This window comes from Variovorax sp. J31P179 (genome assembly GCF_030316985.1).
Classification (GTDB): Bacteria; Pseudomonadota; Gammaproteobacteria; order Burkholderiales; family Burkholderiaceae_C; genus Variovorax; species Variovorax ginsengisoli_B.
Genome location: NZ_JASZYL010000008.1, coordinates 1 through 56,678, shown reverse-complemented (window position 1 = coordinate 56,678; position 56,678 = coordinate 1). Strand labels below are relative to the sequence as shown.

The following is a 56,678-nucleotide window of genomic DNA, read 5'->3' as shown; positions in this document are numbered from 1 at the left end:
GCGTGGCGGGCCAGCGCCTCGAACGAAGGCCCGCTCCCTTCGGCCACGATCGGCAGCCGTCGAAGCTTGGGGTCGTCTGCCAACATCTGCAGCCACAGCGTGATCGTCTTCGCTTCGGCGGACAGCTCGGATCTCGGCAGGTCTTCGGCGCCCTCCTCCCGCACCTTGACCGTGACGGCCTTGCGATTCAATCCCGTCGTCACCGAGATCTGGCTGATGTTGGGTTCGACGCCCTGCTCGAGCCATGTGCGGCGCGCTTCATCGACCATGATGTCGCGCAGCAGTTCATCGAGATGCGAATGCTTGACGCCGAAGGCCAGGGCCAGCCGCACCAGCGGTCGCAGCACGCGCGCCCAAGCCCCGAGCACCCAAGTCAGTTGGCCCTGCCTGTTCTGGGCGATCCCTTCCCGAAGGGACGGTCGGCCGCGCGGATGCCTGGCGTTCTTCGATCCAGCGGGATGAGCGGCCATGGCGCCTAGTTGCCCGCGCTACGGCGGGGCCGAGCCGAGCTGTTTGCGGCGGCGCGTCGGATTGGGGAGCACTTCATGCACGACCTCTGTCGGGTTGTTAACGCCCGGTTACCACTGGGACACAGTCACAAGCCTGTGTCTTACAAATCCGTTGCAACCACTATAGGACAAGAGCGCTTAAATGTGAAAACTTCCCATCCAACTGGAGAGACCCCATGTCAAGCAGCACACACGACGGAAAGCCGGCCAGTCGGAAGCCCAGCCGGGCCTCGGTATCGATCCGCCGCCGAGGAGCATCTGCGCGAGACTCGCTGCGACCCGGCGAGATGAGCGCGCGCAGGGCCTGGAATGCCGCCGTGCGGGCAAGACAGGCGATCCACCTTCGCATCGTCGCCGCGTTTCGCAGCCAGGTTGAGGGCCGGGGGCCCGGACCGACCGATATCGAGTTGCGTCTGTTCGCCCGGATCGCCGTCGCCGAGGAAAGGCTCAGGCGAGCCTTCCGGCGGGCCAGGGTCCATCCATGCTGCAGCTCGGCAACGTCGTCCATGCGAGTTGCGGGACTCGGGCGCCTGGGAGACTTCCGATGATGGCCGTCGAAGCGTCAGACTGGACCGCCTCGGCGCCGTCCAGCACCGCCTTCGGCAGCCTGATCGATCTGGTGAGGCTGCGGATCAGTGCCAGTTCGGCCGAGGTATGCGATGCCTGCAACACGATCAACCTCGGCTCGGCGCGCTATTGCAAATGCTGCTCCCACAAGCTGGCGGGCTTCTATGTCGCCAAGGGACTGGGGACCATGGCGGCACCGCAATGGGATGGGCTCGCCGTGCCGCGACGCGCGTCGGCGCTGGACTTCGTGGCGTTTTTCATCGTGATCAATTCACTTGTGCTCGTCACCAGTCTCATTCCTGTGCCGTAGCGCGGCCGTCGCTCGCCCGGCGTGGGAAGACACAATGACCAAATACTGCGAGGCTTGCCACGCGCCCAACCGGGACAGAGCCAGGTATTGCCGTGGTTGTGCGGGCAAGTTCTCAGGTGTGCGCTTCGATGCGGCTGCGTTTGCCCACACACTGCCCGACGCGCATGCCGCAGCATCCATGCCATCGGCGAGGCCGCGGGACGGGCTGACTCGCGCACCAGCCGAAGGAGCGAAGGCGCATCATCGCGGCAAGTTCGGACTGCCGGCTGGAATCGATATCTCGCTGGTGCTCCTGGTGCTCGCGCTGCCGCTGCTTGCAGGCGCCTTCGTCTATTGGTACGCGAGTCGCTCTCCGGTCCGGACACAACGCATTCTCGATCCGCCGCCGGTATCGGTTCAGTCTCCAGCGGCGGCGCAGACAACGCTGGTGACTTTCTCGCCGCCCGACCTGCCGCCGCCCCTGGTGGCTCCGGCGCAGCAAGATCAACCCGATCTGGAAACAAGTCCCGAACCGCAGGTCCCCGCACCTTCGCAGCGGACGGCACCGCGTCGACGAAGCCAGGCCGTGGCAGCCACGCCGAAACGAAGCCACGACACAGTGACGACCGCGGCCGTTGTCGAGACGGGTCGCCGGGGGGTGAGCGCACCCGCGGCTGCCCAGGCTTCGAACCTCAAGCCGGATGACGTCGAGGCGCTGCAGGTCAAGCGCTCGAGGACGGATCCGGGAAGAGCCGCCGTCCTCGTCATGCCGAGCAACCCGCCATGCGATCGCTACAACCCGTTCGGAGAACGCGTCTGCCTGGGCGCAGCGGCGGCAGGACCAGTCAATCGACACGTGTCGGTGACCGGTGTGGGCAGCCGTGCAATGGCGGCCATTTCGAGCGCTGATCCTGGTGGAAGCACCACCTCTGCTTCTGCGGGGTCCAGCGCGGCGTCCCCGGCCAGCGTGGGAAGCGGCGCAGGCGCGGCCGGTGCAAGTTCAAGCGCGGGGGCAGCCGGCGGGGCTGGAGGTCCTGGTCCCGGAGGTGGTGGGGGCGGTGGCGGGGGCGGATCAGGCGGGGGCTCCGGGGGCGGTGGCCCTGGGGGTGGTGGTGGTCCTGGCGGTGGTGGTGGTCCTGGCGGTGGCGGTGGTCCCGGGGGCGGCGGCGGCCCTGGTGGCGGCGGGCCCGGGCGATAGCCCCCCACGCGCAACAGCGCTAGCCCAGCCTTCCAACCTCCCCCCGCAGCATCGCAGCCAGCACCGCCGCGCGCGAGCGCGGCAAGCGCGACGCCGGCACCACGATGCCGAGCGCCGCATCGCCGCACGAACCCATCGCGAAACGCATGCCGACACCCGCGATGCCCTTGGCGACGATCTGCGCATGGCCCAGTTCGCGGGTCTGGCGGATCCAGCGCTGCAGCTTGGCCGCGCTCATGTGGTGGGCCTGGTATTCCGCCTCGTACCGCGCATAGTGCGCGGCGATCTCGGCGTCGCTCATCGTCGCCAGCAGCGAGAAGCTCGGGATGCCCAGCCCCAGCAGGCGCATGCTGCCCACCGTCTCGAAGAAGCTCCGGATCGGATGCGCGCCCTGCTCCAGGTGCAGGCAATGGCTGTAGTCGCCCGACCGAACGACCAGGAACACATGCTCGTCCGAGCGGCGCGCCAGCGCCTTCATGGCCGGCAGGCAGCGCTCGACCAGCGGCGCGCGCTGCATCGCTGCCAGCCCGAGCGCCATGGCCTCGATGCCGAGCCGGTACAAGCCGGAGGCGGCATCGCGGCCGACCAGCCCGGCCCGCACCAGCGAAGACACGATGCGGTAGGTGGTGGTCCGGTCGAGCCGCACGGCCTCCACCAGTTCGGGCAGCGCGATGCCCTGCGCGTGCTGCGCGGCGATGCACTGCAGCAGCTGCATCGCCCGGTCGATGCTTTGCGCGCCGCGCACCACCGGGGCCGCGCGGGAAGAGGATTCAGTCGCAGCAGTCATCGAGGCAGTCGCGTGGCGCAGAGTTCGGGTGTGCACATTGTGCACAACGGGGCGCGACCGGGGCGACTCGAACAAGGGAGGCGCTCGACAAGGTCATTTGCGGGGGCGAAGCAGCGGCTCGCTCACGCCGTTGATCCCTCTTGATGCAGGCCCATCCGCACGTCCAGAAGGACACCCAGAGCTACTCGGTTTTCTCGACTCAACAAGCAATGAGCCAATCAGCCGCACTGGCCTTCATTCAATGGCTTCGTTCGCAATCGAGGCGTTGAAGGCCGGCGCCAACAATCGACCGCATGTGATCATTTCATTGCCTCGACGTCGGTCAACGTCCACGTCTTGTCGAAGAGTTCCTTCTTCGGGCCGTAGAGGCGGAACAGGAGTTCGAACCGCCGTTTAGGATCGGTCGGCACCCAGTTGGACGTATTTCCGACAGGCGCCTGCGGGCCGAAGTACACGTCCGTCGAGCCGTCGGCGTTTTTCTGCACCGCCGTGGCGTTCGACGCGAGGCTCGGACGAGACATCCCGACGATCAACGCATGCGTCTCGCGGTCGTAGGCAGTCACCGACCAGTATTGCTCGATGGGCGCATTCGCCGGCACCTTCAGCCGGTAGGTCTTTCCGCCCTCCAGCGGCCTGCCGGCGCTATCGCTGGTATTCATGAGATAGAACTGGGCGCCTCCCAAGACCTTCGGGCTGAAGTACGCCATGTGGTACATCACTGCGCGGCCGTCGAGGCCGTACTCGTCGGGGTCGGCGAACTTGTTGCCCAGTCCGTCTCGGGTCTCCGGCGGCACGGGCACCGACCACCGCGTTCCATCGTAGAACGGCGGCACGAAACCACTCTCATACTTGAGGCCAATGACTTGGTGCGCCTCCCGCGCCGCCTTGCTGAAGAGCGCCTTCGTCTTGGCGTCAGGGTTGAAGGGCTTGCCCTTTTCGATACCCAGCGACTTGAGCGAATCGATCATCACCTTGTCGCGCGTGAGCCAGGGTTCGGCCTGCACAAAACGGTTGAGCAATTCGAAGAATGTCGCGTCGTAGGGAATGGTCGCGTCGAAGGGCTTGTCGTAGACGTCCACGAAGACCGTCGAATCGGGATTGGCGCCCAGCGGATAGACCTTTACCCGCTTGCCGTGATCGACGGCGGACTGAATGTCGGCGTCGCTGCGACTCTTGAAGTTCGAGCGCAAGATGACAAAGCCCCGGTAGGTCTCCGACTGCAGCACGATGTAGCCGTCCGGCGTTTTCTCGGTGTAGCCCGGCGGCAGGATGAGGTATTTCGCACCCTTGCCCTTGTCCTCTCCGGCCGGCCCGACATCGGCGAGCGCGTTCTGCCATGAGACGTCGAAGCTGCCCACGATCACATGGTCCTCGTCGGCCGGCGGAATCTCCACCACCACCGGACCCTTCGACGTGTCATAGAAAGGATTGAGGTAGATCGTGTCCGGATTGGGGGTGAGCGTCTGGTTCTTCCAGTTCACCGGACGCGACCAATAGACGACTTGGTTCAGCTTTGCTCCATTGGCGCTCGCCGCGTCCAGCATGCGCTCATAGTTGACGGCGGGCATGCCCCAGATCACGGCTTCGACAGCCCGACGCTCGACCGTTCGGCGCCGCAGCTCGACTGCGGAAAGGGTCTGTGCGTGCGCGGTCATGGCGGCGGCGCCGAGCACCAAGCCGAGCGTGAGGATCTTTTTCATGCGAGAACCTTTGAATATGACGTGATGCTAGATCTTGCGCCAGCTGATCAGACCGTCCCACATCTTCTTCCAGTACTGGTCAGGTTGCGCATCCGGTTCCAGCGCGCCGAACCACTCAAGAAGAACATTCGGGTTCTTGTCGGGTTCGTAGGTGAATGTACTGGTGAAGACCGGCCCGTCCTTTCCACCAAAATTGAAACGGCCGAACAAGAGTTGCTTTCCCCTCGGCTCTTGCGCCTGGTAATTGAATTCCTGTGAGCCCAGCCGCATTTGTGCCGTGAGCTTGCCATCGTTCGCAAGGCCGATCCGAAGCGTGCGTGCGGCGAAGAGTCCGAGAATCATCGGATCTCCCGTGAAGAGTTTCTGGTACTCCGACTTATAAGAGCCGGGGAGACCTCGCAAGTCGACCGGAGTCAGTTTCGCTTCCGTCTTGGCGCGCGGCGGCGCCGGGAACGCGACAAATCCCGTTTTCAGATGGAATCCCTTGCGCGCCTTGTTGGACGGATCGCTCGGGCTGGGCTTGGGATCGCCCCGCGCGTAGTCGGCAGTCATCACCTGCTGGCCCTCCGGGACGTCTCCGACGGGTCTCGCGATGCTGCTGATGTACATCTTCTTGAAATGGACGATGTCGCCGGTAGAGTGCACGCCGGTGGGGCCGGCGAGCACGTCGGGTTGATCCGGCACTTCGACAACCATGGTGACCCCCACGCCATATCCCCGCTGGCGCCAATTCTCGATTTCCGGAGTGAGCTCCTTGAGCCGGTCGACTGCCAGCTGGACTTCATGGCCCTGCAAAGCGCTGAACAGGCCCGCGTTGATCAAGGCAGCCGCCCCTTCGACGCCCCCCTTGATATCCTGCTGGGCGATCGCTGGCTCGGGAACGCGGATGGGCTCGACCACCTGGCCTCGTCCCTCGAAGGGGCCGGTGGACCGAACCGCGAACGGCTCTTGGGTCACGCCGCCTCCGCCGCGGCGATTGGCGACCTCGGACACTTTGCCTCCGCGGAGGGAGCCGGTCTTTTCGGTCTTGGCTCCCCGTCCGCCGAGGCTTCGGTCGGTTGTCGGAGCTCGGCCGCGCGAACGATCACTGGTTGACCTCGCCCGGCCGCGCCCTTCGGCTTCGATGGCATCGGGAATCTCCGGAGGACCCGCCGTCTTTCCGACTTCCTTGGCCTTCGCTGCTTCCTTGTTCTTGATGGCCTCGTTGCGAGGATTCGGGAGGGTCTTGTCAGGGTCGACGATCACCGAGATCATGATTCGCCCACCCTTTTCGCGCGGCATGACACGAACGCAGTCATGACACAACGGGCGCGACACCACCAAACCGTCAATGTCCACGCCTCTTTCCTGTCTGTAGGCCTTGATCAGTTGTTCTGCATGTTCGAGTCCGCCCGATCCCGGGGGCGGACCGTCATTCGGCCCATATTGCCGGGCGGGTCCCTGAGGTCTCTTTTCCGAGATACCCTGCTCCGTGTCTCCCACGTAGACGAGGTTGAGCTTCTCCGCGGCTTTGCGAATATCGGGCCCGTTCGGGATGCCGGCGACGGCATACACGAGCCTCGGGTCCTGGCCGGTATTCCTTTGGCTGACCATGGCGATCGCAATGACGCCGTCCGCCTTGAGCTCGATCCGGACCTTGCGGGGCAGCGCTTCATAGAACTGGCGCAAAGAGTCCTCGAGAAACTGCATCGACTTCTCGTGAATGACACCTTCCGGAACCTTGTTTCTTTGCAGCGCCTTCGTGGCGTTCTGCTGAACGACGTGCGTGAGCTCATGGGCAATCAGCTGGCGGCCTTCTTGCGTGCCCGGCGAGTAGCGCCCTTCGTTGAACACGACATCGTGCCCGACCGTGTATGCATGGGCATGAACGTCACGCGCGGAGCCAGCGGCAAGGGCATCGGAATGGACACGGACCCGCGTGAAGTCGTAGCCGAAGCGATGCTCCATGTCGCGTCGAACCGACGGCTCGAGGGGAGCGCCCGCGCTCGCCAGGGTTTGCATGACGCTCGCGGGAACCTGTTCGGATGGGCCGCCTGTTCGAGACGAGTAAGGCTGAATCGCGAGCGGTGCCGCTGCGCCACCGGCCCTGACTGCCTGCGAGGCGATGCGATCGGCCTCCTGCTCGTAGACGTCGCCCGGCTCGCTGATCTCAAGCTTGGCTTGAAGTTCGCGGTAAACGGACGATCGGGTCGTAGACAGGCCGGCCATCGGCTTCGCGGCCGGGACTTTGAGCATTTGCATGCATCCTCCGGAGGCCTTCGTTGGAAGGACACGAGTCTCGAACGCCTCGGCAGCAAGGTCAAGGCCCACCTCGTTGCCGCACATCAAGGGTAATCCCGCAACGCAGTGCCCATTTGTGCACATTGTGCACACCTGGGCACTTTGTCGTTGCGAACCCGCAGGGACTCGTCTGCAATGCGTTCACCCCTGCAGAAGCCCCAGCCGCCAAAGACCCCCTTCACCAGATGCAGATCGTCCCGTCGCAACTTCATTGCGAAAGTCCCCACCCATGACTCCGTTCCAATCCCGCCTTCATCCGGCGTCCGAGGCCTTCCAGGCGCAGCGCGCCGGCATGCTCGCATTGATCGACGAGCTGCGCGCGCTGGAGCAGCGCGCCGCCGATGCCTCCGCGCGCGCCACCGCCAACTTCGAGAAGCGAGGCGCGCTGCTGCCGCGCGAACGCATGAGCCGGCTGCTCGACCCCGGGGCGCCCTTCCTGCCGATCGCCAATCTCGCGGGCTATGGCATGGACGACCCCGATCCGGCCTCCTGCGTGCCCGGTGGCTCGCAGATCGCCGGCATCGGCTTCGTGAGCGGCGTGCGCTGCATGGTGGTGGTGACCGATTCCGGCATCGACGCCGGCGCGCTGACCGAGTCGGGCAACCAGAAGCTGATGCGCTGCCAGGAGCTCGCGCTCGAGAACAAGCTTCCCTTCGTCCACCTGGTCGAATCGGCCGGCGCCAACCTGCGCAAGTACCGGGTCGAGAAATTCATCCGCGGCGGCGGCATGTTCTACAACCTCGCACGCCTCTCGGCGGCCGGCCTGCCGATCGTGACGGTGGTTCACGGCTCGTCGACCGCCGGCGGTGCCTACATGCCGGGCCTGTCGGACTACGTCGTGATGGTGCGCGGCCGGGCCAAGGCCTTCCTCGCCGGCCCACCGCTGCTCAAGGCCGCCACGGGCGAGATCGCGACCGATGAAGAACTCGGCGGCACCGACATGCACGCCAGCGTCAGCGGCCTCGCCGAATACGTGGCCGAGGATGACGCGCACGCCATCGCGGTCGCGCGCGACATCGTCGCCAACCTCGGCTGGCGGCGCGCCGCCGACGATGCGGGAGCCGCCTTCCAGCCGCCGCGACTCGATCCCGAGGAACTCGCGGGCGCGATGGTGCTGGAACACCGGAAGCCCATCGACATGCGCGAGGTGATCGCGCGCGTCGTCGACGATTCGTGCTGGATGGACTTCAAGCCCGACTACGGGCCGGCCACCATTTGCGGCAATGGCCGCATCGAAGGCCACAACGTCGGCTTCGTCACCAACAACGGCCCGATCGACCCCGCCGGCGCGACCAAGGCGGCGCAGTTCATCCAGCTGTGCAACCAGTCGGGCACGCCGATCGTCTACCTGCAGAACACCACCGGCTTCATCGTCGGCCGAGCCTCCGAAGAGGCCGGCATGATCAAGCACGGCAGCAAGATGATCCAGGCGCTGGCCAATTCCCAGGTGCCGCAGGTCACGGTCTATTGCGGCGCCTCGTTCGGCGCTGGGAACTACGGCATGTGCGGCCGCGCCTTCCATCCGCGCTTCTGTTTCTCGTGGCCCAACGCGCGCACCGCCGTGATGGGCGGCGAGCAGGCCGCGACCACGCTGGAGATCGTGGCGCGCCAGCAGGCCGAACGAAAAGGCGCGACCGTCGACGACGCCAAGCTCGCGGCGCAAAAGGCCGAGATCGTCGCCAACTTCGAGCGCCAGGCGAGCGCCTTCCACACCAGCGGCCATCTGCTCGACGACGGCGTGATCGACCCGCGCCGCACGCGCGACGTACTGGCCCTCGTGCTCGCGACCGCGCGCGAAGCCGAACAGCGCACCACCCGCCCGATGCAGTTCGGCGTCGCGCGCTTCTAGCCCCGAGGACTCCCATGCTTTACACATCCGAACACCAGGCGCTGATGCAGAGCATCCGCCGCTTCATCGCCTCCGAGATCGACCCCTTCGTCGACGAATGGGAAGCCGCCGAGATCTTCCCGGCGCACGACCTGTTCCGGAAGATGGGCGGCCTCGGCTTTCTCGGCATCACCAAGCCCGAGGCCTATGGCGGCCTGGGCCTCGACTTCTCGTATGCACTGGCGGCCGCCGAGGCGATGGGCTACGCGCGCGCCCAAGGCGTGGCGATGGCCATCGGCGTGCAGTCGAACATGGCGACGCCGGCGCTGGCGGCCTTCGGTTCCGACGATCTCAAGCGCGAGTTCCTGGCGCCCGCGATCGCCGGCGAGATGGTGGCCGCCATCGGCGTGTCGGAACAGGGTGCCGGCTCGGACGTCGCCTCGCTCAAGACCCGGGCCCGGCGCGACGGCGACGACTACGTGATCAGCGGCTCGAAGATGTGGATCACCAACGGCACCCAGGCCGACTGGATCTGCCTCTTGTGCAACACCTCCGAAGGCGGCTCGGCGCACAAGAACAAGTCGCTGATCATCGTGCCGCTCACGCAGGACGGGAAACGCACGCGCGGCATCGAGGTGCAGAAGATCAGGAAGTTCGGCATGTGGAGTTCCGACACGGCGCAGATTTTCTTCGACGAGGTGCGCGTGCCGGTGCGCCATCGCATCGGCGAAGAAGGCATGGGCTTCATCTACCAGATGAAGCAGTTCCAGGAAGAGCGGCTCGACGGCGCGGCGCGGCGCCTGTCGGCCATGGCCTGGATCCAGGAGACCGCCGACTACCTGCGCCAGCGCCAGGCCTTCGGCCGGCCGCTTCTGGACAACCAGTTCATCCAGTACAAGCTGGCCGAGCTCAAGACCGAGCTCGAAGCCCTGCGCGCCCTGGTCTACGTCGCGACCCAGACCTACATCGAGGGCGGCGACGTGGTTGAGCTGGCCTCGATGGCCAAGCTCAAGGCCGGGCGGCTGTCGCGCGAGATCGCCGACTGGTGCATGCAGTTCCAGGGCGGCATGGGCTACACCTGGGACAACCCGGTGTCGCGCGCCTACCGCGACTACCGGCTTGGCTCCATCGGCGGCGGCGCGGATGAAGTGATGCTGATGGTCATCGCCCGCCAGATGGGCCTCATGAACATGGACGCCTGAAGCGATGGCCCCGACCATGGACTACAGGCACCTCCTGCTCCGGCGCCGGCACGACGTGCTGTTCGCGACCTTGCACCAGCCGAAGACGCGCAACGCCCTCTCGCCCGAGGTGGTGGCCGAGCTCGCAGAAGTGATCGGCCTCGCCGAGTCCGACGTGGCCGTGCGGGCGCTGGTGCTGCGCGGCAGCCAGGGCTTCTTCTGCGCCGGCGGCAATGTCGGCAGCTTCCAGTCGCGGCTCGACGCCGACCCCAGCGGCGGCGAAGACCCCGTGGCCGCGCGCAACCGCGAGTTCGGCCGCTTCATGCAACGCCTGGCCGCGCTGCCGGTGCCGGTGATCGCCGTCGTCGAAGGCGCAGCGATGGGCGGCGGCATGGGCCTCGCCTGCGCTGCCGACATCGTGCTGGCGACGCGCGATGCGCGCTTCGCGCTGAGCGAGACCTCGCTCGGCATCATCCCGGCGCAGATCGCGCCTTTCGTGGTGGCGCGCCTGGGCCATCGGATCGCGCGCCGGCTCGGGCTCAGCGGCGAGCGCGTGAGCGGCGACACGGCCTTGCGCCTCGGCCTCGTCGATGAACTCGCAGCCGATGGTGCGGCACTCGACGAACTGCTCGCACAGTGGCTCGGCCGGGTCGGCGCCTGCGGGCCGCTGGCCAATCGCGTGCTCAAGCCGCTGCTGCAACGCTGCGGGCGTGAAAGCGATGAATCGCTGCTCGACGACGCGGCCCGCCAGTTCGCCGGCTGCATGCGCAGCGAAGGCGCCGAGGGCATCGCGGCCTTTCGCGAGAAGCGCGCCGCCGCATGGCATCGCGAATTCAGCGCCGCCGAGATCCGCGAAGCGCAGGCCGTGCCGGCCTCCGCCGCCGCCTGAGGAACAACTTCCATGACCACGCGCAAACAGATCCGCCCCTTCCACACCGTGCTCGTCGCCAACCGCGGCGAGATCGCGATCCGCATCCTTCGCACCGTGCGCCGCATGGGCTACGGCAGCGTCGCCGTGTACTCCGAAGCCGATCGTTCGAGCCCCCATGTGCGGGCCGCCGACCGCGCCGTGCTGATCGGCGGCGCGGCGCCGCGCGATTCGTACCTGAACATTCCCGCCATCCTCGAAGCGGCGCGCCGCACGGGCGCCGACGCGGTGCATCCCGGCTACGGCTTCCTGGCCGAGAACGAGGACTTCGCGGACGCGGTCGATGCCGCCGGGCTGGTCTTCATCGGCCCTTCGGGCGCGGCGATCCGCGCGATGGGCAACAAGGCGCAGGCCAAGCGGCTCGTGATGGCCGCCGAGATGCCCTGCATTCCCGGCTACCAAGGCGAGGACCAGCGCGACGCTGCCTTCGTGCACGCGGCCGCGGACATCGGCTTCCCGGTGATGGTGAAGGCCGCGGCCGGCGGCGGCGGGCGCGGCATGCGGCTGGTCGAGGACGCCGCCGCGCTGCCGCAGGCCCTGGCCTCGGCGCGCTCCGAGGCCGAGGTGGCCTTCGGCTCCGGCGAACTGATCCTCGAACGCGCGGTGGTCGCGCCGCGCCACGTCGAGATCCAGATCCTGGCCGACAGCCACGGCCACGTGATCCATCTCGGCGAGCGCGACTGCTCGGTGCAGCGGCGCCACCAGAAGGTGATCGAGGAAGCGCCCTCGCCCGCCGTCGACGCCGCCCTGCGCGCACGCATGGGCGAAGCAGCGGTCAAGAGCGCCCGGGCGATCGGCTACATCGGTGCCGGCACGATGGAATTCCTGCTTGACCGGGACGGTCGCTTCTATTTCATGGAGATGAACACCCGCCTGCAGGTAGAGCATGCGGTGACCGAGGCGATCACCGGCCTCGATCTGGTCGAATGGCAGTTGCGCATCGCGGCCGGCGAGCCGCTGGCGATCCAGCAGACCGAGGTGCGGCTCGACGGCCATGCGATCGAGGTCCGACTCACGGCCGAAGACGTGCCCGCGGGCTTCCTGCCGCAGACCGGCCCGGTGCTGCGCTGGCGGCCGCCGGCCGACGGCCACGACGTCCGGGTCGACCATGCGCTGGCCGAGGGCGGGGCCGTGTCGCCGCACTACGACTCGATGGTCGCCAAGCTGGTGGCGCACGGCGCCACGCGCGAGGAAGCATTGCGCAAGCTGCTGCGGGCCACCGAACACTGCGTGCTGCTCGGCCTGCCGAGCAACCAGGGCTTCATCGCCGATTGCCTGGCCGATCCGGTGTTCGCCGACGGCCTGCAGGTCAACACCGGCTTCGTGCCGCAGCGCTTCGGTGCCGCCCTGGCCAAACGCGCGGTGCCGACCTCGCGGACCGTCGCGCTGGCGGCCTTTGCGGCGCTGGCCGAGGCGATGCCCGGCGCGGCGGGCTCGCTGTCGATCGCGACCCACGCGCTGGGCCAGCAGCCGGCGCGGATCGCGCTGGCCCAGGGCAGCGTTCGCTGGGACGTGCGCCTGGCCGGCCAGGGCACGCACTGGGTGGCCGAGGTGCAGGGCCGCGATGCGGCACCCGAGCGTCTCGTGCTGCGCGATGCGCGCTGGCACGACGACGGCCGCAGCGCCATCAGCGCCGAATGCGACGGCATGGTCGAGAGCGCGGTGGTCGCGGCCCAGGACGACGCGCTGCACCTGTTCCACGCCGGCCGCGCCTGGCGCTTCGAGCGCACCAGCGAGCGCAAGAGCCGGGTCGCCGAAGGCGGCACCGGCGCCATCACCGCGCCGCTGACCGGCCGCATCGTCGAGGTTGCGGTGCGCGCCGGCGACGCGGTCGAGGCCGGCCAGCGGCTGGTGGTGCTCGAAGCCATGAAGATGGAGCACCAGCTGACCGCCCCGCTGGCCGGCGTGGTGGCCGAAGTCTGCGTGCAGGCCGGCGGCCAGTCGGCCAAGGGCGCGCTGCTGCTGCGCATCGAGGCCCGGGCATGACGAGGGCGGTGCGCATCGGCGGCGCCAGCGGCTTCTGGGGCGATTCCGCCATCGCCACCCCGCAGCTGCTGCAGGTCCCGGGCCTGCAGTACCTCGTCTACGACTACCTGGCCGAAACCACGATGTCGATCCTGGCGCGGGCGCGCGCCAAGGACCCGGCACTGGGCTACGCCACCGACTTCGTGCACGCCGCCATGGCGCCGAACCTGGGCGCGATCTGCGCCCGCGGCGTGCGCGTCATCGCCAACGCCGGCGGGCTGAACCCCGAAGCCTGCCGCGACGCGCTGGAGGCGGTCGCGCGGCAGCAGGGGCTGGCGCCCCGCATCGCCGTGGTCACGGGCGACGACCTGATGCCGCAGTTCGACGCGCTGCGCGCCCAGGGCCTGCGCGACCTGCACACCGGCGAGGCACCGCCGGCCGGCCTCTACTCGGCCAACGCCTACGTGGGCGCCCGCGGCATCGCGCAGGCCCTGGCCCTGGGTGCCGACATCGTGATCACCGGCCGCTGCGTCGACAGCGCGGTGGTGGTCGGCGCGCTGGCGCACGAGTTCGCCTGGCGCTGGGACGACTGGGACCGCATCGCCGCCGGCACCTTGGCGGGCCACGTGATCGAATGCGGCGCCCAGGCCACCGGCGGCCTCTTCACCGACTGGGCGCAGGTGCCCGACTGGGCCAACATGGGCTATCCGGTGATCGACTGCGCCGCCGACGGCAGCTTCGTGCTGTCCAAGCCCGAAGGCACGGGCGGCCTGATCCACCCCGGCGCGGTCGCCGAACAGGTGCTCTACGAAGTGGGCGACCCGGCCCACTACCTGATGCCCGACGTCAGCTGCGACTTCCGCCAGGTGCGGGTCGAGGCCGAGGCGCCGGGCCGGGTGCGCGTGAGCGGCGCCCGCGGCCGGCCTCCGACCGCCAGCTACAAGGCCAACGGCACCTGGCGCGACGGCTGGCAGCTGCAGCTGCTGATGGCGATCCGTGGCATCGATGCACCCGCCAAGGCGCGCAAGACCGCCGACGCCCTGCTCGAGCGCACCCGGGCCCAGCTGCGCGGCCGCGGGCTGGCCGACTACACCGAGACCCGGGTCGAGCTGCTCGGCTGCGAGGCACTCTACGGCGCCCACGCCCGCAGCCTGCCGACCCGCGAAGTGGTGCTCCGGATCGCGGCGCGCCATGCCGACCCCCAGGGCCTGGCCTTCCTGCAGCGCGAGTGCGCCTCGGCCGGGACTTCGATGGGACCGGGCACGCGCTCCTCGTTCGCGGGCCGCGCCGACGTGCAGCCGGTCATCAAGGTCTTTTCGTTCCTGGTGCCGAAGGCGCAGCTGGCGCTGCGGGTCGCGCTCGACGACAGGAGCGAGGCCGTCGCGCCGCCGGCGCAGGGCCCGGCCACCGCGCCCTCGCCGCTGGACGTCGACGCCACGCGGATCCAGCCCGGCGACGACGCCGTGAGCGTGCCGCTGGTGGCGCTGGCCTGGGCCCGCAGCGGCGACAAGGGCGACGACGAGAACATCGGCGTGATCGCGCGCCGCCCCGAATTCCTGCCGCTGCTGCGCGCACAGCTCGGGCCGGCGCAGCTGCGCGCGTACTTCGCGCACCTGGTCGACGGCAAGGTCGAGCGCTTCGAGGTCCCCGGCCTGCACGCGCTGAACTTCGTGCTGCAGCGGGCGCTGGGCGGCGGCGGCGTCGCCAGCCTGCGCTCCGACCCGCTCGGCAAGTCCTTCGCCCAGATGCTGCTCGACCACCCGGTCCGGATCCCGCGACGCTGGATCGACGAAGGGCTGGTGACCGGCCCGGCGCCGGACCACGCTTCCCACCCATAACCCAAGGAGAGACACGATGACATCGATTGTTCGCCGCAAGGCACTGGCTGCCGCCCTGGCGCTGTTCGCGATCGCAGGTGCCGGCGGCAGCGCATCGGCGCAGGAGGCCTATCCCTCCAAGCCGATCCGGGTGGTGGTGCCCTACACGCCCGGCGGCGTCTCCGACGCGGTGACCCGGCTGGTGATGCAGAAGCTGGCCGATCGCCTGAAGGCCACGGTGGTGGTAGACAACCAGGGCGGCGCCAACGGCCAGATCGGCTCGGCCGCGGTGGCGCGGGCGGCGCCCGACGGCTACACGCTGCTGGTGGTGGTGGCGGCGCACGCGATCAACCCCAGTCTCTATCCCAGGATGAGCTACTCGCCGCTGCAGGACCTGCGCGGCGTGAGCGAGTTCGGCGCCATCCCGCTGCTGATGGTGTCCAGCGCGCAATTGCCGCCGACCGACCTCAAGGGCTTCGTGGCCTGGGCCAAGGCCAACCCGCAGCGCGCCACCTTCGCCTCCAGCGGTGCCGGCTCGGGCGCGCACCTGGTGGCCGAGCAGTTCGCCCAGACCGCCGGCGTGCCGATGACCCACGTGCCTTACAAGGGCATCGCGCCGGCCCTGCCCGACCTGTTCGCGGGCCAGGTCTCGGTCATCTTCGACTCGGTGCAGACCATGATGCCGCACATCAAGGCGGGCAAGCTGCGCGGCCTGGCGATGACCAGCGCCAAGCGCTGGCCCGCGGCCCCCGACGTTCCGACGATGGCCGAAGCCGGCTACCCGGGCATGACCGGCGGCAGCTGGATCGGCCTCCTGGCACCCGCCAAGACGCCCAACGAGATCGTCCACAAGCTGTCGGCCGAGTTGCAGCAGGTGTTGCAGCTGCCCGAGATCCGCGACAAGCTGATCGACTACGGCATCGACCCGGTCGGCGGGAGACCGGAGCAGTTCGACGCCTTCATCCGCAGCGAGGCCGCGCGCTGGGCCGAGGTGGTGAAGAAGGCCGACATCCGGCTGGAGTGAGAACGATGGCAGCCATCCTCGAAGGCATCAAGGTGCTGGACCTGACCCGGGTCATCGCCGGGCCGCTGTGCACGCAGATCCTGGCCGACATGGGCGCCACGGTCTACAAGATCGAGAAGCCCGGCGAGGGCGACGACACCCGCCGCATGGGGCCGTTCCTGCCCGATGCCGAGGGCGCCGACAGCAACGATTCGGCGCTCTACCTGGCCTACAACCGCGGCAAGCAATCGGTCACGCTGGACATCGCCACGCCCGAGGGTGCCGCGCTGGCGCGCGAGCTGGCGGCGCGCTGCGACGTGGTGGTCGAGAACTACAAGGTCGGCACCTTGGCGCGCTACGGGCTCGACGAGGCCAGCATCCGCCGCCTGCGCCCGGACATCGTCTACTGCTCGGTCACCGGCTTCGGCCAGGGCGGCCCCTACGCCGGCCGGCCGGCCTACGACTTCATCCTGCAGGGCCTGGCCGGCGTGATGAGCACCTGCGGCCAGGCCGAGGGCACGCCGGGCGCCGAACCGATGCGCACCGCGATCCCGATCACCGACGTGGTGACCGGGCTCTATGCCGCGATCGGCGTGGTGGGAGCGCTCTACCACCGGCGCGAGACCGGCGAAGGACAGCATGTGGATGCGGCCATGCTCGATGCCTCGGTCGCGCTCAACGGCCATCTGGCGCTCGGCTTCCTCATGAACGGCAAGGTGCCGCCGCGGGTGGGCAACACCAACCCGATCGCCTCGCCGTCCGAGGTGTTCGCCTGCGCCGACGGCCACCTGATCGTGGCGGCCGGCAACAACGGCCAGTTCCAGGCGCTGTGCCGCGCGCTGGGCTGCCCCGGGTGGACCGACGATCCGCGCTTCGGCAGCAACGCGCTGCGGGTCGCCAACCGGGGCCCGCTGCGCGACTTGTTGGCCCCGGCGCTGGCCGGCCGGCTGCGGGCCGAGCTGCTCGCCGCGCTCGAAGCTGCCGGCGTTCCCTGCGGTCCGATCAACGACATGCGGGGCGTGTTCGAGGACCCGCAGACCCGGCACCGCGAACTGGCCTTGCGCCTGCCGCACGGCCGGGGCGTGGACGTGCCGAGCCTGCGCAGCCCACTGCGTTTTTCGGGCACGCCGGTGGTGCACCGGGCTTCGCCGATGCTGGGCGAGCACAGTGCGCAGGTGCTGGCGGCGGAACTGGGCCTGGACGCCGAGCGGCTGCAGGCGCTGCGCGAGCGCGCGATCGTCTGACGCCTGCGGACCTATTCGGCCACCTCCACCAGCCCCTCCTTCGCCGCCGCGGCGAAGCTCGCATGATCGGCCTCGGTCTGCGCCGCATAGGCGGCGGCGAACGCCACCAGCGCATCGTCGAACACGTCCGACTTGCCGAGGTAGCCGCCGATCATCGCCGCGTCGCCCGACTTGGCGTGCGCCAGCGCCAGCGCCCAGCCGCAGAGGCGGCAGTACTCGATGAAGCCGGCCTGCGTGGTCTGGCCCGGCTCCATCTCGATGCCGCCCTTCATGTCGCGCAGCTGCCGGATGTAGAAGTGCACGCCGTCGATCTCGCCCCAGCCGAGGAAGATGTCGGGCGAGCCCTGGATCAGCCGCTGCCCGCGCACCACGCGCTCGCCATGATTGGTGGGCGCGTCGGGCGATGCCGCGCAGCCCACATAGGCTTCCAGCACGGAGGGCTGCGCTTCTTTCAGCTGCAGGAACAGCGGGTCGTCCCAATCGCGCCCCTGCATCAGGACAATCCAGCAGCGGGTGCCGACGCTGCCCACTCCGACCACCTTCTGCGCCGCGTCGAGCACGCGGTAGCGCGAAAGAAGCAGCCGCCGGTCCGGGGCCAGCGACTCGAGGTAGTGGGCCAGGCAGTGCCCGATCGCCTCGTCCACCGGCCGCCCCATCGAGGTCACGCTGGCGCGCACGATGAAGGGGTGCTGCTCGATGATCCGGTGCTGGTCGTCGACCAGGTCGGTCATCTTGTCGAGCACCTGCATGTGGGTGCGCTTGCGCGCCTTGTCGAGCACGGCATCGGCGCTCCCGCGCATGGCCGGCGGCAGCGATTCGAGCAGCCGGTCGCTGTGGATCGTGTCGTACCAGACCTCCATCTGCCCCATGCCCGCATAGCGGCGCATCCGGCTGCGATAGCTCTCCACCGCGGCCCGCGCGGCGGCTTCCCGCCCCGCCTTGTCGCACGACAGATGATCGGCCGCCACATAGGCACTGGCCGCCAGCCGCTTGACGTCCCATTCCCAGGGCCCGGGCTGGGTCTCGTCGAAATCGTTGATCGCGAACACCAGCTGCCGCTCGGCCGACGCGAAGACGCCGAAGTTGGCGACATGCATGTCGCCGCAGGCCTGCACCTGCAGCCCCGTGTTCGGGCTCGGCGCCAGGTCGGCCGCCATGACGGCCGCCGCGCCGCGCAGGAAGGCGAACGGCGACTGCAGCATGCGGGCGTGCCGCACCGGCACCAAGTCCGCTATCCGGGTGCTCGCCTGCGCCAGCAGGATCGCCACCGGATCGACCTGCGGTGAGCGCTCGAAGGCGCCATGGCTGGCCCGGGGCAGACGCTCTCGCAGCGCCTTGCCCATGGCCATGCGCTCCTCGACACTGGGCCGGGGCGTCGTGAAGGCGCTCGCCAGGGCGCGTGCCCGGCGGTCCAGTTCTTCGTCGGGGTCGGCTCTGTCGGCGCGCGCCATGGGTGTCTCCGGTGTGGCTCTTTCGCGCATCATGCCGCAATCCCATGCCCGGCAGCCGGGCGCCGATTCAATGCGCGATGCGCTGGCGCCACTCGCGCGGCGAGCAGCCGAAACGCTCGCGAAACGCCCGGCTGAAATGCGCCGCGTCGCTGAAGCCGCGGCCATAGGCGATCTCGCCGACCGTGCGGCCGGCGGCGCGCGGGTCCAGCAGATCGCGGCTGCAGGCCTCTAGCCTTCGCTCCCAGATGTACTGCGCCGGCGTCACCGGCTCGCTCTTGAAGACGCGGTGGATCTGGCTCACCGACAGGCCGAGCGCAGCCGCCAGCGTGCCGACCGACAGCGCCGGATCGTCGAGCTGCTCGTCGATGCGGCGCTTGATGCGCGCCAGGTGGAAGGCGGTCAGGTTGCTCAGCGCCGGCGCGCGCGCCGCCGGCAGCGTCTGCAGCCCGGCCACCAGGATGTTGAGCACGCCATTGGCGACCGCCAGCGCCGACGCCGGCTGCAGCGCGTCGATGTCCTCGTGCAAGGTGCGGATCATGCCCAGCAGCAAGTGGCCGGCGCCCTCGCGGCCCGACACCGTGGTGGCGGTCAGGGCCTCGGTCTGGCGCAGTTCGCTGCGCAGGCGCTCGCCGGGCAGCTTGAGCACGATCTGCTCGAAGGCGTCGTCGAACTGCAGCTGATAGGGCCGCGTGCTGTCGTAGAGCGCGAAATCGCCCACCGACAGCACGGCGTCGCGGCCGTCCTGCCGGACCACGCCGCGGCCGCGGGCCTGGATGCTGACCAGGAAGTAGTCGTCCGACGAGCGCGCGATGTGGCCGGCGGTGCGCATCACCTTCTGCGGCCCCGACGTGACCACCGAGACATCGAGGCTGGGCAGCGTGTGCTGGCGGATGCTGCCGTCGAATTCGCCCCTGGGGCGATCGCCCGGCACCGGATCGCAGCCGAGCTGCACGTAGACGTTGCAGATCATGTCGGTCCAGTAGGCGAGCCGCTGCTCGCGCGGAACGACGGCTGTGCTGAGCAGTTGGGTCATGGGGATCCTTCCGGGGAGGTGCGCCAAAGGGCCGCTTGCAACGCTGGATCAAGAACGCCGCGAATTCCGGACAAGGCGCTTCCAGGCGGCGAACTTACGCTTCAAGCAACCCGCATGCCACCGCGCTAACCCGGATGCCGCGGGCCCCTTCCACCCCTTTGGAGAAACGCCATGTCCAGCACCACCCATCCCCGCCTGCGCGTCGCCGCGGTGCAAGCCGCCCCCGTCTTCCTCGACCTCGACGGCACCATCGACAAGACCATCGACCTGATGGCCCAGGCGGCCGGCCAGGGCGTGCAGCTGATCGCCTTTCCCGAGACCTGGGTGCCCGGCTATCCGTGGTGGATCTGGCTCGATTCGCCGGCCTGGGGCATGCAGTTCGTGCAGCGCTATCACGACAACGCCCTGGTCGTCGGCTCGCCCGAGTTCGACCGCATCCGCGAGGCCGCGCGCAAGCACCGCATCTGGGTCTCGCTCGGCTACAGCGAGAAGGCCGCCGGCAGCCTCTACATCGCCCAGGCCCTGATCGACGACCAGGGCAACACGCTGCAGACCCGGCGCAAGCTCAAGCCGACGCACGTCGAGCGCACCGTCTTCGGCGAAGGCGACGGCTCGGACCTCGCCGTGGTCGAGACGGCTATCGGCAACATCGGCTCGCTGTCGTGCTGGGAGCACCTGCAGCCGCTCAGCAAGTACGCGATGTACTCGCAGAACGAGCAGATCCACTGCGGCGCCTGGCCCAGCTTCTCGCTCTACCGCGGCGGCGCCTACGCGCTCGGCGCCGAAGTCAACAACGCCGCCAGCCAGGTGTACGCGGCCGAGGGCCAGTGCTTCGTGGTGGCGCCTTGCGCCACGGTCTCGAAGGCGATGCACGACCTGCTGTGCACCGACCCCGGCAAGCAGCAGATGCTGCTGGTCGGCGGCGGCTTCGCGCGCATCTACGGACCCGACGGCTCGCCGCTCGGCAAGAACCTGGCCGAGGACGAGGAAGGGCTGGTGGTGGCCGACATCGACCTCGGGATGATCTCGCTGGCCAAGGCGGCCGGCGACCCGGCCGGCCACTATTCGCGGCCCGACGTGACGCAGCTCCTGTTCAACAGGAAGCGGCGCGAGCCGGTGGTGCTGCAGGGCCCGGCCGAGCCCGAGAAGGCGGTCGCCGAGCCGGTGTCCACGCCGGTCGAAGCGGCTGCGGCCGCCGCCCGCCAGCCGGTCGTGGCCTGAGCCGCCGCCTCACAGGGGAAGCGCCATGGAATCCGCCATTGCCGAACACCTGAAATGTCCGCGCACCCGGCACCGCCGGGTGGAGGACGACTACACGCCGCCCTACCCCGTCTGGTCGGCTCGCGCAGCCGCCGGCGTGGGCCAGGTGGTGATGGGCTACTTCGGCGTGCAGTCGCGCGGGCCCGAGCTCCAGGGCCGCGCCTGCGCCGCCCTGATGAAGATCGCGCAAAGCTTCGGACTCGCCGACGGGCCGGGCCACCACGACCTGGCCCACTTCGTCGACGCCGAGGGCTGCGACAACATGATCGCGATCGCCTACTGGAGCGACCCGGCCGCCTTCGGACGCTGGTGCGCCACGCCCGAGATCGACGACTGGTGGCGCTCGCCGGCGCGGCTCGACGACGGACTGGGCTACTTCCGCGAGATCGCCTCGCCGCGGGCCGAGCACTACGAGACCATGTTCAGCACGCCCGACCGCTTCGAGGGCGTGGGTGTCGTGATGGGCGGCGGGGTCAGCGGCGAGATCCGGGAGCACGGCTACTGGGGTTCGATGCGCGACCGGATCCCGTTGTCGCAGACCGATGCGATGGTGGCATCGGGAAGCCGCAGCGCGATCCCGGCCACGCCCGCGCCGGGCCAGCGCGTGCGCATCGCGGGCCACCCCAACGTGGCGATGATCCGCTCGGGCCAGGAATGGACCGACACCACCGGCAAGGAGCGCACCCTCTACCTCGAGGACATGGAGCCGACCTTGCGCGAGGGCATGGACTTCCTGCGCGACCAGGGCCTCGCGATCGGCTGCTACAGCAACCGCTACATGCACCACCTCGACGCCAGGGGCGCGCCGCTGCAGAAGTCCTTCGGCCTGAGCTTCTGGCGCTCGCTGGCCGACATGGAGCGCTGGGCCGAGTCGCATCCCACGCACGTGGCGATCTTCGGCAGCTTCATGCGCTATGTGCAGGAGCTCAACTTCGAGCTGCAGCTGCGCGTGTACCACGAGGTGTCGGTGCTGAAGATGGACGAGCAGAGCTACGAGTACATCAACTGCCACCCGCGCACCGGGCTCATGAACGGCCTCGCGGCCTGAGCGAGGGCTGTCAGCCCTCGTCGGGCACGCCGCGCAGGATCGCATCGCGCAGCGCCGCGGGGATCTCGAGCGCGCGATGCGTCTCGAGCGAGGTCGTCACCAGCACCTGCCGCATTTGCATGCGCAGTTCGCCGTCGGCGCCCACGCACTGCAGCGCCAGGGTCAGCGAGCGCGTGCCGAGGCGCTCGACCACGAGCGCCAAGGTCACGCTGTCGCCGAAGCGGCTCACGGCGCGGAAATCGGCCTCGACCCGCACGGTCGGCAGGCCGATGCGCTGCTCGACGATCAGCCGCTGGTAGCCCACGCCCATCGCATTGACCCAGTCTTCGACCAGGCCGTTGAACATCACGAAGTACTGCGGATAGAAGACGATGCCCGCCGGGTCGCAGTCCGAGAAGCGGATCAGCCGTTCACGGCGGAACGCTGCGGCGGCGGCATCGCTCACGCCGGCTCCTCGCCGCCGGCCTCGTTGCGCATCACGTGCACGCGCAACTGGCCCAGCTGGCTGTGCAGCTGCTTCACGGTCTTCATGTCGAGCCCCGAGAACATCTCGAGGATCCACTGCTCGTGCTCGCTGGCCATGGCCTCGAAGCTGCGCCGGCCCTTGGGCGTGAGGCTCACGATCCAGGCCCGGCGGTCGTCGGGGCTGGCGGTGCGCGAGACCACGCCCTCGCGCTCGAGTTCGTCGGTGAGCCCGGTCACGTTGCCGCCGGTGACCATCAGGTAGCGCGACAGCACGCGCATCTTGAGCCCGTCCTTGTAGCGGTAGAGCTGGGCCATGTAGTCGAAGCGCGCCAGCGTGATGTCGAAGCGCTCGCGCAGCCGCTTGCGGATCTCGGCCTCGATCTGCGTCGTGCTGGCCAGCATGCGCAGCCAGAGCTTCAGCACGGCGTGGTCGTCGTTGCCGGCGCGGGCCTCGTGGCCCAGTTCCTCGGCGTCGCTGAGCGCCGCGTGCGACGGGTCGTTGGTGCTGTCGATCACGTGACTTCTCCCCCCGACACCGAGATCGACTGGCCGGTGACCGAGGCCGCAGCCTCGCCGCAGAGCCAGCGCACCGCATCGGCCACCTCGGCCGGCTGCACGATGCGGCGCTGCGGATTGACGACCGCGAACTCGGCCAGCGCATCGGCTTCGCTGCGGCCGGTCTTGCCGACCACGTTGGCGACGCTGTTGCGCAGGATGTCGGTGTCGGTGTAGCCGGGGCAGACCGCGTTGACCGTGACGCCCTTGCGCGCCACCTCGAGCGCCAGCGAGCGCGTGAGCCCGATCACGCCGTGCTTGGCCGCGGTGTAGGCAGCGACGTAGGCATAGCCCTTCTGGCCCGCGGTGCTGGCGATGTTGACGATGCGGCCCCAGCCGGCATCGAGCATGTCGGGCAGCGCCGCCTGCGCGCAGAGGAAGCTGCCCGTGAGGTTGACGCCGAGCATGCGCTGCCAGAGCTCGACCGAGGTCTTGAGGAAAGGCGCGCTCTCGGCCTGGCCGGCGTTGTTGACCAGGATCTCGACCGGGCCCGACGCCGCGCGCAAGGCCTCGAAGGCCGCGCGCACTGATTCGGCATCGGCGACATCGACCGCGGCCACCCCGTGCCCGCTGCCCGCCAGTTCGCTGCGCACGCGCTCCAGCGCGGCGCTGTCGCGGCCGAGCAGCGTGACACGGGCGCCCTCGGCCGCCAGGGTGCGCGCGATCTCGGCGCCGATTCCACGAGCCGCGCCGGTCACGACCGCGTGGCGCCCATTCAGTGAATTTTTCATGGCTAGCAAAACCGTTGACAACTAAACATTTTAACCACGGGTGCTTTTTCTGGGGCTCAGCGCATCAACCGGCCGCCATTGAGATCGAGCGTCGTGCCCGTGACGAAGGCCCCGGCCGCCGAGGCCAGGTAGACCACGGCTGCCGCCACTTCCTGCGCCTCGCCGAAGCGGCCGAGCGGGATGCCGCGAAGCAGCGCCTGCTGCCGCTCCGGCGCCATGGCGTCGAGCAAGGGGCTGCGGATCGCCGCCGGCGCCAGCGCATTGACCGTGACGCCATCGGCCGCCAGTGCCTGCGCGAACGAGCGGGTCAGCGCGATCAGCCCGGCCTTCGAGGCCGCGTAGTGGGCGCCGCTCGCCGCGCTGGCCTGCTGGCCGGCGATCGACGTCAGGTTGACGATGCGGCCCGCACCGCGCTCGCGCATGTGGCGTCCGGCGATGCGGCAGCCGAAGAAGCTGCCGCGCAGGTTCACCGCCATCACCTCGTCCCATTCGCCGGCCGTGATGTCCCAGAGCGAGGTCGAGGGCGTCAGCGCGGCGTTGTTGACCATCAGGTCGATGGCGCCGAAGTGCTGCACGGCGGCCTCGAAGCTGCGTTCGAACGCGGCCTCGTCGCGGACATCGAGCGCCATCGCGATGCAGCGGTGGCCAGCGTCGCGAAGGCCCGCCGCCACCGCCTCGACGGCTGGAGCGTCGACATCGGTCAGCATCACGCCGGCACCCGCCTGCGCCAGCCCCAGCGCGATCGCGGCTCCCAGGCCCTGCCCCGCACCCGTCACGAACGCCGCTTGCCCGTCGAGGGAGAACATCGCTTCAGCCCTTGGCGCGTGGGGTGCCCGGCCCGCGGTCCCAGGTGGCGGCCGACACGCCGCGCTCGCGCAGCTTGTACTTCTGCACCTTGCCGTTCTCGGTGCGCGGCAGGTCGTCGAGCAGGTCGACATAGCGCGGCACCGCGAAGTACGGCAGGCGCGACTCGCAGAATCGCATGAGTTCGGCCGGCTCGATCACGCTGCCGCTCCGCGCCACCAGCGCGGCCATCACCTCGTCCTCGGCCAGTTCGGAGCCCACCGGATAGACCGCGCAGGCAGCGACCGCCGGATGGCTCAGCAGCACCTGCTCGACCTCGAAGGAGGAGATGTTCTCGCCGCGGCGGCGGATCGCGTCCTTGATGCGATCGACGAAGCGGAAGGCGCCGTCGGCCTCGCGCAGCACGCGGTCGCCGGTATGGAACCACAGGTTGCGCCAGGCCTCGACCGTCTTCTCGGGCATGTTGAAGTAGCCGCTCGCGAAGGCGTAGGGCTCGTCGGCGCGCAGCAGCAGCTCGCCGGCCTCGCCCGCTGGCAGCTCGGCATCGTCGGCATCGGCGACCCGGGCCTGGAAGCCCGGCCGCAACCAGCCCATGACGCCGCTGCGCGGCGAATCGGGGGCGGTGGCGATCGCGAAATTGGTCTCGGTCGAGCCGTAGCCTTCGAGCAGCCGCACGCCGGTGCGTGCGAAGAAGGCCTGCCCGGCCGCCGCCGGCACGCCGGGGCCGAGCCCGGTGCGCACGCGGTGCTCGCGCTCGCCGGGCCCTTCGGGCTGGGCCAGCAGGATCGGCACCATCGCGCCGAGCAGGTAGACCACGGTGGCGCCGCTGGCCCGCATCGAAGGCCAGAAGCCCGAGGCCGAGAAGCGCGACTCGAACACCACCTCGGCGCCCGTGAGCGCGGCCTGCGAGAAGGTGTTGAGCGCATTGATGTGGAACAGCGGCAAGGTGGTGCACAGCACGTCGTCGGCGCCGACGCCGAGCACCTCGGCGCTGTTCACGCCCCACCAGAAATACTGGGCATGCGGGCAGACCACGCCCTTGGCCGGGCCGCTGGTGCCCGAGGTGTAGAGGATGGCGAGCGGGTCGCCGGGCTGGACCGCGGCCGGCGCGATCGCCTCGGCGCCTGCCGGCCAGGGCACCAGGCGGATACCTTCGGGAGGCTGCCAGCTGCCGGTCGCTTCGCCGATGACCCAGATCGTCTGCAACGCCGTGCGCGCCAGGTCGGCGGTGTGCAGCCTTTGGAGCAGATCGGCCTCGATCACCAGCAGCCTGGCCTCGCTGTTGGCCAGGAAGTATTCGAGCTGGGGGCCCATCGACGCGGTGTTGACCGGCACCGCCACGGCGCCGAGCCAGCCGGCGCCGAGGAAGGCTTCGACGAACTCGATGCGGTTGCCGCTCATGAGCGCCACGCGGTCGCCGCGCGTCACGCCGCATTGCGCCAGCGCCCCGGCGCGGATGGCGGCGGCCGCGGCCGCATCGGCATGCGACCAGCTGCGGCCCGCGACCCTGAGCAGGGGCCGCTGCCCGAACTCGGCCGCTTGCCGCTGCAGCATCGCAGGCAGGGTGCGCTGCGCCGCCGGCAGCTGGCGCGGCTCAATCGTCATCGTGGGTGCCTCCGCCGAGGTAGGTGGCCTGCACGCGCGGATCGCTCTCCAGCTGCTCCGAGGGCCCCGACAGCGCGATCTCTCCGGTCTCCAGCACATAGCCGTGGTCGGAGCTCTCGAGCGCGGCGCGCGCGTTCTGCTCGACCAGCAGGATCGACACGCCGTCGTCGCGCAGCTTGCGCACGATGGCCAGGATGTCGCGCACGATCAGCGGCGCCAGGCCCAGGCTCGGTTCGTCGAGCATCAGCAGGCGCGGCGCCGACATCAGCGCCCGGCCGACCGCGAGCATCTGGCGCTCGCCGCCCGACAGCGTGTCGGCGCGCTGCGAGCGCCGCTCCGCCAGCCGGGGAAAGCGCTCGTAGACCTGCTGCAGCTGGCGCTTGAGCGCAGCGCTCGCCAGCCGCTTGGAGTAGGCCCCGAGCTGCAGGTTGTCGAGCACGCTGAGCTCACCGAACAGCTCGCGCTTCTCGGGCACCAGGCACAGGCCGCGCTCGACCCGCGCCTCGACATCGAGCCCGTGCAGGTCCTCGCCCTCGAACTTCAGGATGCCCTTGCTCGGCAGCAGGCCCATCGCGGCGGCCAGCAAGGTGGTCTTGCCGGCGCCGTTGGGGCCGATCACCGAGATGATCTGGCCGTGCTCGAGCTTCAGCGTGACGCCGCGCACCGCGTCGACCTGGCCGTAGGACACGTGCAGGTCGCCGATTTCAAGCATGGTCGAGCCGCTCATACGACGCTCCCCAGATACGCCGCCTGCACCCGTTCGTCGGCCCGCACCGCCGAGGGCACGCCCTCGACCAGCTTGGAGCCGAAGTTCATCACCACCAGCCGGTCCACCAGTTTCATCACGAAATCCATGTCATGTTCGACGATCAGGATCGTCACGCCGTCCTCGCGCAGCTTGCGCAGCAGCTCGCCGAGCGCCATCTTCTCCTTGCGCCGCAGGCCGGCGGCGGGCTCGTCGAGCACCAGCAGCACCGGGTCGGCCGCCAGCGCCCGCGCAATCTCGAGGATGCGCTGGGTGCCCAGCGGCAGGCTGCCTGCGAGCTCATGCGCCCGGTCGCCGAGGCCGATGCGGTCGAGCTGCCGCTGCGCCTCCTGCAGGATCTGGCGCTCCTCGGCGCGGTCGAGCCGCAGGCCGGCCTTCAGCACGCCGGCGTTGGTGCGGGAGTGGGCGCCGAGCGCCACGTTGTCGAGCAGGCTCATGTGCGGGCGCAGCTTCACGTGCTGGAAGGTGCGCGCCAGACCCAGGCGCGCCACCGTGCGCTGCGGCAGGCCGGCGATGTCCTGGCCGAGGAAGCGCACCTGGCCCGCGGTCATCGGCAAGGTGCAGGTCAGCAGGTTGAACATCGTCGACTTGCCGGCGCCGTTGGGTCCGATCAGGCCGACGATCTCGCCCGCCTTGACGTCGAAGCTCACGTCGTTGACCGCCACCAGCCCGCCGAAGCGCTTGACCGCCCCGGTCACCGTCAGGATCGGCGAGCCGCGATCGGGCAGCGTGCGGTGCGCGAGCGGCTCGACCGGCGTCGCCGACGCCTGCGCCGGCGCCGCGCTGAAGCGGCCGCGGGTCCAGCGCCGCACGAAGCCCATCAGGCCGCCGCGCGCGAAATGCAGCAGCAGGATGAACAGCGCCGCGAAGGCCACCGCCTCGAGCTGGCCGGCGCGCTGCGTGAGCATCGGCAGCACGTCCTGCAAGCCGTTCTTGAGCACCAGCACCAGGGCCGAACCGACCAAGGCGCCCGCAAGCTGCCCGAGACCGCCGGCCACCGCCATCAGCAGGTATTCGATGCTGGCGCGGACGTCGAAGGGCGACGGGCTCACGAAGCGGTTCATGTGGGCATAGAGCCAGCCCGCCAGGCCCGCGAACAGCGCCGCCGTCACGAACAGCGTGAGCCGCACGCGGTAGGCGTCGGCGCCGACGCTGGCCAGCAGCGTGGCGCCGCCGCGCAGGCTGCGGATCGCGCGGCCCGGCCGCGACTGCAGCAGGTTCTGGCTGAACAGGAAGGCCAGCCCGACCAGCACCCAGATCAGGTAGTAGATGGCGCGCGGGTCGGCCAGCGACCAGCCGCCGATGCGCAGCGGCGGGATGTTCGACAGCCCGGTGTGGCGCCCCAGCGCATCGACGTTGCCGAACAGCATCGCGATCGACAGCCCCCAGGCGATGGTGCTGAGCGGCAGGAAGTGGCCGCCCAGGCGCAGGGTCAGCATGCCGATGGCCAGCGCGGAAAGGCCGGTCAGCAGCAGCGCGAACAGAAGGCCGATCCAGGGCGACATGCCCTGCGTGGTGGTGAGCCAGGCGGTCGCATAGGCCGCGATGCCGACGAAGGCCGCCTGCCCGAAGGAGGTGGCGCCGCCGATGCCGGTCAGCAGCACCAGGCCCAGCGCGACCAGCGCGCCGATGCCGATGTCGTTGAGCAGCGAGACCGTGAAGTTGCCGGCCAGCATCGGCGCGATGGCCAATGCGACGACGATCACGCCGATCCAGAAGTTGCGGTTGCGAAGGAGGCTCATTGGTCCACCTCGTCTTCTTCCTCTTCCGAATGCACGCTCATGAAGGAGCGCAGCATCAGCACCGGGATCAGCAGGCTGAAGACGATCACGTCCTTGAGCGCGCCGCTCCAGAACGAGGCGAAGCTCTCGACCACGCCGACCGCGAGCGCGCCGATGGCGGTCATCGGGTAGCTCACGAGGCCGCCGATGATCGCGGCCACGAAGGCCTTGAGGCCGATGATGAAGCCGGAGTCGTAGTACATGGTGGTGACGGGTGCGATCAGCACCCCGATCAGGCCGGCCAGCAACGAGGCGCTGCCGTAGGCCAGCAAGGCGGTGCGCGCCGGCCGGATGCCGACCAGCCGCGCACCGACCCGGTTGACGGCGGTGGCGCGCAGCGCCTTGCCCGCCACCGTGCGCTCGAACACCAGGAAGAACAGGCCGCTCAGAACGATCGCCGCCCCGACCATCAGCACCACCTGGCCGCTGACCGAGAAGCCGTCGCCGAGCGCGATGCTGCCACTGGCGAGCGGCTGGGTGCGCGAGCCCTCAGGCCCGAAGAACAGCAGGCCCAGGCCCGACAGCAGGAAGTGCAGCGCCAGCGAGACGATCAGCAGCACCAGCACCGACGCATCGGCGATCGGCTGGAACACCACGCGCGCCAGCAGCGGCGCGATCGGCACCACCAGCAGCACCGTGACCGCGATCTGCACCGCCGCCGGCATGCCGGGCCGCGAGGTGGCCCAGGCCAGCAGGCAGGGCAGCAGCGGCAGCACGCCCCAGGCCAGGATCGCCTTCGGCACCTTGCGCCCTTCGCCGCGCCGCAGCAGGCTGCCGACTTCGGTCAGCGTGGCCAGTGCGGCCAGCACCATCACCAGTCCGATGGTCGGCGGCAGGCGGCCGGTCTCGAAGGCCGCCAGGGTCAGCGCGGCAAAGGCCGCGATGTCGCCGAAGGGCACGAAGACCACTCGCGTGACGGAAAAGATCAGCACCAGCCCGAGCCCCGCGAGCAGATAGACCGCGCCATTGGCGAGCCCGTCGATGCCCAGGATGAGCGCCACGTCCCATGTCATTGAAATGCCCTTCGAAAAATGTTGCCCCCACGCTCCCCCACTGCGTGTGGGTCGCTGCCCCCCGAGGGGGCCGCAGGCCGCCTTGGGGCGGCCCGGCGCCGGCCTATGTCCGCACCACTCTCAGCCTTTCTCATGGCGCCAATTTCCATTGGCCGTTGTCGAGCTTGACGATCACGCGCGCGCGCTCGTCGACGCCATACAGATTGCCTGGCTTGAAGTTGTAGACCCCATGCGTGCCCACCACTTCCTTCGTGCTGGCGATCGCGTCGCGCAGCGACAGCCGGAACTCGGGCGTGCCGGGCTCGCCCTTGGCGCGCGCGGCGGCATCGGTGAAGACCAGCCAGCCGTCGAAGGAGTAGGCCGAGAAGGCATCGCTGGTCGGCGCGTTGTTGACCTTCTGGAAGGCGGCGCGGAAGTCCATCGCGATCTTCTTGGTCGGGTAGCCCTCGGGCAGCTGCTCGGCGACGATCACCGGGCCGGTGGGCATCAGCGCGTTCTGTCCGGAGGCGCCGACGACCCGCACGAAGTCGGGGTTGATCAGGCCGTGCTGGCCATACACCGGCCCCTTGAAGCCGCGCTCGGTCAGCGCCAGGAAGGGCAGCGCACCCGGCGTGCCGGCGCCGCCGGTCATCACGGCGTCGGGCTTCATCGCCACCAGCTTGAGCACCTGGCCGGTGACCGAAGCGTCGGCGCGCGCATAGCGCTCGTTGCCGAGCACCTTGATCCCGGCCTCGGGGGCCGACTTCATCAGCGCGTTGTAGACCAGGTCGCCCCAGGCGTCGGAGAAGCCGATGTAGCCGACCGTCTTGACGCCGTCCTTCTTCATGCGCTGGACCACCGCGTCGATCATGAGCTGGGTCGGCTGGGCGACCGTGAAGACCCACGGGTTCTCGGCCGCATCGAGCTGGATCGGCGTCAGCCCGATCATCGGCACCTTGGCATCGCGGCCCACCTGCGCCATCGCGATCGCGGCCGGCACGCCCGAGGTGCCCATCAGCACGTCGACCTTGTCCTCCTCGACCAGCTTGCGCGCGTTGCGCCCGGCGGTGGTCGGATCGGAGCCGTCGTCCAGCACGATCAGCTGGATCTTGCGGCCGTTGACCTCGGGCTTGTAGGCCAGTGCGGCCTGCATGCCCTTGGCGTATGGCACGCCGAGCGAGGAGTTGGGGCCGGAGAGCGACACGCTCAGGCCGACCTTGAGGTCGGCGGCGATCGCCGTCGCCGTGAGGCCGACGCCCAGCGCGGCCGCCAGCGCGCTGCGGGTCAAGGTCTGCATCAAGCTCTTCATGTCGTGGGCTCCTGGTGGGTGGAAATGAAATGAGCGGATCGCTCAGATGAACAACTGGATGGCCGGCAGCGCCTGCCCGGCATTGAGAAGGTCGACCCGCTTCTGCCGGATCGCCCAGCCGGAGGCCGTGCGCACCAGCAGATGGCGATAGCTGCCGGCGAGCATCAGCTGCTGCTCGCCGCGGGCCTCGACATAGAGGAAGGGGGTGCGCAGCACCAGCTCGCCGCCTTCGGCGTCGTCGCTCTCGATGCGGGAACGCTGCAGCACGTGCTGGCACCGGCTCGCCGGATGCTGCGAATGGGCGCGCGGGTTCTTGAGACGCTCGATGCGCAGCTGCAGCAACAGCCGGTCCTCGTAGGCGATCGAGTTGTGGGAGTAGGGGTCGGCCTGCGCCGCGCCCTGCAGCGGCACCCAGTAGTGGCCGTCCTCGGTGAACAGGGCCAGCCAGTCGTCGAAATGGCCGGCGTCGAGCAAGGCGGCCTCGGCCGCCACGAAGTCTTCCGGCGTCGTCATGCGGCAGCCGCCATGTACCGGGCCCAGGCGCGGAACTGATTGCGCATCAGCAGTTCGTTGGTGCCGTTGGTCGTGATCGTCGACTGCTGCAGTTCCGAGGGATCGAAATCGCGGTGCAGGCTGACCCACTCGTTGCCATCGGCGCGCAGGCCCTGCTGCATGCTCTCGAACAGGTGCACGTCGTCGTGGGCCACCACCGACATCGGCGAGAAGACCAGCCGGTTGTAGTTCATTGCGCGCTCGAACAGCAGGTCGGGCGCGCCGGCGGCGCGGAAGCTCCAGGCCTCGATCAGCGTCCGGTTGGCGGCCAGCGGCCGGATCACGCGGATCGCCTGCGGCGAACCCTTGACCGACAGGCTGGGGAAGAACACCGAGTTCTGCGGCGAGCGCTGCAGGATCTCGACGGCGCGCTCGGCGCCGTGCGCATCGCGCATCGCCTGCTCGTAGTCGGGCAGCTGGGCGTAGTTGGAGTGGATGCTGAAGTTGACGCCCAGCACGCTGTGACCGTTGGCGAACACCCGTCCGCCCATCTTGTCGAAGAAGTCGTAGCCCGAGCCGAAGGGCAGGATCTGCTCCATCGCCATCGGCTTGGGCGTATCGGGCGCGCGGCCCTGCCACAGCGCATCGGCCGCCTGCGTGGCCGACTCGTGGGTCGACATCGGATGCACCGTGTCGTTGATGTTCTCGAGGTACATCTTCCAGTTGCAGTGGATGATGTTGCGCAGCACGCCGCCGCCGACAGCGAGCCGGCCCTCGGGCGAGCGGTCGACCATGTTGTCGATCGCGCCCACCACCTCGCCGAAGAATTCCTCGAAGCCCGGCCCCTCGTCGGACAGCCGCACGAAAACGAAGTCGCGGTACACAGCCGTGTGCTTCAGTTCGGTCAGGCCCTGCCCCGACTCGCACTCTTTCAGCCGCGTGCCTTCATAGCCGCTCTTGAGCGGGATCGCGAGCGGCGCGCCGTCGAGCTTGTAGGTCCAGGCGTGATAGGGGCAGCGAAAGAACTTGCCGGTGTTGCCGCACTCGTCGGTGACCAGCCGGCTGCCCTTGTGGGCGCAGCGGTTGTAGAACACGCGCACCGCGCCATCGGCCTGCCGCACCATCATCACGGGCCGGCCGGCCAGCTCCAGCGACCAGAAGTCGCCGCTGTTCGGCACCTGGCTCGCATGGCCCGCGTAGAGCCATGTGCGGGCAAAGAGGCGCTCCTGCTCGAGCGCGAACAGCTCCTCGCTCAGGTACAGGTCGCGATGCACGCGATCGTCCTGGACGAGCGCGGCAATCGCATCGGGCCGGTCGCGATAGTTCATCTATGGAACCAGCTTCCACTGGCCCTTCTCGCTGCGCACGATCACCACCGCGCGCTGGTCGGAGCCGTAGCGATTGTCGGGCTTGAAGTTGTAGATGCCGTGGGTGCCGGCAAGCTCCTTGGTGCTGACGATCGCATCGCGCAGGGCCGTGCGATAGGCCGGCGTGCCGGGCTCGCCCTTGGTGCGCGACGCCGCGTCGGCCAGCAGCAGGTAGGCGTCGTAGGTGTAGGACGAGAAGGCGTCGTTCGGCGCCGATCCATTGGCCTTCTGGTAGGCGCTGCGGAAGGCCATCGAGACCTTCTTGATCGGGTTGCTGTCGGGCAGTTGATCGGCCACCAGCACCGGGCCGCTCGGCACCTGGAGACCTTCGATGGAGGCGCCGCCGACGCGCACGAAGTCGGCGTTGATCAGGCCGTGCGTGCCGTAGATCTGTCCTTTGTAGCCGCGCTCGGCCAGCGCCAGGTAGGGCAGCGCGCCGGGCGTGCCGGAGTTGCCCGCGAACACCGCGTCGGGGCGGGTCGAGATGATCTTGAGCACCTGGCCGGCGACCGAGGAATCGCTGCGCGCATAGCGCTCGTTGGCCACCACCTTGATGCCGGCCGCCTCGGCGCTCTTCATGAGCGAGTCGTAGGCGAGGTCGCCGAGCGCGTCCGAAAAGCCGATGAAGGCGACCGTCTTCACGCCCGACTTCTTCATGCGATCGACCACCGCCGCGACCATCAGCGGGAAGGGCTGCGACACGGTCACGGTCCATGCGCCCTCGGGCCCGGGAATGGTGACCGGGGTCGGCGAGATCAGCGGCGTGTTGAGCTCGCGCGCCACCGCCGCGATCGCCATTGCGCCGGGCACGCCCGAGGTGCCGATCAGCACGTCGACCTTGTCCTCGACCACCAGCTTGCGCGCATTGCGCCCGGCGGTGGTCGGATCGGAGGCATCGTCGAGCACGATCAGCTCGACCTTGTGGCCGGCCAGCGCCGGGTGCTCGGCGATCGCGGCGCGGATGCCCTTCTCGTAGGGAATGCCGAGCGCCGACACCGGCCCCGAGAGCGAGCTGATGAAGCCGACCTTGAGGTCCGCGGCTGTGGCTTGAGCAGCAGCGAAGGCAACTGCCGTGGCGCTGAGAAATCGAAGGAAGGGACGCATGATCAATTTGTTCCGGTATGCAAAGCGGTCAACCGCCCGCACTCAATGCAAGGGACATTCCAGGAATACCGCGGAACCGGCTATGCCGGGCCGCTGGTATTGCCCCCGGTCGGGGGTGGGCGGCTACACGAAGTGAGCCAACCTGGGGGCGAGCTAAGGAACCAGCTTCCATTGGCCTTTTTCGAGCTTCACGATGACGCGGGAGCGCTCGTCCGAACCGTAGCGGTCGTCGGGCTTGAAGTTGTAGACGCTGTGGGTGCCGACCAGCTCCTTGGTGTTGACGATCGCGTCGCGCAGCGCCACCCGGTAGGCCGGCGTGCCGGGCTCGCCCTTGGCGCGCGCGGCGGCATCGAGGAACAGCAGCCAGGCATCGAACGAATAGGCCGAGAAGGCATCGGTCGGCGGCGCGCCGTTGGCCTTCTGGTAGGCCGTGCGGAAGTCCATCGAGACCTTGCGGATCGGGTTCGAGTCAGGCAGCTGCTCGGCCACGATCACCGGGCCGGTCGGGGCCAGCAGGCCTTCGACGGACGGGCCGCCGACGCGCACGAAGTCGGGGTTGATCAGGGCGTGCATGCCGTAGATCTGGCCCTTGTAGCCGCGCTCGGCGAGCGCCAGGTAGGGCAAGGCACCGGGTGTGCCCGAGGTGCCGGTGATCACCGCATCGGGCTTCAGCGCCACGATCTTCAGCACCTGGCCCGTGACCGAGGAATCGGCACGCGCATAGCGCTCGTTCGACACCACCTGGATGCCGGCCGGCTCGGCGCTCTTCTTGAGCGCGTCGTAGACCAGGTCGCCCCAGGCGTCGGAGAAGCCGATGTAGCCCACCGTCTTGACGCCCGACTTCTTCATGCGCTCGACCACCGCACTGACCATCAGCGGCGCGGGCTGCGGCAGCGTGACCATCCAGGCGCCGTCGTCGCCCGGCAGGTTGGCGTTGGCGATAGAGATCAACGGCGTCTTGGTCTCGCGCGCCACCGCGGCGATCGCGAGCGCTCCGGGCGAGCCGGCGGTGCCGATGATGACGTCGACCTTGTCCTCGTCGATCATCTTGCGCGCGTTGCGGGCAGCGGTCGACGGGTCCGAGGCATCGTCGAGCTGCACCAGCTGGATCTTGCGGCCGTTGAGCTCCGACTTGTAGGCCACCGCGGCCTTCATGCCCTTCTCGTAGGGGATGCCCAGCGAGGACACGGGCCCCGACAGCGAGGTGATGAAGCCGACCTTGAGGTCGGCGGCCAGTGCCGTGGCGTGGAAGGCGCCGAAGCCGGCCGCAAGGCCCGCCAGTGCGCAGAGTCGGGTCAAGACTTTCATGCAAACCTCCTCAGGTTGGAGACAAACGACGAAGCGGGGACTTCAAACAAGAACATGATTTATGAAATGTTTAAGTGTCAAGAATGCTAATGAAGCAATGCTGCGATGGCAAGCGAAAGAACCCCTGAGTTCGCGGTCGATCGGTGTCAGAGCGCGAGGCTGCCGACGCTCGTTCCGCCGCACACGTACAGCACCTGCCCCGTGACGAAACCGTTCACGGGATCGGCAAAGAAACGCACGGCCCGTGCCACGTCGGCGGACTCGCCAAGGCGCCGCACCGGCACCGATGCGGCGAGCGCGCGCTCGCGCTCGCTGCCGGCCTCGACGACGTCGTAGAACATGTCGGTGCGGATCGGCCCCGGCGCGACCACGTTGACCGTGATGCCTTCGGGCGCGAGCTCGAGTGCCCAGGTGCGCGCCATGCCCAGCATGCCGGCCTTGGTCGCCGAATAGCTGGTGCGCGTCTGCAGCCCCAGCGCCGCACGCGACGACAGCAGCACCACCCGCCCGAAGCGCTGCGCGCGCATCGCCGGCAGTGCCGCCTGCACCAGCTGGATGGCACAGCCCAGGTGCAGGTCGACCAGTGCGTCGAGGTCGTCGAGCTTGACGTCGGAAATCAGCGCCGGGCGGATGACGCCGGCGTTGTGCACCACGGTGGTCACTTCGAAGCGCCGCACCAGTTCGGCCGCGGCCTGCGCAGTGGCGGCGCGATCGGCCAGGTCGACCTCGATGCTGTGCAGCTTCGGGTGATTGATATCGCAATGCCGGCGTGCCAGCGAGACGACTTCGTACCCTTGCGCGAGCAGGTCTTCGCAAATGACCTTGCCGATGCCGGCGCTGCCGCCGGTGACGGCCGCGACCTTGTTGGCGGACACAGGCGTCATGCGGCAGCTCCCACCAGGGCGAGCACGCGCAGCGGACTGCCGCTGCCCTTCTCGATCTTGAGCGGCGGGCAGATCAGCACCGCGCCGGCGGGCGGCAGCAGGTCGAGGTTGCTCAAGCACTGCAGGCCATAGCGGCCGGCGCCGTGCATGTAGTAGTGGCACGGGTACGGCGGGCGCAGGTGGTAGCCCTGGCCGGCGTCGGTGCCGATCGCCTCGGAGCCGAAGCCGATCACGTCACGCTCCTCGACCAGGAAGCGCACCGCCTCGGTGCTCGGGCCCGGCGTGTGCTGGCCGGTTTCGTCGAAGTTCTGGTAGGCCTCGGGGTCCTGGCGCTTCGACCAGTCGGTGCGCATCAGCGCCCAGGCACCCTTCGGAATGCGGCCGTGCAGGCTCTCGTAGCGTTCGATGTCGGCGATGCTCAGCAGGTAGTCGTCGTCGCCCTTGACCTGTTCGGAGCAATCGATCACGCAGGCCGGTGCCACGAAGTGCTGTACCGGAATGGTGTCGACCGAATTGTTCGGCAGGTCGCGGCCCGAGATCCAGTGGATCGGCGCATCGAAGTGGGTGCCGGTGTGCTCGCCGCACGAGAAGTTGTTCCAGTACCAGCCGGGCCCGCGCTCGTCGTACTTCGACACCTCTTCGATGCGGAAGGGCCAGCACTGGCCCATCTCGGGCGGCAGCGCGATCTGCGGGAACTCGGGTGTCAGGGTCTGCGTGAGGTCGACCACGCGGATGCGGCCGCTGGCCATCGCGCTCACCAGCCCGCCGAGGATCTCGGCGGCGGAAATCAGTTGGGTTGTCGTCGTCATCGTGTGTTGCTCCTGCTTCTAGCCACCGGCCGCGAGTTCGCGTTCCAGGATCTTCGGGTTGTCGCGCCAGCGCTCCAGCCACTCCTGCGCCACGTCGCCGGGGTACACGTCCTCGACCCCGTCGCGCAGCGCCTTCACGATGGCGTTGGCCAGCGCGCTGCCGGCCAGCTTGGGAGGCGGCGTGTGCTGGTTCCATTCGTCGTCGATCGGCCCCGGGAACACGTTGATCACGCGGATGCCGGCCGGCCGCATCTCGGCACGCAGGCACTGGGCCAGCGAATGCGCCGCCGCCTTCGAGGCGCTGAAGGTGCCGTGCGGCGGGAAGTTGCTGAGCGCGTAGATCGACAACAGGTTGACCCAGGCGGTGGCGCCGGTCGCGCCGTCGGCCGAGCGGCCCTTGAGCGCCGGGCCGAACTCCTGCGCCAGGCGCAGCAGGCCGAAGTAGTTGATGTCCATCTCGGCCTTGGCCACATCGGTGCCGCGCCGCGACCCGATGCCGAAGCTGCGGTGCACCTCGGCGTTGTTGATCACGATGTCGACCTTGCCGCCGATCTCGCCGGCCAGCTCGCTCACCGAGCGGCCGTTGGTGAGGTCGAGCGGCACCAGCGTCACTTGCGGCAGCGCCGTGATGTCCTCGAGGCCGCCCGTCTTCTTCCACGGCTCGGCATGGCCGACCCAGACGATGTCGGCGCCGGCCTTGACCAGGGCACGCACGATCGCCTGGCCGACCTCGGTCTTGCCGTCGGTGACCAGCACCTTGCGGAACTTCGGATCGCTGGTCATTTCCCTCAGCATCTTGTCGTCGGCCATGTGGGCGCTCCCTTCGTTCGGAAATCCAATCAATACCGCCTGTCCGGCGCGGTCGAGCCGGGCGCCCACGCGCACGCGCGCCGGCGCCTCGCCGACCTCGCCATGCAGGTGGACCATCAAGGTCGGCCCGGCATCGAGCTGCACCAGGCCCAGCCGCCAGGGCAGCCGCTCGCGGAAGAAAAGGTCGTTGCTGTGGTGCAAGGTGGTGCTGCTGAGCAGTGCGCCTTCGCCGTTCTGCTCCTGCCAGTGCAGGCGGGGCGAGAGGCACTTGTGGCAGGCCTCGCGCGGCGGGTACTGCACGGTGCCGCAGTCCTCGCAGGTCTGGAGTTCGAAGCGGCCTTCGGCGGCGGCCGCGGTGATGCCCAGCGCCACGCGGCCACGGGCCCACGGCGGCAGGTTCATCTGCCGGGTGCGCAGCACCGGGTTCTTGCGCTTGGGGCGCATCAAGGGCATGGTCATGCGGCTCTCCCCAGAATCACCGCGCCGGTACAAAGGCAACGGTCGTAGGTCACCATGCCGAAGCCGGCGACCAGGCCCAGTTGCGCATCCGGCACGGTACGTGGGCCGGCGGTGTCCGTCAGCTGCCGGATGGTCTCGGTCATGCCGAGAAAGCCACCCGCCGCGCCGGCCTGCCCCGCCGACAGCTGGCCGCCGCTGGTGTTGTTCGGAAAGCTGCCGTCATGCGTCATCGTGTGCGACTGCACGAAGGCCGAGCCCTCGCCCTTCTCGCAGAAGCCGAGGTCTTCGAACTGCATCATCACGATCACCGGGTAGTCGTCGTAGGTCTGGACGAAGTCGATGTCGGCCGGCTGCACGCCGGCCTGGGCATAGAGGTCGTCGCGGTCGCGGCGCCAGCCGCCGCGCACCATCACCGGGTCTTCCGAGTAGGCGTTGTGGCGCTCGATCGCGCCGCGGATCACCGCATGCGCCAGGCCCAGGTCGCGCGCCCGCTCTTCGCTCATCACGAGGAAGGCTTCAGCCCCGGCGCAGGGCATCACGCAATCGAACAGATGGATCGGATCGGAAATCGGCCGCGCCGCGATGTATTCGTCGAGGGTCAGCGGCTTCTTGAACATCGCGTCCGGGTTCTTGAGCGCATTGCTGCGCTGGTCGACGCAGATGCGGCCGAAGTCCTCGCGCGTGGCGCCGAAGGTGCGCATGTAGTGCGACGTGATCATCGCGAAGATCGAGTTCGGGCCACCCGAGCCATACGGATAGGTGGCATCGCGTGCAAAGTTGCTGAAGCTGCCCAGCGTCTGGCGGAAGGAATCGACATGGTTGGTGTCGGCCGCCACGCAGGCCACCACGTCGGCATCGCCGGCCTGCACGGCGCGCGCCGCACGCCGCAGGCACATCACGCCAGAGGCGCCGCCGGTCGGCATGTGGTCGAGCCAGCGCGGCGACAGGCCCAGGTGCTGGGTCACGCCGACCGCGGTGTCGGGCGCCAGCGAGAAGCTGCTGACGCAGAGGCCGTCGATCTGCTCCTTCTTCAGACCGCTGGCCTTGACCAGCGCCTCCATCGCCTGGCCGAGGAACCAATGGGCGCCGAGCGTCGAATAGCGCTGGTAGGGCACGGTGACGGGCACCGCGACCGCCACGCCCTCGTAGGACATGCGCCTTGTCATGATTGCCTCTTCTTCATCGCACGCGTGTCGATGCAATGCGCCTGCCCCGGCAGCGCGTGCGCCAGTTCGCGCAGCTGCCCGCGCTGGATCTTCTGCGAGGCCGTGAGCGGCAGCGCATCGACGAAGGCGACGTAGCCCGGCGCCTTGTAGTAAGCCAGTTGGGCCAGTGCATGGTCGACGATGCTGGCGGCCAGTTGTTCAGGCGCGGAAGCACCGGCGTCCTCTCGCAGCACGATGCAGGCCAGCACTTCGTCGCCCCGCACCGCATCCGGCGTGGCTGCCACGGCGGAGGTCTTCACCGCCGGATGCTGGTTCAGCACGCTCTCGACTTCGACGGCGGAGATGTTCTCGCCGCTGCGCCGGATGACGTTCTTCTTGCGGTCGACGAAGAAAAAATTGCCCTCGGCGTCGCGGCGCACCAGGTCGCCGGTGTGGAACCAGCCATCGGTCCAGGCCTCGGCGGTGGCTTGCTCGTCCTTCAGGTAGCCCGAGAAAAAGCGGGCCCGCGGATCCGCGCCGGCTGAACGCACCAGCAGCTCGCCGGGCGCATCGGCTGCGACGTCGCGGCCCTCGTCGTCGACCAGCCGGACTTCCATGAAATCCGGTTGCCGTCCGAAGCAGCTGGTGCCGACCAGGCGCGGCTCGCGGTTCGCCATCACGCAGGCGGCGGCGCCGGTCTCGGTCATGGCCCAAGCCTCGACCAGCGGAAAGTCGAAGCGCTGCTCGAAAGGCGCATGGTTCTTGCGGTCGACGCCAGCGCCGAAGCCCCAGCGGATCGCGTGGTCGCGATCGGACGGCGACGGCGGCGCGGAGAGGAGCATCGCGGGCATCACGCCCAGGTAGTGCGCAATGGTCGCCCCCGACTCGCGCGCGCTCTGCAGCCAGCTCTTCGGATGGAAGCGATCGAGCTGCACCAGGCAGCCGCCCGCGACCAACACCACCATGGTCGAGAACGCCATCGCGTTCATGTGGTTCAGCGGCAGCGGCGTGATCACGCGCTCGGCATCGCGGCGGATGCCGCAGACGCCGTCGAGCGCCGCATACCAGTCGCCCGCGCACAGGAAGTAGGCGTTGGACAGAATGCAGCCCTTGGGCCGGCCGGTCGTGCCCGAGGTGTAGAGCAGAGCGCATTCGGTGTCGGCACCGATCGGCCGGCCGGCCTGCGGGGCCGCGCCTCGCGCCGGCGGGATCGCGTCGACCGCTTCGGCCTCCATGGTGTCGAAGGCGATGCCCGCCTCGGCCGCCGCCGCCCGCAGGTCTGCTGCCCGCTCGGGCAGCGTGACCGCGAGGCTGATCTCGCTGTGGCCGATCAGGTAGATCAGTTCGGCGGAACGCATCTCGGCATTGATCGGCACCACGCTGGCACCCAGCGCATTGAGGGCGAACCAGTGCAGCAGGAAGGCGGGCCGGTTCTCGAGCAGCAGCCCGACGCGGTGGCCGTGGCCGTAGCCCGCGGCGGCGTAGGCACTGCGCAAGCGCTCGACCGCCGCCGAGGCCTCGCCCCAGCGGATCGCGCCGGCCGGGATGCCGTAGGCCGCTGCGGTCACCGACTCGGTGAACAGGAACTCGGCCTCCGGGGTGCGACGGGCCGTGGCGGCGAAAACAGCGTGGACGGTGGCGTGCATGGCGTGTTTAGATGAACAGTTGCACCGCCGGCAGCGCGGCGTCGCAGTTGAGCAGGTTGACCCGCTTGAGCGTCATGCGCAGCGCCCCATCGACCAGGGTCAGGTGATGGAAGAAAGTGCCGACGTAGAACTGCAGCTCGTCGCCCTGCGACTCGGTGTAGTGGAACTCGGTGCGCACCACGAAGTGCCTGGCCTCGGCATCGAAGACCTCGACCGTCGGTGTCTGCAGCAGGTGATGGCAACGGCTGCGCGGCTGCTGCGAGAAGGCGCGCGGGCTCTTGAGCCGCTCGATGCGCAGCTCGCGCAGCAGCTTGTCCTCATAGAGGTGCGAGGTGTGGTTGAGGCCGTCCTCCTGGTCGGGCACCAGCGGCACCCAGTAGAAGGCATCGTCGGTAAAGAGCGCGTTCCACTCCTCGTAGCGCCTGGCATCGAGCAGGCGCGCTTCGTGGACCACGAAGTCGATCAGGTCCTGGCGGGTCGGTTCGGCCGGCATCACATCGTCTCCGTCATGAATTTCGCCCAGGTGCGGTATTGGTTCCGCATCGGCAGCTCGCTGGTGCCGACGGTGGTGATCTCGCCGCCCGCGGTCTCCGACGGATCGAAGTTGCGATGCAGGCTGACCCATTCGTTGCCGCTCGCATGCAGGCCGGCCTGCATGCCGCGATAGGCCTGAAGGTCGTCGTGGCCCACCACCGAGAAGGGGGAATTGATCAGGCGGTTGTACATGGTCGTGCGCTGCAAGAGCTCGGGCGGCGCGCCCTTCAGGCGGAAGGTCCAGCTCTCGATCAGGGTCTTGTCGACCGCGATCGGCCGCACCACGCGGATCGCCTGGATCGCGCCCTTGATCGTGAGGTTCGGGTAGTACACGGTGTTGTGCCGCGCCATGCCGAGGATCTGGGCGGTGCGCTCCTCGCCATACCGGGCCTTCATCGCATCGTCGTACGCCGGAATCGCCTTGTACTTGCTGTGGATGCTGAAGTTGACCCCGGTGAAACTGTGGCCGTTGTCGTAAGTGCGCACACCCATGTCCTCGAAGAACTTGTAGTCCGACATGAAAGGCACGAACTGCTCGATCGCCATCGGCTTGGGCTCGTCCTCGGGCTTTCCGGCCCACATGCTCTTGGCGGTGCCGGCGGACGATTCGTGCGCCACCATCGGGTGCATGGTGTCGTTGAGGTTCTCGACGAACATCTTCCAGTTGCACTGGTGCATGAAGCGCAGGCAGCCGCCGGCGATCTCGAGCTCGCCCTCGGGCGAGCGGTCGGCCATGTTGTCGATCGAGCTCAGCGAGTCGCCGAAGAACTCTTCGAAGTCGGGGCCGACGTCGTTGATCTTGACGAAGATGAAGCCGCGGTAGCTGCGCACGTTCTTCACCGTCGTCAGGCCCTTGGCCGATTCGCATTCGTGCAGCTGCGTACCCTCGTAGCCGTTCTTGAGCGGGATCGACAGCAGCGAACCGTCGGTCTTGAAGGTCCATGCGTGGTAGGGACAGCGGAAGAACTTGCCGGTGTTGCCGCAGGGCGCGCTGACCAGCCGCGAGCCCTTGTGCGCACACCTGTTCATCATCGCGCGCACCGAGCCGTCGGTGTGGCGCACGACGATCAGCGGCCGGCCGGCGATCTCGGTGTTGAGGTAGTCGCCGGCCTTGGGCAGCTGGCTCTCGTGGCCGACGTAGTTCCAGGTGTTGGCGAAGAAGTGCTCTTGTTCCAGCTCGAACAGCTCGGCGCTGGTGTACAGGTCGCGGTGCACCCGGTCGGGCTGCACCAGTGCGCGCACTGCTTCGGGGTTGCCTCGGTAGGAAGTCATGTGTGTGTGGCTCCTTCTAATCAGTTGAGGACAGAGCAAAAACTGCTGCGCAGTTTCTTGGTCTGTCCCGCAAAATCTCACATATCCAGCACCAGCCGCTGCCCCTTGGCGCGCGAGATGCAGATCTGCATGACGTTGCCCTCCGCCTTTTCGCGGGCGGTCAGCACATAGTCGCGATGGTCGATCTCGCCCTCCATGACCGGCGTCGCGCAAACGCCGCATTCGCCGCGCTTGCAGTCGAACATCGGGTCGCAGCCGTGCTCGATCAGGCAGTCGAGGATGCTCTGGTCGGCCGGCACCGTGAAGCGCTGGCCCGACTGCGCGAGCTCGACCTCGAAGGCATGGTCGCCCTCCTCGACCACCGGCGTGGTGAACAGCTCGAAGTGCACGCGGTCGTGGGTCCAGCCGCGGGCCTGGGTCTGGGCCAGCACGGCGTCGAGCATCAGCTTGGGGCCGCAGACATAGAGCCGGTCGCCGGCCGGGATGCCGTCGAGCATGGCGCCGATGTCGAAGGGGCCGCCCTGCTCGACGTCGGCATGCAGGCGCAGGTCGTCGCCCAGCAGTGCCTGGAGTTCGGGCACGAAGGCCATCAGTTCGCGGCTGCGGCCGGCATAGTGCATGCGCACCGGCAGCCCCTCGGCCCGGCGGCGGGTCGCCATGCTGGCCAAGGGCGTCACGCCGATGCCGCCAGCCAGCAGCACCGTGCCGCCCGGGCCGGTGTGCAGCGGGAAGTCGTTCTTGGGCACCTCGATCGTGACCGTGTCACCCTCGCGCAGCCGCTCGTGCATGAAGCGCGAGCCACCGCGGCCTTCGGCTTCCTTGCGCACCGCGATCACGTAGTCGGTCGGCGCCTCGGTGGCCTTCGCATCGGCCGAGAAATTGATCAGCGAGTAGTGGCGCCAGTCGGCCGAACCATCGGGCAGCTCGACCCGCACGCGGATGTGGGCGCCGGCGGCAAATCCGGGCAGCACGCCGCCATCGGCCGATCGAAGCCTGAAGGTCTTGATCAGCGGGTTCAGTTCGCGTGCTTCGGCGACGCGCAGTTGCAGGGTCATCGGCTGGGCGGTCATGACGGGCTCCGTGGTTCAGGCGAGCGCGTGCCGCAAGAGCGCGGCCTGCAGCTTGTGGCCGTGCTCGTCGGCCAGCGCCGCGTCGCGCAACTCGCGCAGGGTGGCGGGTGCAATGACGCCGCCGGCACGCTGCACGGCCGCCATCACGGTGTCGTAGTTGCGCAGGCCGCGTTCGTGGGTGTCGCTGTAGCCCTTGACCAGGCGCTGGCACTGCGCGACTTCGACCGCCAGCGCGGGATGGTGCGGCGCGGTCTCGGCAATGCGCGCGAGCCATTCCTCGATGCGACGGTTCTCCTCGGCATAGCGCAAGGTCGAGCGGCGCCAGCGCTTGCAGGCCGCCACTGTGCGCAGCATCAGGTAGCCGTGCAGCGAACTGGTCTGCACCACGCGGCCCTTCTGAGTGAAGTGCTCGACCACGCGGCGCGGCAGGCGCGAATCCATCAGCCATCGGCCGATGCCGGCCGGCAGCGTCTCGCAGATCTCCTGCAGCCGCGGATGCATGTACTCGTTGATGGCCAGCACCTGGCCATCCTGCACGCGGGCCTCGCCGCGCACGCGGTCGAAGCGCGACGACCGGGTCTTGAGCGCCGCGACCCGGGCCGTGTCCTCGTAGGACATCCACAGGGCCAGGTGGCGCGCGGTCTCGCGCAGCAGACGTGCTTCGTCGTCGCCGGGCAGCGCCGCGACGACGGCCATGCGATCGAGGTAGAGGCCGGCGTAGTCGAGGTCCTGGTAGTCGATCAGGCGACGCACGCCCTCGAGGAGGAAGTGCTGCACCGAGGCCGGGAAGTCGCGCTGCACGCGTTCGACCAGGGCCCGCACCGCGGGATGGCGCGGTTGCGGCGCGGGCGCCTCGGGCACCGCGGCGGCTTCGGGTTCGAGCGCGCCCTGGGCCCGCGCGAAGGCGGCGCCGAAGGCACGGAGGCTGGGCTTGACGCCGACCCCGCCGCGTTCGATCGTGGCCTCGAACTGGGCCCGGCCGAAGGGCAGCACGCCGGCACCCGCGAGCGCGCCGAACAGCACCGCGCTGATCACGCTGCCCGAGGCTTCGGCGGCCTGCGCCATGTCGAAGCGGATGAAGCGCTGGGCGGCGCGCTCGGCGTGCTTGAGCAATTCGCTGCTGTCGACCCGGCCGTCACCGAGAGCGCTCTTCTCGGCAATCGAGTAGACCCGATGGGTGGAGGCGATCAAGGTCGTGCGGTCGCGCGTGACCAGCCCGCGCTGCACCGCCCGGCCGGCTTCCATGAGTTCGGAGGCCAGCACCACGTCGACATCGCCTGGCAGCGGCATCAGCGCCAGCACCGGCCGGCCGCCGTCGGCCTCGGCCTGCGCCTCGGGGTACAGCTCGACGTAATAGATGGTGGCGCCGGTGCGCTGGGCCACGCCCGGCACCGAGGTGGTCTGCGCCAGGTAGCCGTTGGACTCGCCCATTTCGACGATCCAGTCGGCCAGCACGCCGCCGCCCTCGCCGCCCATGGCAAGGATCGCAATTTTTATCGGTTGTGCGCGCATCGTCGTCCGTTCAGAAGGCATAGGCCGCGCGGCGCTTGGCCTCGCCCTTTTGCAGCCAGCCGATGACCTTCGCGCGGAAGCTCTCGCGCACCAGGTCCCAGCGGCTCGGGTTGCTCACGATCTGCGCCTTGTAGAACGAGGGGCACAGCACGGCCGCATGCGAGACCTCGCCGCAGACGCCGCAGCCGACGCAGCTGTCCATGACGGTCGCCACCGGGTCGGTGCGCAGCGGATCGGGGTTCGGCTTGATCGACAGCGAGGGGCAGCCTGACAGCCGGATGCAGGAGTGGTCGCCGGTGCAGGTGTCGGAATCGACGCCGAACTTCTCGCGCACCATCCGCTTGCCGTCGGCGATCGCCTTGCGCACCAGCGGCTTCTCGCGCCGTTGGCGGTTCAGCATGCACTCCGACTGGGCGATCAGCACCTTCGGGCCTTTTTCCTTCGTGGTCAGCGCGTCCTTGAGGGCGTCGCGCATGCCGGCGACGTCGTAGGTGCGGCGCAAGGTCCGGACCCACTTCACGCCGACGCCGCGCACCGCGCGCTCGATCGCATGGCCGGTGCTGCGGGTCGCGTTGTTGGCGCTCGACGACAGGATGTCCTGGCCGCCGGTGGCCGAGGTGTAGTTGTTGTCGACCACGATGGTCAGGTTGTCGCTGCGGTTGAACACCGCGTTGGCGACGCCGCTGGTGAGGCCGTTGTGCCAGAAGCCGCCGTCGCCCATCACCGAGATCGCGCGCTTGCCGGCGGGCGCGTTGAGCGCGGCCGCGCCGGCGCCGCCCAGGCCGTAGCCCATGGTCGTGTTGCCGATGTTGAACGGCGGCAGGATCGAGAACAGGTGGCAGCCGATGTCGGCGCTCACGTGGTGGGCGCCGAGCTCGCGCTCGACCAGCTTCATGGCGCTGAAGATCGGCCGCTCGGGGCAGCCGGTGCAGAAGCCCGGCGGCCGTGCATGGACGCTGTCGCCCAGCGGCAAAGCGGGCTCGGGTGTCGCCAGTTCGGTGAGCGGGATCACCTTGCGCACCGGCGCCGGCAGCGGCTGCAGGCGGCCGTAGCGCTCGCCGAAGGCGCGTGCCCCCTTGAGCAGTTCGGCCGCGGTGTATTCGCCGGCCACCGGCAGGATGTCCTTGCCGTGCAGCACGGTGGTCGAGCCGGCCTGGCGCAGGATGGTCGCGAGGTTCTGCTCGACGAAGTTGGGCTGCCCTTCCTCGACGATCAGCACGGCGCGCTTGCCTTCGCAGAAGCGCAGCACCTCGCTCTCGATCACCGGGTAGGCCACGTTCATGACGTACAGCGGAATCTTCGAATTGCCGTACACGTCGGCCAGGTCGAGACGCTCGAGCGCTCGCACCAGCGTGTTGTAGCTGCCGCCCTGCACGATGATGCCGATGTCGTCGGCGCCCTCGGAAAAGAATTCGTTGAGCCCGCGCTCCTCGATGAACTTCACGGCCGCGGGCCAGCGCTCGCGCACCTTCTCCTGCTCGTGCACGAAGCTCGCGGGCGGCAGCACGATGCGGCCGACGTCGCGCTGCGGATTCTCGAGCGCATCCTGGAGCGTGAACTTGGCGCGCTTGTTGTCGCCGGCGACGAAGTGCCCGTGCACGTGGCAGGCGCGGATGCGCAGCTGCAGCATCACCGGCGTGTGGCTGGCTTCCGAGAGCTCGAAGCCCTGCTTCACGGCCTCGACGATCGACGGCAGGTTGGGCCGGGGATCGAGCAGCCAGATCTGCGACTTCATGGCGAAAGCGTGGCTGCGCTCCTGCATGATCGACGAGCCCTCGCCGTAGTCCTCGCCGACGATGATCAGCGCGCCGCCGGTGACGCCGCCCGAGGCCAGGTTGGCCAGTGCGTCCGAGGCGACGTTGGTGCCCACCGTCGCCTTGAAGGTCACGGCGCCGCGCAGCGGATAGTTGACCGAGGCCGCCAGGGTCGCCGCGGCCGTGGCCTCGCTGGCGCTGTTCTCGAAGCGGATGCCGTGCTCGCTCAGGATGTCCTGGGCGTCGGCCAGCACATCCATCAGGTGCGAGATCGGTGCACCCTGATAGCCCGCGACGTAGGACACACCGGACTCCAGCAAAGCCTTGGTGACTGCCAGAATGCCTTCACCGCGGAATACATCGCCACCGGAAAGCCGCAGCTTCTTCACCTCTTCGACGAACGAGCGCTCTGCCATCTTGTTCCTTCATTCGTGGGACCGCGGATCACTATCGGCACCGCGGTCTTTATAATATTGACAACTGAATGTATTCAAAATCATGGATAACCCTAGACGAGCAAGTAGCGTGCCCACCACGAGTCCGGGGCCGTTCAGGGAAGAGGCGGCGGCGCCGAGCCACCGTTTCGTCGACGACTACCTGCCCGCGCTGCTGGCGCAGGCGAGCCAGCTGATCTCGTCGGAGTTCCACCGGGTGGCGCGCCAGCACGGCTTCTCGGTCTCCGAATGGCGGGTGATGGCCTCGCTGGCCGGCGGCCAGGCGATCAGCATCGGCGCGCTGGCGCAGGTCACGGTGACCAAGCAGCCGACCGTGACCCGGCTGCTCGACCGTATGGAAGCGCGCGGCCAGATCGAGCGCCTGCCCCATGACAGTGATCGGCGCGTCACCCTGGTGCGCATCACGCCCCAAGGCGCGCAGGCGGTGGAGCACCTGATGGAACTGGCGCGCGAGCATGAGCTGCGGGTGCTCGAGCCCTTCGGCCTGGAGCGCGCCGAGGAACTCAAACGCACGCTGCGCCACATCATTGCGCTGCACGCGGACGCAGCGGGCGAAGCGGTCGAAGAAGACGAGTGAGGCCGGCCTCAGGGCCGGGCCACCAGCACCGCCCGGCCCCGATGGCCGCGCTGGGCGATCCAGTCCAGCGCCGCGGCGGCGTCCTCGAGAGCGAAGGGCTGGACGTCCAGGCGCAGTCTGCCGTCGGCCAGCCGCGCCAGCAGTTCCGGCGCCGCCGCCCGGCCGGCGGCGTCGCGGCGGAACATGTTGAGCGGCAGCAGCGCCACATCGCGCTGCAGGAAATGCGCAAGGTCCAGGGCCAGCCCGTTGCCCGCGGTGTAGCCCACCAGCACCGCGCGGCCGCCGGGTTCCACGCGCGCCAGGGCAGCGGCCAGTACCGGCCCGCCGACCGTGTCGACCAGCAGGTCGGCCGAGACCGAGGCCAGCGCTTCGGAAGGATCGTCGCCGAGCACCAGCACCTGCGCCGCGGGCGGCATCGCCGCCGCCTGCGCGGCCTGGCCCACCACCGCGATGACATGCGCCCCGCCGTCGAGCGCCAGCTGCACCGCCAGCGAGCCGACCGCACCGGTCGCGCCGGTCACCAGCACTCGCTCGCCGGCGCGCATCCGGGCGATGTCGTGCAACGCCACCCAGGCCGAGGTGCAAGGAGAGAAGAAGGCCGAGCCCAGCGTCGACGGCACCGCTTCGGGCAGCAAGCCCAGCGCCTCGTCGGGGGCATCGATCAGTTCGCACCAGGTGCCGTCGAACAGCGTGCCCAGGCCGCAGCCGCGCAGCCAGACGCGCTGGCCCACGGCATGGCGGGTGCTCGCTACCACCACGCCCGCGGCCTCGACGCCCGGCGTGTACGGGAATGGCGGATGCCTCAGAAACTTGCCGCCCCAGACGGTGCGGTCGATGTGGCCGACCGTGGCCGCCTCCATGCGGACGATCGTGCGGCCGGCGCGCAGCTGCGGCTCGGCCAGCTGCGCTGGCAAGGGCGGCGCGCCGAAGGCCGCCACGCGCATCGCCTTCATGGGAGCGTCTCCAGAAAGTCCAGCACCGCGGCCGCGAAGGCCTCGGGCATCTGGTCGGGCAGCGGCACCATGCCGCCGGGGATGTCGAGGGTGCGCGCCTGCGGCAGCGCGTGCTGCAGTTCGGCGGCATGCGGCGACGCGAAGGGGTCGTCGGTCGCGCGCAGGATCAGCACTGGCTGCCGCACGCGATGGATGCTGTCTTCCATCCGGTAGGCGGCGACCGCGCGATGCCCGTCCTCGGGGCTGCCGCTGGCCTTGAGCGCATCGCGCACGAAGGCTTCGAGCAGTTCGGGGCGCCCGGCCGGGTAGAAGCCCTCGCGGCGCTGCCACAGCGCGGCCAGATGGCTGCCGTCACCGCTCGGTGCCACCTCGTCGATCGGCGGCCGTTCGGCGCGCACGCGCCGAAAATCGGCGTCGGTGAAGGGCGTCGACGACAGCACCAGGCCGCGCACCCGCTCTGGCGCACTGGCCGCGATCTCGATCGCGATCACGCCGCCGGTGTGATGGCCGACGACATCGGCCCGCGCGATGCCCAGGGCGTCGAGCAGTTCGACCGCGATCCGGGCCCAGGCTTCGATGCTGGCAGGCCCGTCGATGGCGGCCGAGTCGCCGAAGCCGGCGGTGTCCATCGCGATCGCGCGATGTCGGGCACCGAGCAGCGGCAGCACCTCGCGGTATTCGGTCCAGCTGCGCGGCGACTGGTGCAGGAGCAGCACCGGCGGGGCCTGCGGCGCGCCGCACTCGGCATAGTGCACCTGGCCCACCGACAGGTCGGCGAAGGCGCGCCGGATCTTCATGGCTGGGTCTCTGCGGCCGGCGGCTGCCAGAGCCCGGCATGCCTCAGCATGCCCAGCGTGCGCGACAGCACGTCGCGGCGGTAGGCGCCGACGTCGCGCCCTTCGTAGTCGTAGAAGCCGCTGCCGCTCTTCAAGCCGAGCCGGCCTTCGTCGACCATGCGGTCGACGATCGCGGGCGCCGTGTAGCGCGCACGGTCGATCGAGGCCGACATCTCGCGGCTTGCGTGGTGCAGGATGTCGCAGCCGCCGAAGTCGATGAACTCGACCACGCCGAGCGCCGCGAAGCGCAGGCCCAGGCCGTAGCGCGTGGCCTTGTCGATCTCCTCGGCCGTGGCGGCGCCCTCCTCGATCATGCGGGCCGCCTCGTTCATCACCAGCGCCTGCAGCCGCGGCACGATGTAGCCGGGCGTCGCGCCGCAGACCACCGGCAGCTTGCCGATGCCCTCCATGATCGCCTTGGTGCGCGCCAGCACGGCCGGGTCGGTGCCGGCATGGCAGCTCAGCTCGACCACCGGGATCACGTAGGCCGGGTTGAGCCAGTGCATGTTGAGGAAGCGCTCGGGCCGGTGCACCAGCGCCGCCAGCTGCGTCACCAGGATGCTGCTGGTGGTCGAGGTGATGATCGCGTCGTCGCCGCAGTGCCGGCTGAGCCATTCGAAGGCCTCGCGCTTGGCGTCGAGCGTCTCGGGCACGCCCTCGAACAGCAGTTCGGCAGCGCCGAGCGCGGCCGGTGCGTCGGCGGCGTTCACGAACTCGACCCGCGCCGCGATCGCCGCCACCTGCGCGGCCTCGATCACGCCGAGCTGGGCCAACCCTGACAGGCTGCCTTCGATCTCGGCCCGTGCTTCGCTGCGCAGCTTCTGCCACGCCTCGTCGCTGCGCGGGCGCAGGTCGACCAGCGCGATGCGGTGGCCGGCGTAGGCAAAGGCGATCGCGATGCCGCGGCCCATGCGGCCCGCGCCGACGGCGGCAAAGCGCGGCAGGTGTGGCCCCCCCGCTCCGTCACTTCGTGTACTCGCTGCCCCCCACGGGGGCCGCAGGCCGCCTTGGGGCGGCCCGGCGTCGGCCTGATCATTCGCCATCGTGCAGTCTCTTCTTGAGTTGCGCCGCGCTCAGTTCGGAGAGGCCGAGCGTCTCCAATGTGCGGGGCCCCCGGCGCAGATCGCGCCCGAGGAAGCCGCCGACGATCGCCAGCAGCCCATGGGCGATCGGCGCATCGACGCCGACGAAGCGCGCGGTCGATGCCAGGAAGGCGAGTCCGAGCTCGGTGTCCTCGGTGATGTAGCGGTGCGTGTGGAGATCGATGTTCTCGCGCCAGTCGCCCGACTTCACCAGTTGCTTGTGGGCATCGCCGTACATCCACTGGTCGTTGTTGTAGTGGTCGGCCAGCGGATAGTGCGGCGCACCCTGCCCGAGCGCCTCGCGCACCGCGATGCGCTCCTGGTCGAGCCGGTCGGTGACGTCGCGCACCGCGCGCTGGGTCCCCTCGTTGTGGATGTCCCAGCGCTCGAAGTGCTGCAGCGGCGCGGCGTTCATGACCATCAGCGGCGGATGGATCACCGGGCCGGCATTCATCAGCGCGCCCGACAGCGCGTCGCCGCAGCCGTGCACCGCGGGATAGGCCCGGCGGATCACCTCGATCGCCTGCGCCTCCTTGCGCGCCGGATAGACGCCGGTGGGCAGGCGGATGGCGCGGATCGTCACGTTCACCTCGCGCTCGCCGTGCTTGCGCGCCAGGTAGGGCAGCGTGCCGGTCTCGGCCCAGGCGACATCGGCGCGGCTGCCGGACTCGGCCACCTGGCGCGCCATGACGTAGCTGCCGAAGGTGCCGGGCGGCAGAAACACCACCTGGCCGTCGACCAGGTGCGGCGCCATCGCGCGGGCGATGTCCTGCTGGGCGATCGCCGGGGTGGGAATCACGATCAGCTCGGCATCGCGCAGCGCGGCGCCGATGTCGGGCGTGGCCAGCGCGATCGCCACGTCGCGGCTGCCATCGGCATCCTTCAACGTGATGGATCCGGCTTGCACGACCGGTGCCAGCGCGGCGCCGTCGCGGCGCCAGAGGCGGACTTCGTGGCCGGCTTCGGACAGGTCGGCGGTGGCTGCATAGGCGCCGTGGCCGCCGCCGAGGATTGCGATTTTCATGGGTTGCAGTCGAAGTGGAACAGGAGGAGGCGTCAATACATTACTTTTCAACCTTTCATGTGTCAACTAAAAACGGGCCGTGTTCGCGTTTCCCCTGAGGCCATCGCCGCGCCCGATTCCTGGACCCTCCGGCCGCTTTCGGCTAGCATCGATGACAACGTTATCAACATGCAGAGCCCTCACCGATCCCTGCCGCGCAACCTGAGCATGGGAGTGGTCGACGCCCTGAGCCACCGGATCCGGATCGGCCCGTTGCGGGCCGGCGACAAGCTGCCGACCGAGGCCGAGATCATGAGCGAGTTCGGTGTCAGCCGGACCGTGGTCCGCGAAGCGCTGTCGAGGCTGCAGGCCGCCGGCATGGTGCGGTCGCGCCGGGGCGTCGGCACCTTCGTGGTCGGCGCCTCGCGCGCCAAGCCTTTCCTGGTCGACAGCAGCCCGGACGACAGCCTGCCGCAGGCGCTGGCGCTGATCGAATTGCGCATCGGCCTCGAATCCGAAGCCGCCGCCCTGGCGGCGCAGCGTCGCGACGGCGCCGACCTGGAAGCCATCGCCGGCGCGCTGAACGCCTTCCGCAGCGCCATGGCGCAAGGCATGGACACGGCGGTGCCCGACTTCCAGCTTCACCTCGAGATCTCGCGCGCGGCCCACAGCCCGCACTACGCCGCGGTGCTCGAAGCGCTGGGCCCGGCCTGCGTGCCGACCGCCTTCCTGGAAGCCGCGGCCGGCGAGGACCCCGGCATCGCCACGAGCGACCAGGTGCTGCTGGAGCATCGACGCATCGTCGACGCGATCGCGCAGCAGGATGCGGATGCGGCCCGTGCCGCCATGCGCACCCATCTCGTGAACGGCCGCGAGCGGCGCCGCGCGTCCGAGCTGCCGCAGCGCGCTCGTTAGCTCAAGTCGACTGCCGCTCGACGATCCGGAAGCCGACGTCGATCACCGGCTGGGCCACCGCTTCGCCGCGGCAGCGGGCGACGATCAGCTGCGCCGCCAGGCGGCCGATCTCGGCCCCGTCCACATGGATGGTGGAGATCGACGGCACCGTGTGGGCCCCGAAGTCGGCGTTGCCGAAGCCGCAGATCGCGAGGTCCTGCGGCACCCGCAGGCCGCGCGCCAGCGCCTCCACGATCACGCCATGCGCGAGCTGGTCAGAGCTGCAGCAGATCGCCTCCAGTTCCGGATCGGTCTCGAGCAGCTGCCCGAGCGCACGGCGGCCCAGTTCGAGGCTGCTGGGCGCGGGCACGAAGGCGGTCGGCAGCTCGCGCCCGATCGTGGTCTGGAAGCCGTCGCGGCGCATCCGCGCCCGATGGTCGTCGCCGGAGGCGATGCCGATCCGCTTCCATCCCTTGCCGAGGAAATAGCCCCCCAGCGCGCCGCCCACCTTCAGGTGCGAGAAGCCCACGACCATGTCGATCGGCCGGTCGCTGAGGTCCCAGGTCTCGACCACCGGAATGCCCGAGCGGCGCAGCCGGTCGCGGGCCCGCTGGGACTGCACCAGGCCGGTGATGACGATGCCGTCGGGCTGGCGGCCGATCATCGCGTTGAGCACCGATTCCTCGCGCTCGGCGTCGTATGCCGTCTGGCCCAGGATCAGCTGGTAGCCGGCCGCGGCGAGCTCGGTGGTCAGGGCCTGCACGGTCGGCAGGAACTGGGACACCGAGAGCGCCGGCACGATGCCGCCCACCATCAGGCTGCGCTTCGACTTCAGGCCGCCGGCGAGCAGGTTCGGGATGTAGCCGGTCGATTCGACCGCAGCCTGGACCTTCTCGATCGTCTTCGCCGACACCACGCCGGGATTGCCGAGCGCGCGCGAGGCGGTGATCAGCGAAACGCCCGCAGCCTTGGCCACGTCGTGGAGCGTGGCCGCCTTGAAGGGAGAAACGTCGTTCATTTCGGGGGTCTGGCGTTGTATCCCGGGAGCCTACCAAATCGCCGGGCCCTCGCGTTGACATCGTTAACAGCGCAGCCGTCGAGGCCTGTCGGCCGGCGCGAAACCGGGAAAACCCCGATCGCCGCCTGGGTTGACCGGGCAAAATGACAACGATATCATTTGTCTTGGCGCCTCGAATCCGATTTCGCTATATCGACAGAATCTTGATATCGCGCAACCACCCGTCGTCCGATTCGTTTACCAGGCCAAAAATGACAACGTTATCAATCCAAGGAGACATGACATGAAGAAGTACCTGGGCGCGATCGCGCTGAGCCTGGCGGCCCTGGCCGCCCATGGGCAGGGCTGGCCCGAGAAGACCGTCACGCTGGTGGTCCCGTTCCCGCCCGGCGGCTCGACCGACCAGGTGGCGCGCGCGATCGTGCCGCGGCTCAGCGAGAAGCTCAAGCAGTCCTTCCTGGTCGACAACAAGGCCGGGGCCACCGGCACCATCGGCGCCACCTTCGTCAAGCGGGCTCCGGCCGACGGCAGCACCTTCCTCGTGACCTCGCTCGGCCCGCTGGTGATCGTGCCGCACCTGGTGAAGGGCCTGCAGTACGACGCGCTGAAGGATTTCGACCTGATCACCGTGGCGGTGGCATCGCCCAACGTGCTGGTGGTGCCGGCGAGCTCGCCGTACAAGAACGTGGCCGACGTGATCGCCGGCCTGAAGGCCAACCCCGGCAAGATGACCTTCGCGTCGGCCGGCAACGGCTCGAGCGACCACCTCACGGCCGAGCTGTTCTGGCAGCAGACCGGCACCCAGGGCCTCCATGTCCCCTACAAGGGCGGCTCGCCGGCCCACACCGACCTCATGGGCGGCCAGGTCGATGCGTCGTTCCAGAACATCAACTCGGTGGCGCAATACATCAAGGGCGGCCGGATGCGCGCACTGGCGATCACCAGCCCGAAGCGCTCGCCGGTGCTGCCCGAGGTGCCGACGCTGGCCGAAGCGGGGGTCAAGAATGTCGAGGTGGCGTCGTGGCAGGCCATCGTCGCCCCCAAGGGCCTGGCCCCCGCGACGCGGGACAAGGCCCATGCCGCCTTCGTCGAAGCGCTCAACGACCCGAAGGTCAAGGAACAGTTCACCTCGATCGGCTTCGAGATGGTCGCCAACACGCCGGCCCAGTTCGCGGAATTCCAGCAGAAGGAATACGCGCGCTGGAAGACCGTGATCGAGACCGGCAAGATCACGATCGACTGAGCACGCCCCCACCACCCCGAAGCGCATGGACTCCGCCGTCATGACCCCCTCCTCCCCTTCGTTCGCGAGCGACAGCATCACCTGGGTTCGCATCTCGTCGTGCTACCTGCCGCTGGCCAACCCGATCAGCGATGCCAAAGTCCTGACCGGCCGGCAGAAGCCGATGACCGAGATCGCGATGCTGTTCGCCGAGATCGAGACCAAGGACGGCCATCGCGGCCTCGGCTTCAGCTACTCGAAGCGGGCCGGCGGGCCGGGCCAGTTCGCGCATGCGAAGGAAATCGCGCCGGCACTGATCGGCGAAGACCCGAGCGACATCTCCAGGCTCTGGACCAAGCTGTGCTGGGCCGGTGCCTCGGTCGGCCGCAGCGGCATGGCGGTGCAGGCGATCGGCGCCTTCGACGTCGCGCTGTACGACCTCAAGGCCCGGCGCGCCGGTCTCTCGCTGTCCAAGCTGCTCGGCTCGCAGCGCGACTCGGTGCAGTGCTACAACACCTCGGGCGGCTTCCTGCACACGCCGCTGGAGCAACTGCTCGTCAATGCGCAGGCCTCGCGCGAACGCGGCATCGGCGGCATCAAGCTGAAGGTCGGGCAACCCGACCGCGCGCTGGACGTCCGGCGCGTGGAAGCGGTGCGCAAGCACCTGGGCGACGACATGCCGCTGATGGTCGATGCCAACCAGCAGTGGGACCGGCCGACCGCGCAGCGCATGTGCCGCATCTTCGAGCAATTCAATCTGGTGTGGATCGAGGAGCCGCTCGATGCCTACGACTTCGAGGGCCACGCCGCGCTCGCGGCCCAGTTCGACACCCCGATCGCGACCGGCGAGATGCTGACCAGCGCGGCCGAGCACGGCGAACTCATCCGTCACCGCGCCGCCGACTACCTCATGCCCGATGCGCCTCGCGTGGGCGGGATCACGCCGTTCCTGAAAGTGGCCGGCCTCGCCGAGCAGGCCGGCCTCGGCCTCGGGCCGCACTTCGCGATGGAGCTGCATGTCCATCTGGGCGCGGTCTATCCCACCGAGCCCTGGGTCGAGCACTTCGACTGGCTCGAACCCCTGTTCAACGAGCGCCTCGAGATCCGCGACGGCCGCATGCGGGTGCCGAGCCGCCCGGGCCTCGGCCTGAGCCTGAGCGAGCAGGTCAAGGGCTGGACCCGCGAAGAGGCCGAGATCGGGCGGCGAGCCTGATCCGCGGGAACGCGAGACACCGAAGCACCCCCATGACTGAAACCCCCATGCCCAGGCCGCCGCTCACCATCCTCATGCACGCGCGCGACAACGTCGCGATCGTGGCCAACGACGGCGGCCTGGCGGCCGGCACCGTGTTCGCCTCGGGCCTCACGCTGCGCGA

General features: G+C 69.1%; 48 protein-coding genes (1 of these 48 running past the window's edge). 14 read left to right on the top strand and 34 right to left on the bottom strand.

Annotation, left to right across the window (positions count from 1 at the left end):
* A protein-coding gene (locus QTI17_RS21225) for a DUF6502 family protein (protein ID WP_286535433.1) crosses the window boundary here: on the bottom strand, positions 1–470 show its 5' portion. 460 nt of this gene lie to the left of the window's left edge; the window shows 470 of its 930 coding nt (coding positions 1–470); it begins with the start codon at positions 468–470; the stop codon falls past the left edge of the window.
* Between the two features lie 583 nt (positions 471–1,053).
* Here QTI17_RS21225 and QTI17_RS21220 point away from each other — a divergent pair.
* Positions 1,054–1,386, top strand: a complete 333-nt coding sequence (locus QTI17_RS21220; protein ID WP_286535432.1) for a hypothetical protein — start codon at positions 1,054–1,056, stop codon at positions 1,384–1,386.
* A gap of 1,196 nt (positions 1,387–2,582) precedes the next feature.
* Here QTI17_RS21220 and QTI17_RS21215 read toward each other — a convergent pair.
* The 3 genes from QTI17_RS21215 to QTI17_RS21205 all read right to left on the bottom strand — a co-directional run bounded on the left by QTI17_RS21215 (position 2,583) and on the right by QTI17_RS21205 (position 7,291).
* Positions 2,583–3,350 (bottom strand): IclR family transcriptional regulator, encoded by a 768-nt coding sequence (locus tag QTI17_RS21215; RefSeq protein WP_286535431.1) that lies wholly within the window; start codon positions 3,348–3,350, stop codon positions 2,583–2,585.
* Positions 3,351–3,649: 299 nt separating this feature from the next.
* Positions 3,650–5,050: a DUF1254 domain-containing protein gene (locus QTI17_RS21210; protein ID WP_286535430.1), complete on the bottom strand. Its 1,401-nt coding sequence runs from the start codon at positions 5,048–5,050 to the stop codon at positions 3,650–3,652.
* 27 nt (positions 5,051–5,077) lie between these two features.
* Positions 5,078–7,291, bottom strand: coding sequence for an eCIS core domain-containing protein (locus QTI17_RS21205; RefSeq protein WP_286535429.1), 2,214 nt, complete (start codon positions 7,289–7,291; stop codon positions 5,078–5,080).
* Between the two features lie 268 nt (positions 7,292–7,559).
* On the opposite strand from QTI17_RS21205, the gene QTI17_RS21200 reads away from it, so the two are divergent.
* From QTI17_RS21200 to QTI17_RS21170, 7 genes are read left to right on the top strand one after another with little or no spacing between them, the layout of a single operon-like run.
* Complete coding sequence (locus tag QTI17_RS21200) at positions 7,560–9,179, top strand: acyl-CoA carboxylase subunit beta (protein WP_286535428.1); 1,620 nt, start codon at positions 7,560–7,562, stop codon at positions 9,177–9,179.
* A 14-nt stretch (positions 9,180–9,193) separates the two neighbouring features.
* The gene (locus QTI17_RS21195) at positions 9,194–10,360 is read left to right on the top strand and encodes an acyl-CoA dehydrogenase family protein (RefSeq protein WP_286535427.1); all 1,167 of its coding nucleotides are present in this window, start codon (positions 9,194–9,196) and stop codon (positions 10,358–10,360) included.
* Positions 10,361–10,376: 16 nt separating this feature from the next.
* Positions 10,377–11,228: an enoyl-CoA hydratase/isomerase family protein gene (locus QTI17_RS21190; protein WP_286535426.1), complete on the top strand. Its 852-nt coding sequence runs from the start codon at positions 10,377–10,379 to the stop codon at positions 11,226–11,228.
* Between the two features lie 12 nt (positions 11,229–11,240).
* Positions 11,241–13,253, top strand: coding sequence for an acetyl/propionyl/methylcrotonyl-CoA carboxylase subunit alpha (locus QTI17_RS21185; RefSeq protein WP_286535425.1), 2,013 nt, complete (start codon positions 11,241–11,243; stop codon positions 13,251–13,253).
* On the top strand, positions 13,250–15,070 hold the full coding sequence (locus QTI17_RS21180; protein ID WP_286535423.1) for an acyclic terpene utilization AtuA family protein: 1,821 nt from the start codon (positions 13,250–13,252) through the stop codon (positions 15,068–15,070). Before QTI17_RS21185 ends, QTI17_RS21180 begins: the two co-directional genes overlap by 4 nt.
* 16 nt (positions 15,071–15,086) lie before the next feature.
* Complete coding sequence (locus tag QTI17_RS21175; protein WP_286535422.1) at positions 15,087–16,073, top strand: tripartite tricarboxylate transporter substrate binding protein; 987 nt, start codon at positions 15,087–15,089, stop codon at positions 16,071–16,073.
* 5 nt (positions 16,074–16,078) lie between these two features.
* Positions 16,079–17,296, top strand: coding sequence for a CaiB/BaiF CoA transferase family protein (locus QTI17_RS21170; protein WP_286535421.1), 1,218 nt, complete (start codon positions 16,079–16,081; stop codon positions 17,294–17,296).
* 11 nt (positions 17,297–17,307) lie between these two features.
* Here QTI17_RS21170 and QTI17_RS21165 read toward each other — a convergent pair whose 3' ends face one another.
* On the bottom strand, positions 17,308–18,747 hold the full coding sequence (locus QTI17_RS21165; protein ID WP_286535420.1) for a DUF2252 domain-containing protein: 1,440 nt from the start codon (positions 18,745–18,747) through the stop codon (positions 17,308–17,310).
* Positions 18,748–18,814: 67 nt separating this feature from the next.
* Positions 18,815–19,780: an AraC-like ligand-binding domain-containing protein gene (locus QTI17_RS21160; protein WP_286535419.1), complete on the bottom strand. Its 966-nt coding sequence runs from the start codon at positions 19,778–19,780 to the stop codon at positions 18,815–18,817.
* Positions 19,781–19,951: 171 nt separating this feature from the next.
* Between QTI17_RS21160 and QTI17_RS21155 the strand changes: the two genes are divergently transcribed.
* Positions 19,952–21,001 (top strand): carbon-nitrogen hydrolase family protein, encoded by a 1,050-nt coding sequence (locus tag QTI17_RS21155; protein ID WP_286535418.1) that lies wholly within the window; start codon positions 19,952–19,954, stop codon positions 20,999–21,001.
* Positions 21,002–21,026: 25 nt separating this feature from the next.
* A complete protein-coding gene (locus tag QTI17_RS21150; RefSeq protein WP_286535417.1) occupies positions 21,027–22,088 on the top strand; it encodes a phenylacetaldoxime dehydratase family protein in 1,062 nt (353 codons plus the stop codon).
* Between the two features lie 10 nt (positions 22,089–22,098).
* Here the strand turns inward: QTI17_RS21150 and QTI17_RS21145 are convergent, their stop codons facing one another.
* The 23 genes from QTI17_RS21145 to QTI17_RS21035 all read right to left on the bottom strand — a co-directional run bounded on the left by QTI17_RS21145 (position 22,099) and on the right by QTI17_RS21035 (position 47,678).
* Positions 22,099–22,533, bottom strand: a complete 435-nt coding sequence (locus tag QTI17_RS21145; protein WP_286535415.1) for an acyl-CoA thioesterase — start codon at positions 22,531–22,533, stop codon at positions 22,099–22,101.
* Positions 22,530–23,066, bottom strand: coding sequence for a MarR family winged helix-turn-helix transcriptional regulator (locus tag QTI17_RS21140; RefSeq protein ID WP_286535699.1), 537 nt, complete (start codon positions 23,064–23,066; stop codon positions 22,530–22,532). Before QTI17_RS21140 ends, QTI17_RS21145 begins: the two co-directional genes overlap by 4 nt.
* A complete protein-coding gene (locus QTI17_RS21135) occupies positions 23,066–23,839 on the bottom strand; it encodes an SDR family NAD(P)-dependent oxidoreductase (protein ID WP_286535414.1) in 774 nt (257 codons plus the stop codon). Before QTI17_RS21135 ends, QTI17_RS21140 begins: the two co-directional genes overlap by 1 nt.
* Before the next feature lie 56 nt (positions 23,840–23,895).
* The gene (locus QTI17_RS21130) at positions 23,896–24,645 is read right to left on the bottom strand and encodes an SDR family NAD(P)-dependent oxidoreductase (protein ID WP_286535413.1); all 750 of its coding nucleotides are present in this window, start codon (positions 24,643–24,645) and stop codon (positions 23,896–23,898) included.
* A 4-nt stretch (positions 24,646–24,649) separates the two neighbouring features.
* Positions 24,650–26,248, bottom strand: coding sequence for an ATP-dependent acyl-CoA ligase (locus QTI17_RS21125; protein ID WP_286535412.1), 1,599 nt, complete (start codon positions 26,246–26,248; stop codon positions 24,650–24,652).
* The gene (locus QTI17_RS21120) at positions 26,238–26,975 is read right to left on the bottom strand and encodes an ABC transporter ATP-binding protein (RefSeq protein WP_286535410.1); all 738 of its coding nucleotides are present in this window, start codon (positions 26,973–26,975) and stop codon (positions 26,238–26,240) included. The genes QTI17_RS21125 and QTI17_RS21120 overlap by 11 nt, the downstream gene beginning before the upstream one ends.
* On the bottom strand, positions 26,972–28,756 hold the full coding sequence (locus QTI17_RS21115) for a branched-chain amino acid ABC transporter ATP-binding protein/permease (protein ID WP_286535408.1): 1,785 nt from the start codon (positions 28,754–28,756) through the stop codon (positions 26,972–26,974). The genes QTI17_RS21120 and QTI17_RS21115 overlap by 4 nt, the downstream gene beginning before the upstream one ends.
* The gene (locus QTI17_RS21110; protein WP_286526745.1) at positions 28,753–29,808 is read right to left on the bottom strand and encodes a branched-chain amino acid ABC transporter permease; all 1,056 of its coding nucleotides are present in this window, start codon (positions 29,806–29,808) and stop codon (positions 28,753–28,755) included. The genes QTI17_RS21115 and QTI17_RS21110 overlap by 4 nt, the downstream gene beginning before the upstream one ends.
* Positions 29,809–29,938: 130 nt before the next feature.
* A complete protein-coding gene (locus QTI17_RS21105) occupies positions 29,939–31,096 on the bottom strand; it encodes an ABC transporter substrate-binding protein (protein WP_286535406.1) in 1,158 nt (385 codons plus the stop codon).
* Positions 31,097–31,138: 42 nt separating this feature from the next.
* A complete protein-coding gene (locus QTI17_RS21100; RefSeq protein ID WP_286535405.1) occupies positions 31,139–31,609 on the bottom strand; it encodes an aromatic-ring-hydroxylating dioxygenase subunit beta in 471 nt (156 codons plus the stop codon).
* Positions 31,606–32,916, bottom strand: a complete 1,311-nt coding sequence (locus QTI17_RS21095) for an aromatic ring-hydroxylating dioxygenase subunit alpha (protein ID WP_286535403.1) — start codon at positions 32,914–32,916, stop codon at positions 31,606–31,608. The genes QTI17_RS21100 and QTI17_RS21095 overlap by 4 nt, the downstream gene beginning before the upstream one ends.
* On the bottom strand, positions 32,917–34,059 hold the full coding sequence (locus QTI17_RS21090) for an ABC transporter substrate-binding protein (RefSeq protein WP_286535401.1): 1,143 nt from the start codon (positions 34,057–34,059) through the stop codon (positions 32,917–32,919).
* Positions 34,060–34,212: 153 nt separating this feature from the next.
* On the bottom strand, positions 34,213–35,367 hold the full coding sequence (locus tag QTI17_RS21085) for an ABC transporter substrate-binding protein (protein ID WP_286535399.1): 1,155 nt from the start codon (positions 35,365–35,367) through the stop codon (positions 34,213–34,215).
* Between the two features lie 146 nt (positions 35,368–35,513).
* Positions 35,514–36,251, bottom strand: coding sequence for an SDR family oxidoreductase (locus tag QTI17_RS21080; protein ID WP_286535398.1), 738 nt, complete (start codon positions 36,249–36,251; stop codon positions 35,514–35,516).
* Positions 36,248–37,060 (bottom strand): cyclase family protein, encoded by an 813-nt coding sequence (locus QTI17_RS21075; protein WP_286535397.1) that lies wholly within the window; start codon positions 37,058–37,060, stop codon positions 36,248–36,250. Before QTI17_RS21075 ends, QTI17_RS21080 begins: the two co-directional genes overlap by 4 nt.
* A gap of 18 nt (positions 37,061–37,078) precedes the next feature.
* Complete coding sequence (locus QTI17_RS21070; RefSeq protein WP_286535396.1) at positions 37,079–38,329, bottom strand: SDR family NAD(P)-dependent oxidoreductase; 1,251 nt, start codon at positions 38,327–38,329, stop codon at positions 37,079–37,081.
* A complete protein-coding gene (locus QTI17_RS21065) occupies positions 38,326–39,495 on the bottom strand; it encodes a thiolase family protein (RefSeq protein ID WP_286535394.1) in 1,170 nt (389 codons plus the stop codon). Before QTI17_RS21065 ends, QTI17_RS21070 begins: the two co-directional genes overlap by 4 nt.
* The gene (locus QTI17_RS21060) at positions 39,492–41,120 is read right to left on the bottom strand and encodes an AMP-binding protein (RefSeq protein ID WP_286535392.1); all 1,629 of its coding nucleotides are present in this window, start codon (positions 41,118–41,120) and stop codon (positions 39,492–39,494) included. Before QTI17_RS21060 ends, QTI17_RS21065 begins: the two co-directional genes overlap by 4 nt.
* A gap of 7 nt (positions 41,121–41,127) precedes the next feature.
* Entirely contained in the window at positions 41,128–41,613 is a 486-nt protein-coding gene (locus QTI17_RS21055) for an aromatic-ring-hydroxylating dioxygenase subunit beta (RefSeq protein WP_286535391.1), read from the bottom strand.
* A complete protein-coding gene (locus tag QTI17_RS21050) occupies positions 41,613–42,926 on the bottom strand; it encodes an aromatic ring-hydroxylating dioxygenase subunit alpha (RefSeq protein ID WP_286535389.1) in 1,314 nt (437 codons plus the stop codon). The genes QTI17_RS21055 and QTI17_RS21050 overlap by 1 nt, the downstream gene beginning before the upstream one ends.
* A 77-nt stretch (positions 42,927–43,003) precedes the next feature.
* Positions 43,004–43,996, bottom strand: coding sequence for a PDR/VanB family oxidoreductase (locus QTI17_RS21045; RefSeq protein ID WP_286535387.1), 993 nt, complete (start codon positions 43,994–43,996; stop codon positions 43,004–43,006).
* A gap of 15 nt (positions 43,997–44,011) precedes the next feature.
* Positions 44,012–45,508 carry an indolepyruvate oxidoreductase subunit beta family protein gene (locus tag QTI17_RS21040; RefSeq protein ID WP_286535385.1) on the bottom strand — a complete coding sequence of 499 codons (1,497 nt, stop codon included), beginning with the start codon at positions 45,506–45,508 and terminating at the stop codon, positions 44,012–44,014.
* A gap of 10 nt (positions 45,509–45,518) precedes the next feature.
* Positions 45,519–47,678, bottom strand: a complete 2,160-nt coding sequence (locus QTI17_RS21035) for a thiamine pyrophosphate-dependent enzyme (RefSeq protein ID WP_286535383.1) — start codon at positions 47,676–47,678, stop codon at positions 45,519–45,521.
* Positions 47,679–47,760: 82 nt separating this feature from the next.
* Between QTI17_RS21035 and QTI17_RS21030 the strand changes: the two genes are divergently transcribed.
* Positions 47,761–48,294, top strand: a complete 534-nt coding sequence (locus tag QTI17_RS21030) for a MarR family winged helix-turn-helix transcriptional regulator (protein ID WP_444813274.1) — start codon at positions 47,761–47,763, stop codon at positions 48,292–48,294.
* 8 nt (positions 48,295–48,302) lie between these two features.
* Here the strand turns inward: QTI17_RS21030 and QTI17_RS21025 are convergent, their stop codons facing one another.
* From QTI17_RS21025 to QTI17_RS21010, 4 genes are all read right to left on the bottom strand, one after another.
* Positions 48,303–49,247, bottom strand: a complete 945-nt coding sequence (locus tag QTI17_RS21025) for a quinone oxidoreductase family protein (protein WP_286535379.1) — start codon at positions 49,245–49,247, stop codon at positions 48,303–48,305.
* Positions 49,244–50,044, bottom strand: a complete 801-nt coding sequence (locus QTI17_RS21020; RefSeq protein ID WP_286535378.1) for an alpha/beta fold hydrolase — start codon at positions 50,042–50,044, stop codon at positions 49,244–49,246. The genes QTI17_RS21025 and QTI17_RS21020 overlap by 4 nt, the downstream gene beginning before the upstream one ends.
* Positions 50,041–51,027, bottom strand: a complete 987-nt coding sequence (locus tag QTI17_RS21015; protein ID WP_286535698.1) for a 3-hydroxybutyryl-CoA dehydrogenase — start codon at positions 51,025–51,027, stop codon at positions 50,041–50,043. The genes QTI17_RS21020 and QTI17_RS21015 overlap by 4 nt, the downstream gene beginning before the upstream one ends.
* A gap of 88 nt (positions 51,028–51,115) precedes the next feature.
* A complete protein-coding gene (locus QTI17_RS21010) occupies positions 51,116–52,189 on the bottom strand; it encodes an NAD/NADP-dependent octopine/nopaline dehydrogenase family protein (protein WP_286535374.1) in 1,074 nt (357 codons plus the stop codon).
* A gap of 168 nt (positions 52,190–52,357) precedes the next feature.
* On the opposite strand from QTI17_RS21010, the gene QTI17_RS21005 reads away from it, so the two are divergent.
* Positions 52,358–53,083, top strand: a complete 726-nt coding sequence (locus QTI17_RS21005; protein WP_286535373.1) for a FadR/GntR family transcriptional regulator — start codon at positions 52,358–52,360, stop codon at positions 53,081–53,083.
* Position 53,084: 1 nt separating this feature from the next.
* On the opposite strand, the gene QTI17_RS21000 is transcribed toward QTI17_RS21005, so the two are convergent.
* Positions 53,085–54,080 carry a LacI family DNA-binding transcriptional regulator gene (locus tag QTI17_RS21000; protein WP_286535371.1) on the bottom strand — a complete coding sequence of 332 codons (996 nt, stop codon included), beginning with the start codon at positions 54,078–54,080 and terminating at the stop codon, positions 53,085–53,087.
* A 283-nt stretch (positions 54,081–54,363) separates the two neighbouring features.
* On the opposite strand from QTI17_RS21000, the gene QTI17_RS20995 reads away from it, so the two are divergent.
* Entirely contained in the window at positions 54,364–55,323 is a 960-nt protein-coding gene (locus tag QTI17_RS20995; protein WP_286535369.1) for a Bug family tripartite tricarboxylate transporter substrate binding protein, read from the top strand.
* Positions 55,324–55,363: 40 nt separating this feature from the next.
* Positions 55,364–56,515 (top strand): L-talarate/galactarate dehydratase, encoded by a 1,152-nt coding sequence (locus QTI17_RS20990; protein ID WP_286535367.1) that lies wholly within the window; start codon positions 55,364–55,366, stop codon positions 56,513–56,515.
* The last annotated feature ends 163 nt before the right edge of the window (positions 56,516–56,678 follow it).

Excerpts from the sequence above, each read along its gene's own strand:
- QTI17_RS21210 (WP_286535430.1), bottom strand. The coding sequence starts at position 5,050 with ATGAAAAAGATCCTCACGCTCGGCTTGGTGCTCGGCGCCGCCGCCATG.
- QTI17_RS21175 (WP_286535422.1), top strand. The coding sequence starts at position 15,087 with ATGACATCGATTGTTCGCCGCAAGGCACTGGCTGCCGCCCTGGCGCTG.
- QTI17_RS21150 (WP_286535417.1), top strand. The coding sequence starts at position 21,027 with ATGGAATCCGCCATTGCCGAACACCTGAAATGTCCGCGCACCCGGCAC.
- QTI17_RS21180 (WP_286535423.1), top strand. The coding sequence starts at position 13,250 with ATGACGAGGGCGGTGCGCATCGGCGGCGCCAGCGGCTTCTGGGGCGAT.
- QTI17_RS21050 (WP_286535389.1), bottom strand. The coding sequence starts at position 42,926 with ATGACTTCCTACCGAGGCAACCCCGAAGCAGTGCGCGCACTGGTGCAG.
- QTI17_RS21155 (WP_286535418.1), top strand. The coding sequence starts at position 19,952 with ATGTCCAGCACCACCCATCCCCGCCTGCGCGTCGCCGCGGTGCAAGCC.
- QTI17_RS21165 (WP_286535420.1), bottom strand. The coding sequence starts at position 18,747 with ATGGCGCGCGCCGACAGAGCCGACCCCGACGAAGAACTGGACCGCCGG.
- QTI17_RS21060 (WP_286535392.1), bottom strand. The coding sequence starts at position 41,120 with ATGCACGCCACCGTCCACGCTGTTTTCGCCGCCACGGCCCGTCGCACC.
- QTI17_RS21110 (WP_286526745.1), bottom strand. The coding sequence starts at position 29,808 with ATGACATGGGACGTGGCGCTCATCCTGGGCATCGACGGGCTCGCCAAT.
- QTI17_RS21010 (WP_286535374.1), bottom strand. The coding sequence starts at position 52,189 with ATGAAAATCGCAATCCTCGGCGGCGGCCACGGCGCCTATGCAGCCACC.
- QTI17_RS21105 (WP_286535406.1), bottom strand. The coding sequence starts at position 31,096 with ATGAAGAGCTTGATGCAGACCTTGACCCGCAGCGCGCTGGCGGCCGCG.
- QTI17_RS21200 (WP_286535428.1), top strand. The coding sequence starts at position 7,560 with ATGACTCCGTTCCAATCCCGCCTTCATCCGGCGTCCGAGGCCTTCCAG.
- QTI17_RS21085 (WP_286535399.1), bottom strand. The coding sequence starts at position 35,367 with ATGAAAGTCTTGACCCGACTCTGCGCACTGGCGGGCCTTGCGGCCGGC.
- QTI17_RS21120 (WP_286535410.1), bottom strand. The coding sequence starts at position 26,975 with ATGAGCGGCTCGACCATGCTTGAAATCGGCGACCTGCACGTGTCCTAC.
- QTI17_RS20990 (WP_286535367.1), top strand. The coding sequence starts at position 55,364 with ATGACCCCCTCCTCCCCTTCGTTCGCGAGCGACAGCATCACCTGGGTT.
- QTI17_RS21215 (WP_286535431.1), bottom strand. The coding sequence starts at position 3,350 with ATGACTGCTGCGACTGAATCCTCTTCCCGCGCGGCCCCGGTGGTGCGC.
- QTI17_RS21160 (WP_286535419.1), bottom strand. The coding sequence starts at position 19,780 with ATGACCCAACTGCTCAGCACAGCCGTCGTTCCGCGCGAGCAGCGGCTC.
- QTI17_RS21045 (WP_286535387.1), bottom strand. The coding sequence starts at position 43,996 with ATGACCGCCCAGCCGATGACCCTGCAACTGCGCGTCGCCGAAGCACGC.
- QTI17_RS21205 (WP_286535429.1), bottom strand. The coding sequence starts at position 7,291 with ATGCAAATGCTCAAAGTCCCGGCCGCGAAGCCGATGGCCGGCCTGTCT.
- QTI17_RS21100 (WP_286535405.1), bottom strand. The coding sequence starts at position 31,609 with ATGACGACGCCGGAAGACTTCGTGGCGGCCGAGGCCGCCTTGCTCGAC.
- QTI17_RS21090 (WP_286535401.1), bottom strand. The coding sequence starts at position 34,059 with ATGCGTCCCTTCCTTCGATTTCTCAGCGCCACGGCAGTTGCCTTCGCT.
- QTI17_RS20995 (WP_286535369.1), top strand. The coding sequence starts at position 54,364 with ATGAAGAAGTACCTGGGCGCGATCGCGCTGAGCCTGGCGGCCCTGGCC.
- QTI17_RS21065 (WP_286535394.1), bottom strand. The coding sequence starts at position 39,495 with ATGACAAGGCGCATGTCCTACGAGGGCGTGGCGGTCGCGGTGCCCGTC.
- QTI17_RS21095 (WP_286535403.1), bottom strand. The coding sequence starts at position 32,916 with ATGAACTATCGCGACCGGCCCGATGCGATTGCCGCGCTCGTCCAGGAC.
- QTI17_RS21025 (WP_286535379.1), bottom strand. The coding sequence starts at position 49,247 with ATGAAGGCGATGCGCGTGGCGGCCTTCGGCGCGCCGCCCTTGCCAGCG.
- QTI17_RS21170 (WP_286535421.1), top strand. The coding sequence starts at position 16,079 with ATGGCAGCCATCCTCGAAGGCATCAAGGTGCTGGACCTGACCCGGGTC.
- QTI17_RS21040 (WP_286535385.1), bottom strand. The coding sequence starts at position 45,508 with ATGCGCGCACAACCGATAAAAATTGCGATCCTTGCCATGGGCGGCGAG.
- QTI17_RS21030 (WP_444813274.1), top strand. The coding sequence starts at position 47,761 with ATGGATAACCCTAGACGAGCAAGTAGCGTGCCCACCACGAGTCCGGGG.
- QTI17_RS21130 (WP_286535413.1), bottom strand. The coding sequence starts at position 24,645 with ATGTTCTCCCTCGACGGGCAAGCGGCGTTCGTGACGGGTGCGGGGCAG.
- QTI17_RS21005 (WP_286535373.1), top strand. The coding sequence starts at position 52,358 with ATGCAGAGCCCTCACCGATCCCTGCCGCGCAACCTGAGCATGGGAGTG.
- QTI17_RS21115 (WP_286535408.1), bottom strand. The coding sequence starts at position 28,756 with ATGAGCCTCCTTCGCAACCGCAACTTCTGGATCGGCGTGATCGTCGTC.
- QTI17_RS21000 (WP_286535371.1), bottom strand. The coding sequence starts at position 54,080 with ATGAACGACGTTTCTCCCTTCAAGGCGGCCACGCTCCACGACGTGGCC.
- QTI17_RS21070 (WP_286535396.1), bottom strand. The coding sequence starts at position 38,329 with ATGACCATGCCCTTGATGCGCCCCAAGCGCAAGAACCCGGTGCTGCGC.
- QTI17_RS21135 (WP_286535414.1), bottom strand. The coding sequence starts at position 23,839 with ATGAAAAATTCACTGAATGGGCGCCACGCGGTCGTGACCGGCGCGGCT.
- QTI17_RS21185 (WP_286535425.1), top strand. The coding sequence starts at position 11,241 with ATGACCACGCGCAAACAGATCCGCCCCTTCCACACCGTGCTCGTCGCC.
- QTI17_RS21220 (WP_286535432.1), top strand. The coding sequence starts at position 1,054 with ATGATGGCCGTCGAAGCGTCAGACTGGACCGCCTCGGCGCCGTCCAGC.
- QTI17_RS21035 (WP_286535383.1), bottom strand. The coding sequence starts at position 47,678 with ATGGCAGAGCGCTCGTTCGTCGAAGAGGTGAAGAAGCTGCGGCTTTCC.
- QTI17_RS21055 (WP_286535391.1), bottom strand. The coding sequence starts at position 41,613 with ATGCCGGCCGAACCGACCCGCCAGGACCTGATCGACTTCGTGGTCCAC.
- QTI17_RS21195 (WP_286535427.1), top strand. The coding sequence starts at position 9,194 with ATGCTTTACACATCCGAACACCAGGCGCTGATGCAGAGCATCCGCCGC.
- QTI17_RS21020 (WP_286535378.1), bottom strand. The coding sequence starts at position 50,044 with ATGAAGATCCGGCGCGCCTTCGCCGACCTGTCGGTGGGCCAGGTGCAC.
- QTI17_RS21190 (WP_286535426.1), top strand. The coding sequence starts at position 10,377 with ATGGACTACAGGCACCTCCTGCTCCGGCGCCGGCACGACGTGCTGTTC.
- QTI17_RS21075 (WP_286535397.1), bottom strand. The coding sequence starts at position 37,060 with ATGACGACGACAACCCAACTGATTTCCGCCGCCGAGATCCTCGGCGGG.
- QTI17_RS21080 (WP_286535398.1), bottom strand. The coding sequence starts at position 36,251 with ATGACGCCTGTGTCCGCCAACAAGGTCGCGGCCGTCACCGGCGGCAGC.
- QTI17_RS21125 (WP_286535412.1), bottom strand. The coding sequence starts at position 26,248 with ATGACGATTGAGCCGCGCCAGCTGCCGGCGGCGCAGCGCACCCTGCCT.